The following is a 57,671-nucleotide window of genomic DNA, read 5'->3' on the forward strand; positions in this document are numbered from 1 at the left end:
AGGACCCGGCCGCCCGGTATCGCGATGCCGGGGCGCTGCGGGATGATTTGCAGGACCTGAGTGAAGCGCTCCGTGCTTCCGACCGTCTGGAGGGCTTTGATGCCCGCCGCTCCCGGCAACGGCTGGCAAGGCGTGCCTCCACGCTGTTTGGCCGGCAGCAGCAGCAGGATGCGCTGGCGGCGGCATTGCATCGTGTGGCCTCCACCTCAGACAGTGAAATCGTGCTGATTGAAGGCGGCGCAGGGGGCGGCAAATCGGCCATCGCGCATTGGCTGTTGCAAGGTGCCAAGGCGGCAGGCGCGATGATCGCCGTGGGCAAATGTGATCAGCAGCAACTGGAGATTCCGTTTTCTCCCGTGAGCCAGATCCTCGAAAGCCTGACCTCGCAGTTGCTCGGCGCCGAGCAGCAGCAACTGGAGGCCGTGCGCGCGCGCTGGTTGTCGTTTTTGCATGGACAAGGCCAGGCGGTGGTGGAGCTGGTGCCGACCATTGCGCATGTGCTGGGCCCGAGCCCGGGACTGGCCAATGTCGCCGCCGCGCAAGCCCGGGCGCGCATGGAGCATGCGCTGCTGCAGTCGCTGCGGGCCTTCGCCAGTCCCGATCAGCCCCTGGTGTTGCTGATGGACGACCTTCAATGGGCGGACGAAGCCACTGCCGGTCTGCTGGAAGCCTTTGTCCAGCAGCCTCCACCGGGTGTGCTTTTGCTGTGTGCGTACCGGGACGGTGGGGCCGAAGGCGCCCGTGCCAGGGCGCTGATTGGAAGGATCGTCCGCGCACGTCATGCCAGCCGGGCCAAGGCCGTCGCGGTCACCGAACTGTCGGTGCCTCCGTTGGACGAGGGCGAGATGGCCCAGATGCTGCAGGAGGTCCTGGGGCCGGGCGGCACCGCCGACCTGGAGGGGCTGGCCCGTGCCGTGCAGGCGCGAACGGGGGGCAATCCCTACTTCGCCCTGCAATGGGTCAAGAGCCTGATGGATGACGAGGTACTGGTCTTTGACCGCCACAGCGCCACCTGGCGCTGCGATCTGGCTGCGCTGCACAGGGCCGATTACAGCGACACCGTGCTGGACCTGATGGTGAGCCGTCTGGCCCGCCTGCCCGCGCAGACGATGGAGGTGGCGCAGCATCTCGCCAGTGTCGGCATCGCCTGCGAAGCGGGCCTCCTTGCGAGACTGGCGGGGCTGACCCCACAGGCTTTGGAGGCCGTGCTGCAGCCCGCCGTCGATGCGGGCTTGATCATGCAGAGGGGACGCAGCATCGCCTTCGAGCATGACCGGGTTCTCGAGTCCGCCTATTCGTTCATCGATCCGCGCCAGGCGCCGCAACGCCATGCGCGTGTTGCGGACGCGATGCTGGCACATTGGCAGGCCGATCGGGGCCATCATGCCTTTGAGATCTGCAATCAGATCGAGCGTTCCACCGGCCATGAACCCTCGCCGGCACAGCGCGATGCCTTTGTGTCCATCCTCCTGCAGGCGGGGCTGCGTGCCAAGCAGGCCTCCGCCTGGACCCAGGCGTCCAACTTCATTGACCGGGCCCTTGGCTTGGTGGAAGAGCGCCTGTGGACCGAGCAGCCCGAGGTGGCGTTTGGTGTGCATGCGCTGCACTGCGACATCCTGCTGGCGGCGGCGCAGCTGGAGCAGGCGGAGCTGCAGATTCGTCATCTGCTGAGCCGGGACCTGGAGGCGCTTCAGAAGGCCAATGTCCATCGTCTGCAGGCGGTGCTCTTCACCATCCATTCGGACTATGAGTCGGCCATTGATGCCGCTCTTCGCGGTCTGCATCTGCTGGATGTTCCGCTGTACCGGCATCCCAGCGACGAGGACATGCGAGCCACCTATCTCGCCACGCTCGCCTTGATTGGCGGCAGCGATGGCATCGCCGCGCTGGGCACGCTTCCCACCACCGATGATCCACGCATGCGGGCCGTGATGAGCCTGCTGGCCACCCTGCTGGCCTCGGCCTTCATCTCGGACGGGATCAGCTTCCAGCATCTGGCCAAGATGGTCGAGCTGACCGCACTCCACGGCGCCACGCCGGAGTCGCCGCATGGCTTTGCATGGTTTGGTGTCTTCTGCTCCATCCACTATGAGGCCTATGAGGACGCGCTGGCATTTGGACAGGCCGCGCTGGCGCTGATCGAACGCCACGGCTACGAAGCGGAACGAATTTCGACCCTGGTGGCCCTGGATCAGTCCTCCGCCTGGACACGACCCATGGATGTGGCGCTGTCGCATGTGCAGCAGGCGGTCCGGCTGGGGCTGGCCTCTGGCGATGCGGCGATGGCCTGCTACGCCTACAACCATATCGTTTCGGACCTGCTGATCATGGGGTGGCCGCTCTCGCTGGTGCAGGAGGAATTGCATAAAGGCATCGCGCTCACCCGCACAATGAAGTACCGCGACATTGAGCTGCTGCTGCTGTCTCAGCAGCAGTATGTGGACACGGTCACTGCGGTTCAGCCCGACATTCAAACCTTGCGTGACGGCACCCGGCTGCGTATTGAAGAGGCACGATCCCTGCCAACGCAGTTCTGGACCTGGCTGTATGGCGGCATGGGCCTGTTCCAGCTGGGGTCGTATGACGAGGCCGTGGCGCATCTGCGGGAAGCCGAGCGCCTGGCGTGGTCCGCCCGCGGCCACGTGAACATCATGGACGCGCATCTCTACCTGTGTCTGTCGCTGGCACGGGGCAGCGAAGTGGCGCAGAACCCGGCCGCCATCATCCGCACATTGCAGGACCGCCTGACCTTATGGACAAGACTGGCGCAGACCAATCCTCACAGCTTCCAGAACAAGCGGCAGTTGCTCGGGGCGGAACTGTTGCGACTGCAAGGCCGCCCGCTGGAGGCCATCGCCGGGTTCGAACAGTCCGCAAGAACGGCCATGGCGTCTGGATTCCTTCACGAGCAGGCCCTGGCGCTTCAGTATGCCGGGGAGCTCTGCCTGGCGCATGGGCTGAGGCAACCGGGCCTGACCTACGTCCGCGCGGCGCGTGAGCGGTATCGGGAGTGGGGCGCCTCTGGTTGTGAGCAGCGCACGACGGTGGCGCTGGCGGCAGCAGATGGGAGCGACGCTGCTGATGACAGTCGGGAGCTTGATGCTCGAAGAGATCCGGGCCAGGCGGCCTGGGAACTGGGCGTCAGCGCGGGCCATGCGCTGTCCGGCGAAGCCGTCATCGGGCCCTTGCTCCAGACGCTCATGACCCATTTGATGGTGCATGCTGGTGCCACCTATGGCGCGCTGTTGCTGCTGGAAGGCGAGCAGTTCGAGGTGGTCGCATCGGCCCGCGTGGTGGACGGGCAGGTGCAGGTGCTGCAGTGCCAGGCGATGCCGGATGAGCAGGCGATTCCTCCCAGCATGCTCAACAGCGTTGCTCGCACCCGTCAGCCCCTGGTGCTGAATGATGGGGTGACGATGCCTTTCTCCATCACTGCAGAACCGCCGAGTGGGCGCCTGCGCTCGGCGCTGTGCATGCCGCTGCTGCGCGGGGACGTGCTGGATGGGGTCATCTATTTCGAGAACGGTCTGGCTGCGGGTGTCTTTCATGAACAGCGGACCGCGCGGGTGGCCTTGATGCTGCCGCAGGTGGCCATTGCGCTGAAGTCGGCGCGCCTCTACGAGCAACTCATTCGGGAAAGTGATCGCCGGCTGCAGGCGGAACTGGGGCTTCGCAGTGCCCAGACGGAGCTGGTGAAGGCTTCTCACATGACCGTGCTGGCCAATCTCGCGGCTTCCATCGCCCACGAAGTCAATCAGCCCCTGGCGTCCATCGTGACCCACGCCGATGCCAGCCTTCGTTGGCTGAATCGGCCAGTCCCCAATATCCAAGAGGTCACGGCCGGTCTGGCGGGCATCCGCAACGACGGATTGCGGGCGGCGGAGGTCATCCGGGCGGTCAAGGCCTTGGCCCGGCAGGCGCCTTCAAGGTATGAGCCGTTGGTGGTGGACGAGGTGCTGCGGGATGTCGTGGGGCTGCTGTCCGCCGACCTGGCCGACCGGCAGATCCGGGTCGTGATGAAGGTCGGAGCCGCACAGCCCGTGGCGGCCGACCGGGCGCAATTGCAGCAGGTGGCCCTGAACCTGGTGACCAACGCCATGGACGCCATGGCCGAGGTGCCGGTCCCGCAACGCGAACTTCGCATCTCCAGTGGGGCCAATGACCAGCAGGTGACGGTGCTGGTTGAAGATGGCGGTTCGGGGATTGATGCCGCGCTGATGGAAAAAATCTTCGATCCGTTCTTCACCACCAAGGCCGAGGGCATGGGCATGGGGCTGGCCATCTGCCGAAGCATCGTGCAAGCCCACGGCGGGCAGCTCTTTGCCGCGCCCGGGGCCTCCGGGGGAACGGTCATGACGTGGCAGATGCCGGTGGACGGGAGTTCCCTCAAGGGCCCGTACCCCCGGGAGGAGAAATAGCATGGTGGTGACGGTGACCTCCTTTGAGGACAGCACCGTGGTGGTGGTGGATGATGACGAACAGGTCCGTCTGGCGCTGAGCAGTCTGTTCCGGTCGCTGGGGGCTGAGGTGATGGCCTTGGCGTCGGCGTCCGAGTTGCAGCAATACCGCTTCCCTGACCGTCCCTGCTGCGTCATTCTGGACGTCCGGCTTCGTGGTGCCAGCGGCTTGGACGCTCAGGCCCTGCTGGTGGAGCGCGGCAATCCGGTGCCGGTCATCTTCATCACCGGCCACGGGGACATTCCCATGACGGTCACCGCCATGAAGGCGGGTGCCGAGCACTTCCTGGCCAAACCATTCCGGGAGCAGGAACTGCTGGACGCGGTGAACGCCGCGCTGAACAAGGACGCATCACGTCGGGCGCGGGAGCGCCAGGCCGCCGCAGTGCGGACCCGTTATGACAGCCTCACGCCTCGGGAGCGCGAGGTCATGGCCCTGGTGTCGGCGGGCTGCCTGAACAAGCAGATTGCCGATCAGCTCGACATCAGCGAGATCACCGTCAAGATTCACCGGGCGCAGGTCATGCGCAAGATGGAGGCGGATTCGCTGGCGATGCTGGTGGTGCAGGCGCAGCAGTTGGGGATCTGCCCAATTCAGCTCTGAGGAGCCCCGGTGGGCCGAGGTTCCGCGCCGGGTTCAATAGTGCCTTGGTATAGCTGTCAGCCGCCGCGATTGCGCCTAGAGTTGCATCCACCAGTCCTCTTGCTTGGAGGAGTGCGGACGGCGTGAGCCGCTGGACGGAACCCATCAAGAGCTGAATCGGCAGCACCAGGAGACGCCATTTTGAAACGCGAACGGGTCGTTGCCGTTGTGGATGACGATGACTCCATCCGGGCCTCCCTGAGCAGCCTGCTGAAGTCGTACGACATGGATGTTGAACTGTTCTCCAGTGGCGAAGCGCTGTTGAACCATGCGACGCTCGAAGACGTTGGCTGCCTGTTGGCGGATGTGGTGATGCCGGGCCTGGACGGGTTCCAGCTGTGCCGGGAATTGCGGGCACGGGGCTATACCTTCCCGGTCATCTTCATGACGGCCCACAAGCGTGAAGGTTATGCCGAGATGGCGGCGGCCTTGGGCGCCTTGCGCCTGCTCAACAAGCCCTTCAGCACCACCGACATGATGCGCTGCATTGCTGAAGCGCTGGGCCACTCACCCCGTCCCTGAGGCAGCCAGACGACCGAAGGCCCGCCGGGCGCACCCCGCGGGCCTTCGGTCATGTGGGGTGGGGCTCGGGGCGTCTGAACTCAGGAGGCGGTGGCGCGATCGGCGATCAGCCCGCGCTGCTGCGCGATATTGGCCGCTTCCGTGCGAGTGTTCGCATTCAGCTTGCCGAGAATGGCTTTCATATGGGCCTTGACCGTGCCCTCGGAAATATCGAGCTTGTTGGCGACCCCCTTGTTGCTGTGGCCCCGTGCCACCAGACACAACACGTCGAGTTCGCGGCAGGTCAGGGTGGACCGCCCCATGCTCGACGCGATGTGTGCCGCCGCCATCTGGCTCAAATAACGGGATCCCCGCGCCAGTTGGCGAACGCCGGACAGCAACTCACCGACATCACATCCCAGCTCCAGATAACCATCCACACCGGCTTCCAGCGCGGAGCGGACGTCATGCTCCCGGTCATTGGGGGTGACCACCAGCACCTTCACCGCCGGGCGGGCTGATGCCTGCTGGGGTTGATGGCGCCGCTGCGCTTCACGTCGGGCGGCCAGCGTCAGGGCCTGGGCATAGTCCGCCACCACCACCTGTGGGCTGCTGGGGGCGGCCTTCTCCTCTGCAGGTTCCTGCACCACCTCCATGTCCACCTGCTGCGACAGCACCGTCGTCAGCCCGGCGGCGACCAACGGGTCCACATAGCTCACGCGCACCTGGATGCGCTGGGATGACCAGTTCAGCATGGTTGCTGCTCCATTCCTCGTCCTATTCGTGCCACGTTGTCCGTCATGGCTGACGGTTCCTTGTTGGAAGGGCCCTGGCCTCGGGTGGCACCCCCGGCAGGACACCTTGCTCGCTTCAGGTGACAGTGCTGAAGCGATGGCAAAAGCATAGGAGGGAGGCCGAGGCGCCACCATCATGACTTGGTATGGGCCGCTAACCCTCTTGGGGAACCCGCACACGGGGCCGGATGCGCGATGGAGGGCGCAGAGCGGCCTTGGCCGGGGGGCTGTGTGGCCGAGGTGTTCGACCTGGGCATGAGCCTCCCCCTACCCAGGTATGAAGAGCTGTGGGTGCAGGAGGGGAGGGGGCGTTCACCCGTGCCTGGCGGATGCGCCCGTTGGGCTTCTCAGGCTCAACACCACGCAACGGGCCAGTTCAGCGGGCTGGGGTGCCTGCTGATGCCCCTTGCGGGAGATCAGCCCCAGGGTGCGGCTGACGGAGGGGCGCACCAGCGGGATGCCCACGATGTTCTGGGGCGAGGAACCCGCCAAGGCCAGCCGGGGAATGGCGCTGACGCCCAGCCCGGCTTTCACCAGGGCCATGGCGTTGTCCAGCAGCATGCGGTTGCCGCTGCCGGACGCCAGCGAGACAAAGCGCTCCTCCACCAGCTCTTCCCATCCCACTGCACGTTGCCGCGCCAGGCGGTGATGGGCAGGAACCGCCAGCACATAACGCTCATTCACCACGGCGGAGAAGTCGTTGGTGGGATCTTGAGCGCCGAGGAAATTGATGCCGAAGTCGGCGCTGCCGTCGGATACCGCCTGCAGCACCAGCGGGGCACTCTGGTCCAGCAACCGGATGCGGGTGTGCGGATGCCGCGCCGAGAAAGTGGCCAGCACCTGAGGCAGCAGATGGTTGGCCAGGGACGGGATGCAGGCAATCGTCACCACCCCGGTGCGCCGGACGGCTCGCTCACTGACATCCGAGCATGATCGGCGTAAAGAACGCTGGCCCGTGCGGCTGTCGACGTGTTCGCCATGCGCGTTCGCTCACACTTGGCGTTCCCCTGAGATATCAAGATCCGGAGACCTTCTCATGAGCTCATACAGCTCTGTGCCTGGTGTTGCGCCTGGCCCCATCCCCTCCACACCGTCCCGCATGCCCCGGCGTGCGGCTTTGGGCGCCGTCGTGCGGGTCACCAGCGGCAACTTCCTGGAGATGTTCGACTTCTTCCTGTACGGGTTTTACGCGCTCTACATCTCCCAGGCCTTCTTCCCGACGGACAGCGAATACCTGTCGCTGATGCTCACCTTTGTGACCTTTGGCGCCGGCTTCCTGATGCGGCCGCTGGGGGCCATCATCCTGGGCGCCTACATCGACAAGATCGGCCGGCGCAAAGGTCTGATCGTGACGCTGGCCATCATGGCCTGCGGCACGGTGCTGATTGCATTCACCCCGTCCTATGCGTCCATTGGTGTGCTGGCGCCGGTGCTGGTGCTCACGGGCCGTCTGCTGCAGGGCTTTTCGGCCGGTGTGGAGCTGGGTGGGGTGTCGGTGTACCTCGCTGAAATGGCCACGCCGGGGCGCAAGGGCTTCTATGTGAGCTGGCAGTCGGCCAGCCAGCAGGCTGCCATCATGGTGGCGGCGGCGCTGGGTTTTGGCATCAGCCAGTGGCTCTCCACCACGCAGATCAGCGAATGGGGATGGCGCATTCCGTTCTTGATCGGGTCGCTCATCCTGCCGTTTGTGTTCCACATCCGCCGCTCGCTGGTGGAGACGGAAGCCTTCCTGGCCCGCAAGCATCATCCGTCGCTGCGGGAGATCATGGCCTCGGTGATGCGCAACTGGGCGCTCATCGGTGCCGGCATGATGCTGGTGGTGATGACCACGGTGTCGTTCTATCTGATCACGGTCTATACGCCCACCTTTGGCAAATCGGTGCTGCACCTGTCGGCCACCAGTGCGTTGATCGTGACCTTCTGCGTGGGCCTGTCCAACTTCATCTGGCTGCCGGTGATGGGCGCGGTGTCGGACCGCATCGGCCGCTGGCCGCTGCTGCTGACCTTCAGTCTGCTGACGCTGCTGACCGCCTATCCGGCCATGTCGTGGCTGGTGAGCGGGCCGACGTTTGAGCGGATGCTGGTGGTGGAGCTGTGGCTGTCCTTCCTCTATGCCAGCTATAACGCGGCGACCATCGTCGCGCTGACCGAGGTGATGCCGCCGGAGGTGCGTACGACCGGGTTCAGTCTGGCCTACAGCCTGGCCACGGCGGTGTTTGGCGGGTTCACCCCGCTGGTGTCCACCTGGTTGATCCAGGCGACCGGTGACAAGGGGGCGCCGGGGATGTGGATGAGCGGCGCCGGCGCCATCGGGCTGATGGCGACCTTCCTGTTGTACCGAGGCATTGTGAAAGCGCGCTAAGCCCAGGAGCGCGGAGCCCAGGCGCGCATCACGGCGTGAGGGCTGGCGCGGATGCAGCCCGCTCAGGGCGACCGTGTTCGCGCTGTCCTTGGACGCCAGAAACTGAATGAAGCGCATCGCCTGGGTGCGGTGCTGGCTGGTGGTCACCACGGCTGCGGCATAGGGGGTGATTTTCTGGATCGCATCCGGAAGCTCACCCACGATGTCGATGCCGGGCACCGGCTGCAACTCGCTGCGTTGCTGGCATCCGAAGGCGGCTTGGCGTTGCGCAACGATCTCGCCGACCGGTGTGGCGGGTATCTGGCGCCCCTTGGCCTTGACCTCGGCCTCGATGCCCAACCGGGCCAGCAACTCATGCTGGATGTATTCACCGCTGGCGCTGTCGGACCAGGCCACGCTGGGGGCGCGCAGGAAGGCCTGACGCACCTGGTCGGGTGTGCTCAGGTCCGGTTTGGGATCGCCAGCCGGGACGGCGCAGGCGATGTAGGAATCGGCCAGAACGACCTTGGTGCTGGCATCCACCAGTCCATCGGCGATCAAGCGGTCCAGCGCCGGTCCCACCATGATCACCACGTCGATCGGTTCTTTGCGGGCCAGCCGTGCGGGAATGGCTTGCGCCGTCTTCCCCATGGAAGGGCCGAACTGGGTGTCGACCTGGGCGGACGGAAAGCGCTGCTGGTATTGGGCCGACAGGGTCTTGAACGCCTCGGCGAAACCGCCGGAGGAGATGGCGACCAGCCGGTCTGCGGCCCAGGTGGGGGCCGTGGCCAGCAAGGCAGCCGCCACGGTCACGGTGTGAACCCAGCGGGGACGGGAGGGCAGATGCTTGAACTGCATGCAACGACCTTTCAGATGGAGGCCGTGATCTTGGACGTGCGGAACCGATGCGTCTATTGCAACGTTCTTGATGCTTGTTGCGTCAGGTGCAGCAAAATCTTCACTGGGGCTTCAGCTCATAGCTGGTGCTTCGGCCGCCCGCAGCCGTGCGCTGCAGCACCCCGCGATCGATGAGGTCGCTGATGTCGCGAAGTGCGGTGTCTGCAGAGCATTTGGCCAACGCAGCCCATTTGCTGGTGGTGAGTTTTCCCTCGAAGCCGTCCAACAGACGGTTCAGCACCTTGATCTGGCGCTCGTTCAACGCGGCCCCCTGCAGACCCTGCCAGAAGCGGGCCTTGAACAATACCGCGTCCAGCACGCTGAGTGCCTGGCTCAAGGCCTGATCCAGCATGTCGAGGAACCAGCGCAACCATTCGGTCACGTCCAATGAGCCCTTTTGAGTGCGTTCGAGAATGTCGTAATAAGCTTTGCGCTCCCGCTGGATCTGTGCCGACAGGCTGTAGAAGCGCTGAGAACTCCCATCGGCCCGCGCCAGCAGGAGATCACCGACCGCGCGCGCGACGCGGCCATTGCCATCGTCAAATGGGTGGATGGTGACGAACCACAGGTGCCCGAGTCCGGCCCGGATGAGGGCAGGGTCTGCCGGAGCGGGATCATTCAGCCAATTCAGCAGAGCGTCCATGTCGGCATCCAGACGCTCCGCCGGTGGCGCCTCAAAATGCACCCGTTGCCGCCCGATAGGCCCGGACTCCACTTGCATCGGACCCTGCGCATCGTCTCGCCATGCGGCCGTTGTGATCCTGGTGAGTCCCGAATAGCCGGTCGGGAACAGCCCGGCGTGCCAGGCGAACAGGCGCTCCCGGGTGAGCGGGGCCGCGTGGCGGGTGGTTGCGTCCAACACCATGTCCACCACACCTTCCACGTGACGGTCCACGGGCGCCAGGGAGCCGATGTCCACACCGAGACGTCGCGCGATGGAGGAGCGCACCGAGGCCACGTTGAGGTGTTCGCCTTCGATTTCGCTGGTCTTGAGCACGTCATCGGTGAGCGCTGCGAGGCTCGCCTCATCTTGCAGGCTCATGCCGACATCCGCCATGCGGCCCAGCAGCAGGCCTTGGGCACGGCTCACCTGCGCCATGGGTTGAGCGAGTGCAGACAGGTCGTATCGCCATTGCGGCCACACCGGCGCCTGCCAGATGTATAGATATTCACCGCTATTCATGCGGTGATTGTGGGCCGTATTCGCCGCAGCGGCAAGTTATTCGACGCGAAATATGCGGTGAATAGGAGGTTGATTCACCGCAGGCGGTGGATCCGGCGCACTGCGGCACTGGGCGTTCATCCGCTGGCGCGGCGTCTGGCCGGTCAGGGGCAGCGGCTCAAAAGAAAAAAGCCGCGTCGGTGCGCGGCTTGATCAGGGGCTTCAACTGCTACGGCCTGCCCTGATGTCAGGGAAGGGCCGTGCACCGCTCAGACGTTGACGGCGCGCACCGCGCAGCCCATCCCTACAGGTCTCCGATGCATGCGGTTAAGGACGGAGTCTCTGGGAGTACGTTGCCGGGCCGTCTGGACTAGGTCGTTCGGAGTCGGGCCGCCAGCGCCTGAGTCGCGCGCAATGGACGCAAGTGAAATTCGGGTTGCCAACGTGGGCCGCGTAACTCAATGGCGAAAGGGTGTTTGGCGAGCGCTCTACTGATAGACTTGAAACGATCCTCAACGACTTTCACCAATGCAGGCAGAGCACCATCGACATGAGCATTGAGCCTTGGGTTACTGCCGAAGACGTTGCCCAGCACCTGGGTGTTGCCAAGGACACCGTTTATCGCTGGAGGGAACGCAAGGGGCTTCCCGCGCATCGTGTCGGACGGCTGTGGAAATTTCAGCTGTCCGAAGTGGATCAGTGGGTCCGAGCGGGAGGTGCCGATGAAGAATCGGGCAATGGGAGCGAGCAAAAATGAATCCAGCAGGGGAAGGTGACGCGTGAGCTTGGAAGGGCAACTCCTTGACCAAAAGTCCTTGCGGGCCGTGACTGGCAAGACGGCGGACTGGAACGAAATCGCTAAGGATTGCATTGCCTTTGCCAATGCAACCGGTGGCCGCCTGCTGCTGGGGATCGAGGATGGCCAGAGCGAGCCTCCCGCCGATCAGCGTGTCCCTCCAGACCTGCCAGACACACTACGTCGCAAGCTGGCGGAGCGCACCGTTAACGTGACGGTGCTGCCGGATGTCACCATCGCCCCGAATGGCGGCCAATACATCGAATTGCGAATTCCGCGCGCCATGGCTGTTGCGTCTACCACGGACGGCCGCTATTTCTTGCGCGTGGCCGATCAAAGCAAGCCCGTGACGGGTGATGACGTGATGCGCCTCGCCAGTGAGCGTTCCGCATTACCGTGGGAAACGCAAATCACCTTGCAAGTTTCACGTGCTGAGATCGATGTCGCCAAACGCGACAAGCTGCTTGCAGCCTTGCGTGCATCGGATCGCGTCAAGCCTTCTGTGAAGGAGAAGTCTGACGACGAGTTGCTCGATCACTATCAGCTCGCACAAGGAGCGAACCTCACCAATCTGGGCGTGCTCAGTCTCGGTCGCCAGCATCATCGCGCGCAACTGACCACCGCTCCGGTCATCCAGTTCATCAAGTACGACGAGCACGGGCAGAAGGTCAACAAGCTGGTGTGGGACGACCACACGCAAAGCCCGATGGAGTTGATCGAAGCGGTCTGGCAGGAGGTGCCAGACTTCCGCGAGCGCTACGAGCTGCCCGATGGCCTGTACCGTCAGAACGTGCCTGCCTTTGATGAAATCGTGGTGCGCGAGTTATTGGTCAACGCATTGGTACATCGTCCCTACACCCAGCGCGGTGACATCTTTTTGAACCTGCATCCAGACCGGCTGGAAGTGGTCAACCCTGGACCGCTACCGCTGGGCGTCTCGCCGCAGAACGTGCTCCACACTACGGTACGCCGTAACGAACACCTGGCACGCCTGTTCCATGACTTGAAACTGATGGAGCGGGAAGGCAGCGGCTTCGACAAGATCTTCGAGGTGCTGCTCTCACAGGGCCGCCCGGCTCCCGAGTTGATCGAGACCCACGACCGTGTGCAGGTGACAGTGCGCCGCCGCATCCTCAAGCCCGAGGTCATCGACTTCATTGCGAAAGCAGATCAGACCTATCAGCTCACGCAGCGCGAGCGGATCGCGTTGGGCCTATTGGCGCAACATGATGCGCTGACGGCACGCGAGCTGGCAACGTCGCTTGAGCTGCCATCGGTTGAAGCACTGCAACCCTGGCTCAAACGCCTGCTGGATTGGCAGTTGGTGCAAAGCGCCGGGCGTACCCAGGCAACACGTTACTTTGTTGACCCCAGCTTGCTGCGCAGCCTCCAGTTCACCGGCGAGACCACCCTCAAACGCATTGAGCCACACCGCCTGGCCGCGCTGGTTTTGGAAGACCTGCAGCGCTACCCCAGGTCGGCCATCAGCGACATCCACCAGCGAATCGGCGGCGAAATCCATCCCAAGCAAGTCAAGCGGGCACTGGAAGAGCTGATCGAGCGCGGGGAAGTCCGGTTTGAGGGCAACAACCGCTGGCGGCGGTACTGGGCGGTGGCATGAACAGCCTATCGGACAACCTGCGTTCTATCGTCGATAGATGGGTGATAGGAGCTGGGCGATACGTCGGCAACCGCCTGAAGAAACAAGGATTTCTATCGACCCAAGGTGAAGAGAGCCAGGAGATAGAACGGACGTTCGACAGCAAGACGAGCCCGTGATTAACCTTGTTGGGCGCCTAGCGTTGCCAAGAAGAGAAGGGGAGCAGGTCCTAAGACGCTGCTCCCCTTCTGCTTTAACTCGCCTCCACGCAACGCACCATCACGGCGGGTGGGGGTAGTCATGTCCATACCCCGTGAGGACGGGGTACGTGTCCATAGGTGCTTAGGTCGGAGTAAACAGGAAGTTCAACACATCCCCATCCTTCACCACATATTCCTTGCCTTCCGCGCGCATCTTGCCCGCGTCCTTGGCGCCTTGTTCACCCTTGAACTGGATGAAGTCGTCGAAGGCAATCGTCTGGGCGCGGATGAAGCCGCGCTCGAAGTCGGTGTGGATGACACCCGCCGCCTGCGGGGCGGTGTCGCCGATGCGGATGGTCCAGGCGCGCACTTCCTTCACACCGGCGGTGAAGTAGGTCTGCAGGCCCAGCAGCTTGAAGCCGGCGCGGATCAGGCGGTTCAGGCCCGGTTCGTCCTGGCCCATTTCGGCCAGGAACAGCGCACGGTCCTCGTCTTCCATTTCCGACAGTTCGGCTTCGGTCTTGGCGCAGATGGCCACCACCGGGGCGTTCTGGGAGGCCGCGTATTCCTTCAGGCGGTCCAGGAACGGGTTGTTCTCAAAGCCGTCTTCAGCCACGTTGCCCACGAACATCGCCGGCTTGGCGGTGATCAGGCACAAGGGCTTCAGGATGACCAGCTCTTCCTTGCTGAAATCAATGCCGCGCACCGGCTTGGCTTCGTTCAGCGCGGCCTGGCACTTCTCCAGCACCTTCACCAGGGCCGCTGCTTCCTTGTCATTGCCGGAGCGGGCGGCCTTGTTGTAGCGATGCAGGCTCTTTTCCACCGTGCCCAGGTCGGCCAGGCAGAGTTCGGTCTGGATCACCTCGATGTCCGAGATCGGGTCCACCTTGCCATTGACGTGGATGACGTTGGGGTCTTCAAAGCAACGCACCACATTCACGATGGCGTCCGTCTCACGGATATGGCTGAGGAACTGGTTGCCCAGGCCTTCACCCTTGGACGCCCCCGCCACCAGGCCGGCGATGTCCACAAATTCGACGATCGCCGGCACGATGCGCTCCGGCTTCACGATCTCCGACAGCTTCTGCAGGCGGGGATCGGGCAGCTCCACCACACCCACATTGGGTTCGATGGTGCAGAAGGGATAGTTCTCGGCGGCGATGCCGGCCTTGGTCAGCGCATTGAACAGAGTGGACTTGCCCACATTGGGCAGGCCCACGATGCCGCATTTGAGGCTCATGGGGGGCTTTCGGAATTGCTTGGAGGCCAGCGGCAACGCGCAGCGGGCAACAGGGCACCAGGCCGGAAGCTTTCCGCCCCTGGTTACCTTCAGATCAACATTTTAATCGGGCCGCGCTGGCACCCCTCAAGCCCCTGCCTACAATCCCGACCATGGAAAAGTTCGACGTCCTGGTGCGCGGCAGTGGCTGCGTCGGCCGCAGTCTGGCCCTGGCGCTGGGCGCCAGAGGCTTCCGTGTCGCCTTGCTGGGCCGCCCGCCCGCCGCAGGCGCCACCGCCGAGGCCGGTTTGGCGACCGGTCTCACGACCGGTTCCACAATGGGCCGCCCAGCTCAGCCGGGCAGCGATGTCCGCACCTATGCGCTGAATGCCCAGTCCGTGCGCTTGCTCAACCGCCTTCGCGTCTGGGACAGCCTCCCGGATGACGCCCGCACCCCCGTCCACGACATGCGGGTGATGGGCGATCACGCGGGGGCCTCCCTGCATTTCAGCGCCTGGGACCAGGGCGTGGGCGAACTTGCCCACATCGTGGACGCCGCAGCACTGGAAGAACAGCTGGATGCGGCGATCCGGTTCGCCCCCCATGTGCAGCGCGTCACGGCGCCCGTGCCGGCCGCGCTGGAGGCCTTGTGCGAAGGGCGGGAGTCCGGCACGGCCCAGACCCAGCACGGTGTCCACTTCGAACGGCATGACTACGGCCATCTGGGCGTGGCCGCCCGGATCGTGGCCAGCCAGCCCCACCAGGGCGTGGCCCTGCAGTGGTTCCGTTCGCCCGATATCCTCGGCCTGCTCCCCTTTGATCGACCGGAAGCCGGCCGCAGCTACGGCATCGTCTGGTCGCTGCCACGTGAGCGTGCCCAGACCCTGCTGGCCGCTGGCAAGGCCGAATTCGAGGCTGCGCTCATGGAAGCCACCGGCGGCCAGGTCGGCGCGCTGACGCTGGCCGGTGAACGCCAGGCCTGGCCCCTGCAACTGGCCCGTGCCGACCGCCTGTGCGGCCCCGGCTGGGTGCTGCTGGGTGATGCCGCCCATCTGGTCCATCCGCTGGCGGGCCAGGGCCTCAACCTGGGGCTGGCCGATGTGGAAACCCTGGTGGAGGTGATCGCCGCCCGCGAATCCTGGCGTGACCTGGGCGACGACAAGTTGCTGCGCCGTTATGCCCGTGCCCGTCTGGCGCCCACCTGGGCCATGGGCGAGCTCACTGACACGCTTCTGCGCGGCTTCGCCAGTCAGGCTCCGGTGATTGCGCGTCTGCGCAATGAGGGCCTGCGGCTGGTGGATCGTGCAGGCCCGATCAAGAAGTGGCTCACCGCCCGAGCCCTCGGCCACTAATGTCAATGCGCCCGGCGGTGCCCGGGACAAAAGGAAGCCATTCCATGAAGTTCTCCGTTTCTTTGCTGGCCTTTGCCCTGGCCTCGGTGGGCTGCACTGCGCAGGCCAATGAAGACACCATCCGCAAAAACCTCGCGGCCTCGCTGCCCAAGGAAATCAAGCTGGATGAGGTCCGCCCGACGCCGATTCCCGGTCTGTGGGAAGTGCGCATCGGCGCCGAGATCCGCTACACCGACGCCAGCGGCCAATACCTGATTGAGGGCGAGATGCTCGACCTCAAGAACCGCCGCAACCTGACGCAGGATCGGATCACCAAAATCACCATGGTGGATTTCTCCAGCCTGCCGCTGAAGGACGCCATCGTCTGGAAAAAGGGGGACGGCAAGCGCCGCATTGCCGTGTTTGCCGACCCGAACTGTGGTTACTGCAAGCGCTTTGAGCAGTCGCTGCAGGCCGTCAACAATGTGACGGTCTACACCTTTGTCATCCCCATTCTCGGGGGGGACTCGCCCGACAAGGCCAAGGCGGCCTGGTGTGCGAAGGACAATACCGCTGCCTGGCGCGACTGGATGGTCAGCGGTGTGACCCTGCCGCGTCCGGATGCCAAGTGCGATGCCAGTGTGATCCAGCGCAATCTGGAGCTCAGCCAGAAGCTGAAGGTCACCGGCACACCAGCCATCGTGTTTGAGGACGGTACCCGCGCGCCGGGCGCCCTGAGCGCCGACCAACTGGAACAGCGCCTGCAGACCCTGAGCAGCGCCAAGTCCTGATCCTCATTTTTTGCGCCCTTTCTTGGGCGATTGACTGCTCCATTTCTTGCTCTTTTGTCCATGAACGAACGCACCGTGGTTCCTGCCAACCCGATTGGCCTGAGGCTGGGTTATGCCGGCCTGTTTCCTTTCCTCCTGGGCGCGGTGCTCGCCTGGCTGGTGCGGGATGACGCGCACTTCTACACCATCCTCGGGCTGACCAATTACGCGGCCGTGGTGGTGTCCTTCCTGGGCGCCATCCATTGGGGGCTGGCCTTTCGCCAGGCGGTGCCGTCGCCCAGCCCCTATGTCTGGGGCGTGGTGCCGTCGCTGATGGCCTGGGTGGCGTCGATGATGCCGCCCAACGCCGGGCTGGTGGTGCATGGCGTGATGTTGATCGTCTGTTATGTCGTCGACCGGCGTCTCTATCCGGCCCTGGGCGCCAGCGCCTGGCTGACGATGCGTTTCCGGCTGAGCGCCATGGCGGCCCTGTGTTGCTTCCTGGCAGCCCAGGCGACCTGACATCGGTGCAAACCCCTGCGCGCAAGAAATAACGCGAGTCACCCTCGCTTCAAATGGGGGCCCCCTGCGGGGCGAACGCCGGGGCCCCCCCCTTAAATAGAGCGACAAACGCCCAAGCCGGTGCTGAAGGCCGCCAAGCCTTGGTAGGCTTGACTCATGATCCATTACCGCATTGCCCTTGCAGATCTCCACGCCCACCGCTTTGAGGTGAGTGTGACCGTGCCAGCGCCAGCGGCGCGTCAGGTGCTGAGCCTGCCCGTCTGGATTCCAGGCAGTTACCTGGTGCGCGAGTTCTCCCGGCATCTGGGGCAGGTCACGGCACGCCAGGGCAGCCGCGACATTGCGGCGCATCAGACCGCCAAGAACCGGTGGGAATTCGATTGCAGCGGCCGCGGTGCCCTGGTGGTGACGTATCCGGTCTACGCCTTTGACACCTCGGTCCGTGCCGCCTTTCTGGATGCACAGCGCGGGTTCTTCAATCCCACCAGCCTGTGCCTGCGGGCACATGGCAAGGAATCGCTGGCCCACCGCATAGAACTGAGCGGCGTGCCGGCGGGATGGGACGTCGCCACCGCCATGCCCTGCGCCGAACCCGGCCTGTGGCAGGCCGCCGATTACGACGAACTGGCCGACCATCCGTTTGAGCTGGGAACCTTCTGGCGCGGTGAGTTCATGGCTGGCGGGGTGCCCCATGAATTCGTGGTGGCCGGCGCGCTGCCGGTGTTTGACGCGGAACGTCTGCTGCGCGATGCCCAACGCATCTGCGAGACGCAGATCGGTTTCTGGCATGGCCCCAAGCCCAAACCACCGATGAGCCGCTATGTCTTCCTGCTCAATTGTGTGGATGACGGTTATGGCGGGCTGGAACACCGGGCCAGCACCGCGCTGATTGCCTCGCGCCGCGACCTGCCGCGCCTGGGTCAGCCGGATCTGAACGAAGGCTATGTGAAGCTCTTGGGCCTGATCAGCCACGAGTATTTCCACACCTGGAACGTCAAGCGGCTGCGCCCGGACGTTTTTGCCCGCTACGACTACGAGCAGGAGAACTACACCCGCCTGCTGTGGTTCTTTGAGGGCTTCACGTCTTACTACGACGACCTGTTCCTGGTGCGCAGCGGCCTCGTGGACGAGGCGCGTTATCTCAAGCTGATCAGCCACACCTTCACCCAGGTGCTGGGCGCGCCGGGGCGCAAGCATCAAAGCGTGGCCCAGTCGAGTTTCGAGGCTTGGACCAAGTACTACCGCCAGGACGAAAACGCTCCCAATGCGCTGGTGAGCTATTACGCCAAGGGCTCGATGGTGGCGCTGGCGCTGGACCTCACGCTGCGCAGCGCAGAACGTGCCAGCTCGCTGGATGAATTGATGCGGGCGTTATGGCGCGAAAGCGCTGGCGGTCCGATCAGCGAAGAGCGCATCTTCAGCCGCGTAGCGGAACTGGGCGGCGAGCCGGTGGCCCACCTGCTGCAGCAGTGGGTGCAGGGCTGCGACGACCTGCCGCTGGCGCCGTTGCTGGAGCGTCTGGGCGTGCGCTGGACCCATGAAAAACCGACCCTGGCCCAGCGCCTGGGGCTGCGGGTGCAGGAATCGGAGGCCGGGCTGATGGTCAAGCAGGTGCTGCTGGAGGGCGCCGGACTGGCGGCCGGCCTCAGCCCTGGTGATGAGATCGTGGCCTGCAATGGCTGGCGCGTGCGCAAGCTGGATGACCTGCTGCTGACGCTGGATCAGCAGCAGCCGCAAGACCTGCAACTGCTGGTCTCGCGGGATCAGCGCATGCTCCCCCTGACCTTGGCCCTGCCGCTGCAGGAGAGCGCCGCCCGTCCGATCTGCCTGGGCGTGTTGGACAAGGCCCCCGCCCGCGCGCAAAGCCTGCGGCGAGCATGGCTGGGCGGCTGAGACCTCGCGGCACCGCCGTACTGGCGGGTTTGACGCTGCTGGTGCTGGTCCTGCACCTGCTGTTGCTGGGCGGGGCCCAGCAGTTCATGGGCCGCTGGCAGCCGGACACGGCGGAGCCGGAGCGGATCCAGGCCGTGTTCGTGCGGGTGCTGCAACCCGCTGCTCCACCGCCGCCCATCCCGGCCACGCCCAAGGGCAACGAAGGTCGGCCAGGCTCGGACCCGGTCAAAGCCAAGCCGGGGCTGACAGCGCCCAAGGGCGAAGGGCCGGACCGCCTGGCGGCGTCCGAGAAACCGGCGCCGGTGAAGCCCGCCGCGGTGGAGACGCTGGCAGGCCCGGTGGAGCTGCAACTGCCGCAGACGCCGGGCGACTACACGCCCGGTGTGGAATGGCCCCTGTCCACCGAGATGCACTATCAGCTCACCGGCAACTTCCGTGGGCCGGTCTATGGTCAGGCCCGGGTTCAGTGGCTGCGGGAAGGCGCGCATTACCAGGTGCATCTGGAGGCGAGCATCGGCCCGTCGTTTGCACCGCTGATGACCCGTCGCCTCAGCAGTGACGGCTTGATCGGCCCCAACGGGTTGATGCCTGCGCGTTTTGACGAGGTCACGGGCGGCCTGGCGGGCGGCAAGCGCAAGACAAGCATGATCTTCGACGACGGAGGCGTGGTGCTGGCCAATGGCCAGCGCGTGCCGCGTGATGACAGCACACAGGACGCGGCCAGCCAGTTTGTGCAGCTCACCTGGATGTTCCTGACGGGGCGGCAGACGGCGCAGCCGGGGTGGCTGGTGCAGTTGCCGCTGGCACTGCCGCGCCGGGTTCACCTCTGGCGCTATGTGGTGCGGGATCAGCTTGAAACCGTACAGACCCCGATGGGGCCCCTGGAGGCTTGGCATGTGGACTCCGACATGCAGGACACCTGGGGAGATATGGAAACGGAGATATGGCTGGCGCCCACGCTGCAGTACCTGCCGGTGCGCATTCGCATCTGGCAGGACCGGAAGAAGAATGGCAGCAGCTACATCGACCTCACGCTGCGCGAGGCGCCACTGCAGGCAATGCCTGCAGCGGCGGGGGCGAGTGGTGCGGCGCCGGCCAGTGCGGCCAGTGCGGCCAGTGCCAGCCCAGCCACCCTATAGTTGCCGCCATCGATCACAAGGGCGGGAATGCACCGCCGACTTCTGGAGACTTGCCCATGACATCCCAGTCCATCACCGACGTGGCCTTCGAGAACATCCTGGTGGAGGTGGTCGGCAGCGGCGACCGCAAGACCGGCCTGATCCGCCTGAACCGGCCCAAGCAGCTCAACGCCCTGAGCGACCCGCTGATGGATGAATTGGGCCGGGCGTTGCTGGCCTTTGATGCGGATGACGGCATCGGCTGCATCGTGCTGACGGGGAGCGAACGGGCCTTTGCCGCCGGTGCGGACATTCCGACCATGGCGCCGCACACCTTCATGAGCGCATTCAAGAGCGGCCTCATCTCGAAGAACTGGGAGACCCTCCTGCAGGTGCGCAAGCCGGTGATTGGCGCCGTGGCGGGATTCGCCCTGGGCGGCGGGTGCGAACTGGCCATGATGTGCGACTTCATCATTGCGGCCGACACGGCGCGCTTTGGGCAGCCAGAGATCAAGCTGGGCATCATTCCTGGCGCTGGTGGCACCCAGCGGCTGCCGCGAGCCGTCAGCAAGAGCAAGGCCATGGACATGCTGCTCACGGCCCGCATGATGGATGCGGCGGAAGCCGAGCGTGCCGGGCTGGTGTCACGGGTGGTGCCTGCGGACCAGTTGATGAGCGAAGCCTTGACGGCCGCCGACACCATCAACGGCTTTAGTGGCCCGTCCACCCTGCTGATCAAGGAACTGGTGAACCTGGCCTACCAGGGCCCCCTGACGGATGGGGTGGCGGTGGAACGTCGTTATTTCCATGCGCTGTTTGGCAGCGAGGATCAGCGGGAGGGCATGGACGCGTTCCTGGCCAAGCGCGCCCCGGCGTTTAAGCACCGCTGATCGCTGCGGGCGGAGGGCGGATCAATCCTTGCGCCTTTTGATAGGGCGCAAGGCGCCCCATCGGGCGATTGTTGACAAAGTGTGAACGGATCTTTCCAGATTGGCTAGTGTTTCCCCTAGGAAGCGACGCCTACAGTTCAGGCCATGGACAACGCATGGAGTGCGGAGTCCGGATCAACACCCGAGAGGAACCGCCATGAACAAGTTTTCCGCCACCGCCCTGATCGCCGCCGCCCTGCTGAGCACCGGCGCCGCCTTTGCCGCTGAACCGGCCGCCAAGACCCGTGCCGAAGTGCTGGCTGAGCTGCAAGCCGCCCGTGAATCCGGCGAAGTGGCCGCCCTGAGCGCCGAGCAGGCCGGTGTGGGCGCGCTGACCAACGGGGTCAATGGTCCGAGCGCCAGCCAGATCGCTGCCAAGAAGGCCGCCGACAAGGCCGCCGTTGCCAAGAAGGGTGCCGCCTCGGAAGGCGTGTCGAGCAAGTAAGCCGCTCGTCGCCTCAATGAAAAAGCCGCTGCGGGCGATGCCCGACAGCGGCTTTTTCTTGGGCGCAGGGCGTTGAGCAGCAATCGCTCAACGCTTTGGCACGCCCTGGGGCGATGGATTACACCCGCTTCAGCGCCGGGAACAGGATGATGTCGCGGATCGACGGGCTGTCGGTGATCAGCATCATCAAACGGTCGATGCCGATGCCGCAGCCGCCGGTGGGTGGCATGCCGTATTCCAGGGCACGGATGAAGTCCGCGTCGTAGAACATGGCTTCCTCGTCACCGGCATCCTTGTTGGCCACCTGGGCCTGGAAGCGGGCGGCCTGATCTTCCGCGTCGTTCAGCTCGGAGAAGCCGTTGGCATATTCGCGGCCAGTGATGAAGAGCTCAAAACGCTCGGTGATGGCCGGATTGCTGTCCGAAGCGCGGGCCAGCGGTGACACTTCCACCGGGTAGTCGATGATGAAGGTGGGTTCCCACAGCTTCTCTTCCACCACCGCTTCAAACATGCCGAATTGCAGCTCGGGCAGGCTCCAGTGCTTGGGCGCCTCTTCCCCATGGTGCTTCAGCTTGTCGCGCAGCACGGCCGCGTCGTCGGCCTCGGCCGCCGTCAGGCCGCCATGCACGATCAGCGAGTCACGCACCGACAGACGGGCAAACGGCTTTTCCAGGTCGACCGGCTTGCCGGCATAGCTCACCAACGCGCTGCCCGTGGCCGCACGGGCCGCATGGCGCAGCACTTCCTCGGTGAAGTCCATCAGTTCATGATGCGTCCAGTAGGCCGCATAGAACTCCATCATCGTGAATTCCGGGTTGTGCCGGACACTGATGCCTTCGTTGCGGAAGTTGCGGTTGATCTCGAACACGCGTTCGAAGCCGCCCACCACCAGCCGCTTCAAATACAGCTCGGGCGCGATGCGCAGGAACATTTCCTGGTCCAGCGCGTTGTGGTGCGTCACGAACGGGCGGGCATTGGCGCCGCCGGGGATGGGGTGCAGCATCGGCGTTTCGACTTCCAGGAAGCCGTTTTCCACCATGAAGCTGCGGATGGACGACACCGCCTTGGAACGCGCCACAAAACGGTCACGGGCCGTGTCGTCGGTGATCAGGTCCACATAGCGCTGACGGTACTTCTGCTCCTGGTCCTGCATGCCGTGGAACTTGTCCGGCAGCGGGCGCAGGCTCTTGGTCAGCAGGCGCAGCGTGGTCACCTTGACCGACAGTTCGCCGGTGCGGGTGCGGAACAGCGTGCCTTCGGCGCCCAGGATGTCGCCCAGGTCCAGATGCTTGAACTGGGTGTAGGCCTCGTCGCCCAACGCGTCCTTGGAGAGGAAGAGCTGGATGCGACCGGTGGCGTCCTGCAGCGTGGCAAAGCTGGCCTTGCCCATGATGCGCTTGAGCATCATGCGGCCGGCCACCGTCACCTGAACGGCCTTGGGCTCCAGGGTGTCATTGGGCTCTTCGCCGAACTCGGACTGCAGCGCCAGCGCACGATGCTGGGGCTTGAAGTCGTTCGGGAAGGCGGCTTTGCCCTCAGCCTTGGCTTTGGCGCGGATGCCGGCCAGTTTCTCGCGGCGCTCCGCGATCAGTTGGTTTTCGTCTTGGGCAGGCTGGGCCTGCACATCGGGCGCGGTGGCCGGGGAGGGGGCGTGGGGCTGGCTCATCATGAACTCGTTGAAGCTGGCGGCATTTTAAGTGGTCATAGGCCCTTAAAATTTGCAGCTTGGCCCGCCAGGCGGCAATTGATCGCCGGTGGCTCCCTGTGACGGGCCTGATCAAGCGTCCTTGGACCTTGGCTCTCGTTCCCGTTGCGCCCCTGCCGCTTGTGTCACTGGTGTGGCGGGCGGCATCCGCATGCTTCGGGCCTGGATCCAGCGTCTTCTCTGCGGTTTTTCGTCGAATTCGCCTTTTATGCCTCAGTTCCCCATCCTGGACCGGAAGATCCGCGTCGCCCTGGTCGGCTGCGGCCGCATCTCCAAGAACCATCTGGAGGCGCTGGGGCGTCACCAGGAGCGGGCGGAGCTGGTCGCGGTGTGCGACAACCGGCCGGAAGCCCTGGCCGCCGCCACCGCCCAGACCGGTGTGGCGGGTTTTGACTCGCTGGAGGCCCTGCTGGCCGGCAGTGACGCCGACCTGATCGTGCTGTCCACACCCAGCGGTCTGCATGCCCAGCAGGCCATCACCGCCGCCCGCGCCGGCCGCCATGTGCTCAGCGAAAAGCCGATGGCGACCAAATTCGAGGAAGGCCAGGCCATGGTGCGCGCCTGCCGCGATGCGGGTGTGAAGCTGTTTGTGGTGAAGCAGAACCGTCTGAATGCCACGGTGCAGCTGGTGAAAAAGGCGCTGGATCAGGGCCGCTTCGGCCGCATCTTCATGAGCACGGTGAATGTGTTCTGGACCCGCCCGCAGAGCTATTACGACGCCGCCCGCTGGCGCGGCCGCTGGGACATGGACGGCGGCGCCTTCATGAACCAGGCCAGCCACTATGTGGACCTGCTGGACTGGCTGGTGGGCCCTGTGGACAACGTGCATGCCTACACCGGCACGCTGGCCCGTGACATCGAGGCCGAGGACACCGGCGTGATGAGCCTGCGCCTGCGCCACGGCGGCCTGGCCAGCATCAACGTCACCATGCTGACCTATCCGCAGAACCTGGAAGGCTCCATCACCATCCTCGGTGAAAAGGGCACCGTCAAGATCGGCGGCACGGCCGTCAACAAGATCGAACACTGGGCCTTTGACACGCCGCATCCGGATGACGAGCTGGTCAAGAACGCCAGCTACGAAACCACCAGCGTCTATGGCTTCGGCCACGCCGCCTATTACGACAACGTCATCCAGACGCTGCGGGGCGAGGCCCATGCCCAGGTGGACGGCTACGAGGGCCTGCGCTCGCTGGAATTGCTGGTGGCCTGCTACCGCAGCGCCCGCGACGGCCAGCGCGTTGGCCTGCCGCTGGTGTTCTGAGCCATGGCATTCTGGACACATGCCTCGGCCGTGGTGGATGACGGCGCGCAGATCGGCGAGAACACCAAGGTCTGGCATTTCAGCCATGTCTGCGCCGGGGCCCGCATCGGCGCGGATTGCTCGCTGGGGCAGGGCGTGTTTGTGGGCAACGATGTGAGCATCGGCCGCAATGTGAAGATCCAGAACAACGTGTCGGTCTATGACGCGGTCACGCTGGAGGACGACGTGTTCTGCGGCCCGTCCATGGTCTTCACCAATGTCTACAACCCCCGCTCGGCCGTGCCGCGCAAGAACGAGTACCGCCGCACGCTGGTCCGGCGCGGCGCCACGCTGGGCGCCAACTGCACCATCGTCTGTGGCGCCACGCTGGGCGAGTATTGCTTTGTGGGCGCGGGTGCAGTCGTCAAAGGGGATGTCCCTGCCCATGCGCTGATGGTGGGTGTCCCGGCCCGCCAGATCGGCTGGATGAGCCGCCATGGCGAAAAACTCGACCTCCCGGTGTCCGGCCACGGCCGTGCCATCTGCCCCGGCAGCGGCGAGGTGTATGAACTCGATGACAAGGGCCTGCATTGGGTGGTGCCCGCGTCCTCCACGGAGCCCCGGGCATGAGCCTTCCCTTCATTGATCTCAAGTCCCAGTACGCGGCCCTCAAGCCCAGCATCGATGCCCGCATCCAGGCGGTGCTGGACCATGGCCAGTTCATCATGGGGCCGGAAGTGCAGGAGCTGGAACAAAAGCTCGCCGCCTATGTCGGGGTGAAGCACTGCATCACTGTGGCCAGTGGCACCGAGGCGCTGCTGATCGCGCTGATGGCGCTGGACCTGCAACCCGGTGACGAAGTCATCACCACCCCGTTCACCTTCGCCGCCACGGCCGAAGTGATCGTGCTGCTGGGCGGGGTACCGGTGTTTGTGGATATCGAGCCGGACAGCTGCAACATCGATGCACGCCTGATCGAAGCCGCCATCACGCCGCGCACCCGGGCCATCATGCCGGTGAGCCTGTATGGCCAGGTGGCCGACATGGATGCCATCAACGAGATCGCCGCCCGGCACGGCGACATCCCGGTGATCGAGGATGCGGCGCAGAGCTTCGGGGCGACCTACCGCAGCAGGCGGACGGATCACGCGACGACGCCGCGCCGCTCCTGCGGCCTCTCCACCTGGGGCGCCACCAGCTTCTTCCCCAGCAAGCCCCTGGGCTGTTATGGGGACGGCGGCGCACTGTTCACCAACAACGACACCCTGGCAAAAGCCGCCCGCGAAATCCGGGTGCACGGCCAGAGCCAGCGCTACACCCATACCCGTGTGGGCGTGGGGGGCCGCATGGACACCCTGCAATGCGCCGTGGTGCTGGGCAAGCTGGAGCGCTTTGACTGGGAAGTGGCGCAGCGCCTGCGCCTGGGTGCGCGCTATCAGCAACTGCTGGCCGACCTGCCGCTGCAAGGCCTGGCGGTGCGCGAGGACCGTGACTGCGTCTGGGCGCAGTTCACCGTGCAGGTGGACCAGCGTGAAGCCGTGGTGGCCGCGCTGAAGGCGGCAGGCATTCCCACCGCCATCCACTATCCCAAGCCCTTGCATCGTCAGGCGGCTTATGCCGACCGCTGCCGGGTGCCGGCTCCATTGCCGCATGCCGAAACCGCCGCCACGCGCGTGATGAGCCTGCCGATGAGCCCGGACCTGACCGAGGCGCAGCAGGACCAGGTGGTGGAGGCCCTGCGCCAGGCCCTGGCCCAGGGCGCCGCCACCGGCTCGGTGACTGCCAGCGCCTCGGCCGCACACAGCGCCGAAGCGGCTGCGGACCGCACCGCCTGAACGCATGCTTCGAGCCACGCTGACCCTGCTGGCCGGCGGCGCCCTGGCGCAGCTGTTGCCGCTGCTGCTGGGGCCGTGGATCACGCGCCTGTATTCGCCGATCGAGTTCGGTCACTTCAGTCTGGTGTGGACGGTGGCCACCAACGTGGCGGTGGTGGGCTGCGCCCGTTATGAATTCGCCCTGCCGCTGGAGAAGGATGGACTGCGGGCCGCTCGGCTGATGGCGCTGTGCCTGCGGGTGCTGCTGGCGGTGACGCTGGTCAGCGCCTGCATCGGCTGGGCGTGGAGCGTCTGGCAGGGCCTGGACCTTGCGGTGTGGCTGGGCCTGGCGGTGCTGGCCGGCGCGTCGGCGCAGGCCCTGACCCTGTGGGCCACCCGCGCCAGCGCCTTTGGTGCGCTGGCCGCCGCGCGGCTGGTGCAGTATGGGGGCGCTGCCGTGCTGCAGGTGGTGCTGGGGCTGGCCGCCTTTGGTGCCGTTGGCCTGCTGCTGGGGCCGATCGTGGCCGGTCTTGCCGCCGCGCTGTGGTTGGCCCGTGTGGCCCGGCCGGTGAATGGCTGGCGCTCGATGTGGCGCCAGGACGGCACCGACCTGTCCGCCATGGCCCGCCGCCACAAGGACTTCCCGCTGCTCAACACGCCCCATGCCTTTGCCGGCGCACTGCAGGACAGCCTGGCGCTGCTGCTGCTGTCCTGCTGGGCCGGCGATGCGGCGGCCGGTTATTGGGCGCTGGCCATGCGGTATCTGAAGGCGCCCGCCAGCCTGGTGGGCGGTGCCTTGTCGCAGACCCTCTACCCGCGCCTGGTGGCCGCTCGCTCCCCGGAGGAGGCCGTGCGACTGGTGCGCCAGGCCATGGCGGCGCTGGCGGCGTTTGCCATTCCGTTGGCGGCCGTGCTGACCGTCTGGGGGCCCTCTCTCTTCTCCTGGGCGTTTGGCGAGCGCTGGCAGGACGCCGGTGAACTGGCGCGCGCGCTGGCGCCGTATGTGGCGGTGCATTTCATTGCCTCGCCGCTGTCGGTGACCACCATGGCCTGGCAGGCCCAGGGCTGGGCCCTGCGCCTGGCGCTGGTGGGTCAACTGGCCTTTGTGCTGGGCATCGGTGTCGGGCTGATGCAGGGCGGCCTGATCGGCGCCGCCTGGGGCGTCTCTGCGACGATGGCCTTGTACTTCGGTTATTACTTCTGGGCGCTGGCGCACTGGAAACACAAGGACGGACTCTTCGCCACATGAAAGCAAGCCTGCGTCGAAGGCTCTGGCAGCCGATCAAGATGCTGATCTCCCGCCTGTGGGGCACCCGCATGGTGGGCGGCTTTGTGCGTGGCGATGGCGTTTATCTGCCCGCCACCCGCATCAGCAACACCAGTGTCGTGTTTGCCCGCGAGCGGCTGGTGATCGGGGACCATGTCTTCATCGGCCACTTCAGCGTGCTGGATGCCACCTACGGGCTGCGCATCGGGGAAGGCTGCCAGATCGGTTTCTTCACCGGCATCTTCACCCACTCCAGCCATGCGGCCATCCGGCTTTATGGCCGCCAATATGTCCACACGCCGGAGAAAAAGGCCTACTTCACCGCACCGGTGGAGATCGGTGACTTCTGCTTCATCGGCGCGCATGCCACGCTGCTGCCGGGCACCCGGCTCGGGCGCGGGTCCATCGTGTCGGCCTACAGCCTGGTCAGCGGGGAGCATCCGGACTTCGCCATCCTTGCGGGCCAACCGGCGAAGGTGGTGGGTGACACCCGCCGCATGGATGAACGCTTGCTGAGAGAGCATCCCGAGCTGCTGCCGTTTTATGAGGACTGGGCCGGTGCGAGCCCCACGGCCCATCCCGCAGGGCCAGCCTCCGTCGACGCGCCTCCTGCAACAAGCGCCCAGCCTGGTGCAACAAGCGCCGAGTCTTCTCTGGTCACGCCTGCCACTCCTCCCGAATCCCCATGAGACTTGTCCTGATCGGCGACGGCGATAGCCCGCATCTGCTCAAGTGGGCCCGTGCCCTGGTGGACCAGGTGGAACTCTGGGCCGCCTCCACCCGCGGCTTTGCGCCGGAATTCAGCTTCCTGATCCCGGAGGACCGTCGGCTGGCCTTGAACACCCACCCGGCTCACGGCGGTGGCAATCTGGCCGTCATCCAGCAACTCCCCAAGCTCGGCCAATGGCTGGCCAAGGTGGATGCGGACTGGCTGCATCCCCACTACCTCACCTCCCACGGCACGCTGGCCTGGGCCGCGCGCAAGGGCTGGCGGCTGCGGGCGCGCATCGTGGGGTCGGCCTGGGGCAGCGACATCCTGGTCACGCCCAACCAGGGCTGGGGTTACCGCTGGCTCACGCGCCAGGTGCTGCAGGCCTGCACGCTGACCACCTCCGATTCCGAGCACATGGCGGCCCGCATGCGTGAGCTGGGCGCGGGGGAGGTGATGACCTTCCCGTTTGGTCTGGAAGCTCTGCCCAAGCAGAACGTGCGCAAGCAGCCGTGGCTGTTCTTTGCGAATCGGGGCCTGGAACCGATCTACCGTCCGCACCGCGTGATCGACGCCTTTGCGGCCATCGCCGCCCAGCGGCCGGAAGCGCAATTGCGGGTGGCCAATGACGGCTCCCTGCGCGAGGCACTGCAGGCGCAGGTCCGCAGCCTCGGGCTGGACGACCGTGTGGAATTCCTGGGCCGGCTTGATGCCGTCTCCCAGGGGCGCCACTATGCCCATGCCCGCTGGTTCCTGAGCCTGCCAGAAAGTGATTCGGTCTCGGTCTCCGTCCTGGAGGCCATGGCCCATGAATGCCTGCCGGTGCTGTCCGACCTGCCTGCCAACCATGAGTTGCTGGGCGAGGGACGGCACGGCCTGATCCTGTCCGACCCGGACGAGCTGACCCGCCTGCCGGCGCGGTTGGCCGCGCTGGCGGACGATGCCCACATCGACGCGATGGGCGCGGCCAACCGGGCCTGGGTGGCGCAAAACGCCCTCTTCGGCCCGGCGGTGAAGCGCTTCGTGGCACGACTCAACGCCCTATGAAGCTCCTGCTGATCAATCATTACGCCGGCTCCCCGAAGCACGGCATGGAATTCCGCCCCTTCTACCTGGCCCGTGAATGGGTGAGGGCGGGGCATCAGGTGCTGATCCTCGGCGCCTCTTACTCCCATGTGCGCAGCCTCCAGCCGGACCCCGGCAGTGCCCAGCTCAGCGGGGTGTCCTACCACTTCTACGACACGCCGCCGTACCAGGGCAATGGCTTGGGCCGGGTCAAGAACATCTGGTCCTTCTGCCGTCAGGTGTGGAAGGACGCGGACATCCTGGCCCGTGAATTCGAGCCCGATGTGGTGATTGCCTCCAGCACCTATCCGATGGATGTGTGGGTGGCGCGCCGCGTGGCCCGCTTGGCCCAGGCCAAGCTGGTGTACGAAGTGCACGACCTCTGGCCGTTGTCACCGATCGAGCTGTCCGGCATGTCGCCCCGGCATCCGTTTGCGATGCTCTGCCAGAAGGCCGAGAACGACGCCTACCGGGATGCGGACGTGGTGGTGTCGATGCTGCCCAAGGTGCATCAGCACATGGCGGCCCATGGGCTGGATTTGAAGAAGCTGCACATCGTGCCCAACGGCATCACGCTGGATGAATGGCAGGGGGATGGTGAACCGCTGGACGCCGCCGTGCAGGCCCATCTGGCCACGCAGCGCGCGGCGGGACGTACGGTGGTGGGTTATGCCGGCTCAATGGGGCAGCCCAATGCGCTGGACGTGCTGCTGGATGCCGCCAAGCTGCTGAAGGACGTACCGCTGGCTTTTGTGCTGGTGGGGGGCGGCCATGAGCGGGAGCGGCTGGAGGCGCGGGTGCGGGACGAAGGGCTGACCCATGTGGCGATGTTCCCTCCGATTCCCAAGGGGCAGATCCCGTCGCTGCTCAAGGGCTTCGACATCGCCTACATCGGATGGCAGCGCACACCCATCTATCGCTTCGGCATCGCGCCCAACAAGCTGATGGACTACATGATGGCCCAGCGGCCGGTGCTTCATTCGGTGGAGGCGGGTAATGACCCGGTGGCGGAAGCGGGAGCGGGGCTCACCGTGCCGCCGCAGGACGCCCAGGCGGTGGCCCAAGGCCTGCGCCAGCTGGCGTCCCTGCCTGCCTCGCAGCGTGAGATCATGGGCTGCAACGGGCGTGAATTCGTGCTGAAGCACCATACCTACCCGGTGCTGGCGAAGCGGTTCATTGACGCTGTGTCGGGCTGATCGAGGCTTTGCCGGAAATGCCGAGATTGCCGCCACCCACGCCTGTTGTCACGCCACCCTGCACTGCGTACTGACCTCTGACCCAAGCCCAAGCCCAAGCCCAAGCCCAAGCCCAAGCCCAAGCCCAAGCCCACCGCCTCCGCTGCCCCACCAACACGCCACCTTCATCCACCATGCCCCAGGATCACGAACTCCAGGCCATCGCCCAGCGTTATGCCCGGCGCGAGGAGCGGCTGGGCGGGCTTGAGCGCTACAGCCTGCTGCGCCCCGAGGTGTGGCAGATGCTGCATGAACGCCAGGCCATGTTGCTGCGGCTGCTGGCGGCGCGCTCGCAGGCGCTGGGGCCGGTGGCGGATTGGCGGCTCACGGAAGTGGGCTGCGGTGCTGGTGGCAACCTGATGGACATGCTGCGCATCGGCCTGCGGCCGGAGCATCTGACGGGCATCGAGCTGCTGCCGGAGCGTTTTGAGACGGCGCAGGCGATGCTGCCTGCGCAAGTGCGATTGTTGGTCGGCGACGCGTCCCAGGCGCAAGTGGAGCCGGGCAGCCAGCATCTGGTGATGCAGTCCACGGTCTTCTCCTCCATCCTGGACGATGGATTGCAACAACGGCTGGCCGAGGCCATGTGGCGCTGGGTGAAGCCCGGTGGCGCGGTGATCTGGTACGACTTCATCGTCGACAATCCTCGCAACCCCGATGTGCGCGGCGTGCCGGTGCGGCGCATGCGGGCCTTGTTTCCGCAGGGTCGGCCGGTGGTGCGCCGGGTGACCCTGGCGCCTCCGCTGGCCCGCGCCGTGTGCCGCTGGCATCCCTCGCTGTATGGCTGGCTCAACAGCTTGCCGCCGCTGCGCACGCATGTGCTGGCTTTGATCGAAAAACCGGACGGAAGCTGATGACTCCGCGACTGCCCCGCCATTGCCTGCACGCGCTCATCGCGCACTCATCACCCATGCATCACGCACGCATCGCGCATGCATCACGCACGCCGTTCAACAACGTCTTTTGCGCACGCCCTGAGGCGCAGCGCCTCCTCCAGACTTCACCACGCTTTCGACCATGACTGACCAGTTGCCCTTCCTGCCCTTTGCCCTGCCCGAGATTGGCGAGGAAGAAATCGCCGAAGTGGTGGACACGCTGCGCAGCGGCTGGGTCACCACCGGCCCGAAGGCCAAGCGCTTTGAGCAGGCGTTTGCCGAGTTCCTCGGCGAGCCGCAGATCGAATGCGTGGCGGTGAACTCGGCCACCGCCGGCCTGCACCTGGCGCTGGAAGCGCTGGGCATCGGCCCGGGGGATGAAGTCATCACCACCACGCACACCTTCACCGCCACCGCCGAGGTGGTGCGATACCTCGGCGCGGATGTCGTGCTGGTGGACATCGACCCGAAGACCCTGAACATCGCCATCGACCAGATCGAGGCGGCCATTACGCCGCGGACCAAGGCCATCATTCCGGTGCACTACGCCGGCTTGGCCGTGGACATGCTGGCGGTGCTGGACATTGCACGCAAGCATGGCCTGAAGGTGGTGGAAGATGCGGCGCATGCGCTGCCCACCACACTGGAGAAGGAACTGATCGGCACCATGGGCAGCAATGCGGCGGTGTTCAGCTTCTATGCCAACAAGACCATGACCACCGGTGAAGGCGGCATGCTGGTGACGCGTGATGCGGAACTCGCCAAACGCGCCCGGGTGATGCGGCTGCACGGCATCAACCGCGACGCCTTTGACCGCTTCACCGCCAAGGTGCCGAGCTGGTATTACGAGATCGTGGCCCCGGGTTTCAAGTACAACATGACCGACATTGCGGCGGCGCTGGGCCTGCATCAGCTCAAGCGTCTGCCGGCCTTCCAGCAGCGGCGTGAGCAGATTGCGCAGCGTTACTTCGAGGCACTGTCGGACCTGCCGCTGATCCTGCCGCCGCAGCCGATTGAAGGCGATACACACAGCTGGCATCTGTATGTGCTGCGTCTGTCCGACGAGGCCGATGTCAGCCGGGATGAATTCATCGAGCGCATGTTTGCCCTGGGCATCGGCTGCAGCGTGCATTACGTGCCGCTGCACCAGCATCCCTACTGGCGCGAGCGTTATGGGCTGACCGCCGAGATGTTCCCGCAGTCCCAGAAGGCGTATGAGCGCACGGTGACGATTCCGCTGTACACGGCCATGACGGATGCCGATGTGGAGCGGGTGATCGCGGCGGTGCGCCAAAGCCTGGGCGCGGCCTGAGGGCCGATGCGCGGCGGCATCCAGGCAGACTGTGGATTGAGGATTTCTGGCGGCATGGGAAAGCGACTGTTCGACCTGATCTGTTCCGGCATCGGCCTGCTGCTGCTCAGCCCTGTGCTGCTGTTCGTGGCTGTGTGGATCAAACTGGATTCACCGGGCCCGGTGATGTTTCGCCAGGAGCGGGTGGGGCGATTCGGGCGGCCGTTTCTCATCCACAAGTTCCGCACCATGCGGGTGGATGCGCCGGCCCTGGGGCCGCAGATCACCATCGGCGCGGACCCTCGCATCACCCGCAGCGGCCAGTTCCTGCGGGCCAGCAAGCTGGATGAGCTGCCACAGCTGTGGGACGTATTCCGGGGCGCCATGAGCCTGGTGGGGCCACGCCCGGAAGTGCCGCGCTATGTGGCGATGTATCCGGCGGACTTGCGCGAGGTGGTGCTGTCGGTGCGGCCCGGCATCACCGACCCGGCGTCCCTGAGCTTCCGCCACGAAAGTGAATTGCTCGCCCGCGCAGCGGACCCGGAGCGGGAGTATGTGGAAGTGGTGATGCCGGCCAAACTGAAGCTGGCGGCGGACTATGTGCGTCAGGCCAGCCTGCTGAATGATGTGCGGCTGATCTTCGCCACCTTGGGTGTGTTGCGGCGATGACGGGTGGAGCGGAAGGCGCGGGTGAGGTGGTGGCACGCGGACGAATTGCCTATGGGGCATGGGCGACGTTGGGGCCTTCCTCTGGCGCCGTGGCGCTGTGGCGCTGGTCAGTGGGGGCTCGTGAAAGAGAATGCAGACGATGAACTGGTTGTCCCTGGATGCGTTTCTGACGCGCATCCGTCCCTATCGCGAAACCCTGGCCCTGGGCCTGGACATGCTGGCCGTGGCCTTGGCCTGGCAGGCGACCTATCTGTTCCGTCTGGGTTTTGAGCGCTGGTTCAGCGCCCGCCCCGGTTACGACGGCTGGGTGATGCTGGGTGTGGTGGCCGTGTATGGGCTGCTGCTGTGGCTGCTGCAGGTACCCAAGGGCATGTGGCGGTTCTCCGGCTTTGGTGAGGTGAAGCGGCTGGCAGCGGTGTGTGTGACCGCCGGGCTGATCAGCGCGGTGGTGGTGCTGATGGCGCAGCTGACGGCCGTGCCGCGTGCCGTGCTGGCGCTGCATCCGGTTTTCACCTTGATGGCGCTGGCCATGATGCGCATGGGCTACCGGATGCTGTACGAGCACATGCGCAGCCGCATCAGCGGCAGTGCCTTGGAGCAGCGGCGCGCCTTGGTGATGGGGGCGGGTGACGCGGGCCGCTTGCTGGTGGCGGGCATTCAGCATCAGGCTGGCTGGGTGGTGGTGGGGTATCTGGATGACGCGCCTGAGAAGCGTGGTGCCCGCGTGGGGGGGGTGCCGGTGCTGGGCCTGCTGGAAGAAGCACCCCGGTTTGCCGAACTGCATGGCATCACCCACGTGATTGTGGCCATGCCGGCCGCCACCGCCGTGCAGCGTCGGCGCGCGCTGGCGCTGGCAGGCAAGACGGCGCTGCCAGTGCTGACGGTGCCCAGCAGTGAAGAGCTGTTGGCCGGGCGGTCCGTCAATCAGGTGCGGGACATCGAACCGGAAGATCTGCTGGGGCGTGAGCCGGTGCAGTTGGATGAAAGCGGTATCAGTGACTGCATCAGCGGCAAGACGGTGCTGATCACGGGGGCGGGCGGGTCGATCGGATCCGAGCTGTGCCGGCAGGTTGCGCGTTATGGCCCTTCCCGGCTGGTGCTGCTGGAGTTGAGCGAGTTCGCGCTGTATTCCATCGAGCAGGAGCTGAGCGAGAAGTTCCCGCACTTGCCGCTGGTCCGTTTGATCGGTGATGTGAAGGACCTGCCGCATCTGAAGCATGTGATGCTGAAGCAGCGTCCGCAGGTGGTGTTCCATGCCGCGGCCTACAAGCATGTGCCGCTGATGGAAGAAGAGAACGCCTGGGCGGCATTGCGCAACAACACACTGGGGACCTACCACGCGTGTGTGGCGGCGGCGGAAGCGGGCGCCGAGCGCTTTGTGCTGATCAGCACCGACAAGGCAGTGAACCCGACCAACGTGATGGGCGCGACCAAGCGGGCGGCAGAGCTGGTGATCAGCCACATGGCGGCGCAGGCGCACGGCACGAAGTTCATGGCGGTGCGCTTTGGCAATGTGCTGGGGTCCAGCGGCAGCGTGATCCCGAAGTTCAAGGAACAGATCGCGAAGGGCGGGCCGGTGACGGTGACCCACCCGGACATCATCCGCTACTTCATGACGATCCCGGAAGCGGCGCGGCTGGTGCTGCAGGCGGCGGCAATCGGGGAAGGCGGGCAGGTGATGGTGCTGGACATGGGCGACCCGGTGAAGATTGTGGATCTGGCGCGGGACATGATCCGGCTGGCTGGACGCAGCGAGCAGGAGATCGGGATCCAGTTCACCGGGTTGCGGCCGGGGGAAAAGCTCTACGAGGAGTTGATCGCGGATGCGGATACGACGCTGCCGACGAAGGTGTCGCGGGTGAGGATTGCGCGGCTGGGTGATCTGGCGGCGGATGGGGCGGTGGTGCAGTGGGTGCGGGAGGCGGCTGATAGTGAGGAATGGGGGCGGGAGAGGGTGGTGGCGGGGTTGAGGAGGTTTGTGCCGGAGTACAGCGGACCTGCGGTTGGCGGTGTGAAGCGCTGAAGCTTGCAGTTCTGCTGTTGTGGTGTGTTTGTTTGCGACGGAAAATACCGTGAGTTGATGACACAATCACGCGCGCTGTGCAGGCGCCAAATAATGGCCCGCACTTGCCGTGATGAAGAAAAGCTCGGAGAGAGCCGAGTTTGAGGGAGGAATGAATGAACGTATCGTCGGGAGCGGCTACGCCGCCGGTCTTTGCCCGTGGGAACGGGATTGTGTCAAAGGCACGAGCAGTGACCACTGCCGTCGCTGCCTTGGCCTTTGGGGTGTTTCCTCAGTTGAGCCAAGCCGAAGACCCGTATGACTGGTCGACCACCTCAGCTCACGTGGTCACGATGGAGCTGACCTATATGCCGGCAAGCTTGATGTTTGCCATCGACACCAATGTCGGGAGCTGTGGGGCAGGGACCATGCTGACCTGGAAAGGCAGCGGCGCAGACGAAACGGCACGACGAGCCAATATGAATGCCGTGCTAGCAGCGATGTTGGCCGCCAAGGTGTCAGGCACGCCGGTTCGTGTTTTCGGGAAGACCGCCGGGTGTGAGGTGAAGTTCGTTTACTTCGGGTAGTGGTGCGGCGGTGAGTGAGGGAGCTTAGGTGCCAGTGCCGTAGCGCTGCTTGCTGCCCTTTCATCGACTGCCCACCCATATACAGAGTGTGCGCCAGTCAAGCTGACCCAGGTGTGGAGTGATGTGCAAGGTGACTTCTACATTGCCGTCAACAATGGCAGCCTGAATGGTGTCATTCCCTCTACTGCTCATCCGGTGACAGCGAAGTCGGCGATTGCCTTCGAAATGAGCGCCTATACGGACAGCCGGAAGGTGATCATTCGAAATGCGCGGGACGGCATCAGTTGTGACGCACCGGCATGGAATGAAGAGATCAGCGGGATTGGCATGGCGGGTGACTGACCTGCTTGGCCCTTTCCGAGAACAGCTGAGAGCTTCGTCCGATATCAATCTGGAGATTGAAACAACGACCTCACTCATGGATCTGCGGTTTGATGGGGTGCTTGCTTACTCTGTCGCCTGCTGATCGATTGAATCGCCTCGTCTCGCTGGGAGGCATGTACTTTCTTGGCGTCTGTCAAGTCTGGAGACGCCAGAGAGAGGGCATTCCGCGTCAGCCACACACGACTTGAACAACCTATGAAGAAACTCATTGCCTTAGCGCTCGCTTGCGCATCTCTGCCCTTAAGCGCGGAGCCGACGAGCGAAGAAGTGAAGATCGTGACCGTCCGGCCCTACCTCAACGAAGGAGGTGGGCCGGCGGACATCTTTGTTCACACCGATCGCCCCGTGCTCTGCAACACCAACATCTTTGTCATACGCGGTTCATGGGGCGGGGCGAAGGAAGCGACAACGGCTGCGTATGCGGCGCTTCTGACAGGACGGAGCGTGAAGATTGAGATTCATGCGTCTGGATGCGCGAATCCTGGCTGGCAGACGCAAGTGCAATCGATCTATTTGCTGTAACGGACAGATCGATGCAGGCGATTAAAGCGTGCTGCGGATCTGGCTCAATCGCCCAAAGCGGCCGAGGGTGGGTGCTAAGCCGGAGTGAGTCGCCCAATAGAAATGGTTGGGCGAAAATCGCACGCCGCAGCAGTCGGACGATGTGAAAGTCTGCGTTCGCATTGGGATGTGTCGGCTGTCGGTCGAAATGATGCTGTGTGCTGCTGAGAGTAAATTTCCACTCTAGAATGCGCCAGCCTTGAGCAGGTCAAATGCTTGGGCACTGCTTGCGTTTCAAGACACAAAAATACCGAAGATACCGCCGCTCGTCCGAAAACAGAGCATTTTCGGAAGATGTGAACGGGAGGGTTCCAATGCTTCAGCAAATTGGCGCGCTTCGTTGCGCATGGTTCGTGCTTGCCTGCCTTGCAGGTGTGATGGGTAGCTCCTCTGCTTCGGCGCAGACCGGCGTTTCGAATTCCGGCACTGCAAGCCATACACAGCCCATCGTGGTTCCACCCGGAATCGGCGGCATGCAGCCCAACCTCTCGTTGCTCTACGCCGGCGGAGGACTGAACGGACCTGTTGGTCACGGTTGGTCTGTGCAAGGTGTGTCGATGATCACGCGTTGCATGGGAACGCGATCCACTGATGGGCAACCCAGGCCCGTATTGTTCGACAGCGGTGACAAGCTTTGTCTCGATGGTCAGCGGCTCATCCAGACCAATGCCAGTGGAAATCCGCTGCCAATGCCGCAGACGGATGATGCCAAAGGGCTCACATCCGGCACTTGGCGCGAATACCGTACAGAGCGGGACAACTACGCCCGTGTGCGCGCTTATGGGTCTACTTTGGATGACCCAGCCAATGGCCCGCAATACTTCAAGGTGTGGACCAAGGCGGGTCAGATTTACGAATACGGAACACCGCCAGGTTCCACCGACTCCAACACCAAGGCAACCGTCCAGGTGCAGGGGCGAAACACTGTCATGGTCTGGGCGGTGGCTCGCATCAGTGATGTCACCGGCAACTTCATCGACTTTAAGTATGAACAGCGCGATATGGCTTGGGGCAGCGGGCCTGTTGCAGGCTCCCCGACGCTGGGTCGTGAATGGAACGTCCTCGAAATCCAGTACACCGGCAACGGATCGACCCCGCCTACTAACAAGGTGGTGTTCCGCTATAGCGACCGTACTGATGACCGCGCCGAAGCCTACCAGCGAGGTGCAAAAAACCTCAGCATCCGCCGGCTAGATGCGATCGACACCTACGTGAACAGCCCTAATCCGTCAGAGCTCGGCCCGGCAGCCGGTGCCGTTGCTGTACGGCGGGTGCGATTGAATTACGAATTGTCTCCCACGACCCGACGCTCACGTGTCGTGACCATCAAGGAGTGCGCAGACGTCGCTGAAACGCGCTGCCAGCCACCGATGAGATTCAAGTACCACTCGGGTACTGGGGAGACATTTTCGGAGTCAATTTTTTCGCTTGATAATTTTGCCGCACTCCCTCTCATGAAGCGGGATGGGACGATGGGAACGATTGCGCTTGACCTCAATGGCGACGGGCGCACCGATCTGCTTCGCTGGTCCTTTAACGCTGCAGAAAATCGGGCCTATCTGAGCGAGCTCGGCTCGAATGGAACGTTCCGAGAGTCCACAAAGTTCAACCTTACCGGGGAACCATTGTTCTCGGAAGACGAATGCTATGCCTCCATGATGGGGGATTTCAATGGCGATGGCACCCCGGACATTTTTCGCTATGTGGCTCCCCGCAGCAAGAGTGGGGCGGCGTGCAGCACCGCACGCCCGACTACGCTCTTCCTTGGTAACGGAGACGGCAGTTTTACGGCCAAACCCATCAGCGGACTTCCTCAGCTGGAGCGCCGCATCCTTGGTGCTTCTTGCAATGGAGGGACGGTAGAGACCTGTGTCTGGTCCGAAGCTAGCAATTTCTTCTTGTTGGATGTGGACGGCGATGGTCGTCTGGATATTGTTTTGGCGAAGATGCCGGCGAAAGCGTACCGGGCGCCTGCGCCCGTGTGCCCTGCAGGTACTGCATGTACGCGTGTGTTCAAAGGCGACGGGCAGGGCGGCTTCACCGAGATTGCAACCAATGTTGCCTCTCAGATTCTCTACAGCTCGCCACCTGTTGGTTCAGCATTGGGGGAGCCTAGCCATGTCGCTGATGTTGATGGCGATGGCTTGCCAGACCTGACCGGGCTCGGCGAAGTGACCTATGGTTATCCCATCAGCGGCTGGCGCTCGCGTGGTGACGGGAACTTTGATCCGATCACAGTTCCTGCGCCTTGCAAGACTCCCATTGACTTCAACGGCGACGGACGAGCTGACTGCTTGGACACCGGGTTAAACAATACCGCTCCCATCATCCTGCGAGTGTCAGACGGTAGCTCGACGCTTCAGACGGCTGCTGCGTTCAATGTGAGTTCTGCTGACATCAAAGGCACTGGTGTTGGATTCCTGGTCATCGACGTCAATGGTGACGGGCGTGATGACATTCTGCGGTGGAAGGACGATCCAACACAAAACAGGTTGTATGTCAGCAATGGCGATGGGAGCTTCCGCGTTTCGTCCACATTCAACCTGAATGTCGCCGGGAGAAACTTGCGGTCCAGCGACGGTGTGAATGACTTGCTGTTTGGGAACTTTGACGGCAGCGGTGATCTCCAGATCATGCGGATCAAAGACAGCCCAAAGGTCGGACTGAATGCCGGAAACACCATCTATACCCTTTTAGGTTCACATGAGGATCTGCTGACCACCGTCATCGCGCCGTCAGGACAGCGTACCGAGCTCACTTACTATTCACCGGCAGTGGTTGCTGGTTGGCTCGCCGTGAATCCGTACACCTCCGATCGAGGCACTGCCCAAGCGGCTGTATGGCCGTTGGTGGATCTCATTCCTGGTTCCCCGCTGGTGGCAAGCATTGCCAGTGATGCGCAGCCGGGGCTCATGTTCCAGAATACAACCAACTATTACTACCAGGGCATGAAGTCGGCTTTGGATGGCCGTGGCAACTTGGGATTCCGGCGTATGGGCCAGTCGCAGATTGCCCCCAATGGCGAACGGATCACGGTTTGGACGGACTACCGGCTGGATGAGCCGTATTCCGGCGTCGCGTCACGTACGGAGACCTACGGCCCCAGCCAGCTTCTGAGTCGGACGGTCAATATCTATTGCGACACCACGTCCACAACGAATCCAGATGCGGCCACCGAGGCGGCGCCTTGCCTCAGCAGCTCGCCTGTGCGTCGCCCATACATCCGAACCAGTGTGGAATCGGGTTGGGACCTGGACGGAACGCCTCTGTCCACGGTCAAAACGATCAACAGCTACAACAGCTACGGTGACCCCACCCGAATTGAAGTTGTAACCACTGGCGATGTGGGCGGCATTGGGTCGCAGAGCACCACTACGGTGACGGAAAACACCTACTGCGATCCCGACACGTCGGGCTGCCCGAACCGGATCTCGGGTGACGCGTGGATTCTTGGCCGATTGACTCGAGCCAAAGTGACCAACACGGTGCCAAAGCTGGTGGAACTGCTGGGTGCAAGCCCGGGCCGTTCGCCCACAGCTACGGCCACCAGCGGCAGCTCCAGTAGTAGCAGTACGCCGATTGCGCCGGCGGTGTTGATGACCATCCTGCAGACACTGCTGGACGACTGATACACCCAATCGGCACACCAGCAGGTGTGCCGAGCACCACCGACTGCGGCAGAAGACTGCCAAGAAAATGACATGTGAGGGGTCCGGTGTGCCGGACGAGGGAGAGATGTTCATGCGTGCACTCCAGTTCGCAAGGTCTATGCGGCGAAGCGCGTGGCTGACTGCTGTTCTGAGCCTTCTTGCACTTGCCGGGAGCGGCGTGGTGAAGGCCGAGGCTTCCTATAGCTACAGTCGTACCAGCGCGTTTACCTACAAAGCCAATGGGCTTTTAGACAGCGAGACGGTCGAGCCTGATCAGCCCAACCTGTGTGTCACCACGACCTACGTGTATGGTGAGTTCGGCAACAAGACGTCGAGTACGACGTCCGCCTGTGCAGGCGCATCCGCACTGGCGCAGTTTTCGTCGAAAACAACTACGACGGACTATGCAGCCCAGACGGTGACGACCGGTGGGGTGACCGTGTCCGTGCCCCGCGGTGCATTTGCCACCACGGCGAGCAACCCTCTCAATCAGAGTGAACAACGGCGATATGACCCGCGATTTGGCGCCGTTACTCAGTTGACTGGCCCCAATGGGCTTGTGACTAACTGGACCCTTGATGAGTTCGGGCGGAAGGTGCTGGAGTCACGTGCGGATGGGACCAGCACAGCGACCTATTACTGCTGGGTCAAGGTGTACGACCCGGCTTCGGACGCAATGGTTGACGCGACGACGTCAAACAATTCGTCCAACAGTGCGGGTTGCCACAATGGGTCTGCGCCTGTCATCGCCGTGCCCCGGCCGGGAGAGATGCCTTCGACGGCTGTCCGTTATGAGCATGTGGTGGATATGCGCGCTGGGGCTGCCATCGGCGGCTTCTCTCGCGTCTATTTTGATCGCCTGGGTCGAAAGGTCCGTGCTGTGGTCGAGGGATTTGACGGCGACGCCCAGCCCAGCAATGCCCGTCTGGTCGTGCAGGACACAGATTACAACGACTATGGCGCTGCGATTGTTTCGACTCAGCCATACTTCCTGGAAACCGGCTCGTCTACAGCAACTGGAGCCACCTACGGCCTCACTCTGACCGAATACGACGCGCTGGGGCGTGCCACCACCATCTACACGTCCGACCCGACGTCCACTGGGCAGAAGGGCGGTAATGGCGGGGTTATTGATGTCCCGAACCGTGGCACTCGTCAGATGGCGAAGTCGACGGTGGCGTATCGCGGACTGGTCAACATCTCCACGGATGACCAGGGGAACACCCGTACCGAAGAAAAGAACCTGACGGGTCAGGTGGTACGTGTCACGGATGCACTGGGCGCACAAATCGTGCATGAGTACGATGCCTTCGGCAATCTGGTGACCACCAAGGATCCATTGGGCAATCGTGTGGTCGTGGACTATGACGTTCGCGGACGCAAGCTGTCCATCAACGATCCGGACGCTGGAGTTACGGCCTACTGCTATGACGCATTGGGTCAATTGCGTGCGCAGCAGACCTCGGCGATGCGAGGCGGCCACGCCTTGGCCGCTTGCCCAGACTTTGCGCCTACGTCCGTAGCACCGCAGATCGCGGGCTGGACCACGATGGCGTATGACGTGCTGGGACGGATGACCAGCCGTTCGGAAGCGGAATACAGCACATCTTGGACCTTCGACAGTTGCGCGATGGGCATTGGCAAGCTGTGCCAGAGTTCTACAAGCCATGGTGTCACGCGCCAGTTTGTGTATGACTCCCTGGGGCGTCCCGTGAATCAGCGCACGGACATTGCAGGCGACCTGAGCGCGGCGAATGCGACTGCGTTTGACGCCAATGGGCGTGTCCTGACGCAAACGTACCCGACGGGCGTCAAGATCAGGTACCAGTACACCTCCAAGGGCTTCTTGAGTGCCGTGCTGCTGGACACAGCAGTGACCATTGGTGATTCAGTGCTCAGCGCGGGCTCTCCGATCTGGAAGGCCGGAGTCGCGAATGCGTGGGGCAAGGCTGAAACGTCGAGCTACGGCAACGGCGTTGCCAACCGCGCGGCCTACGACCCGGAGACGGGTCGATTGGTGGGTCTCACCGCAGGTAAAGACGGTGGCAATGGCGTGGTCAACCAGCGCTATACCTGGGACAGTCTGGGATGGATGTCCCAGCGAGTTGATGCCATTGGTGACACCGGCACCATCGAGGTGTCTGACGGCTTCAGCTACGACGCCGTGGGGCGGCTGACCGCTTATGCCGTGTCGGGTGGGGGAGGTAGCCGCACCGTCACGTTGCAGTACAACGCCTTGGGCATGTTGTTGTCCAAGAGCGATGTGGGTGGCTATGTATATCCACAACAGGGCGTGGTGAATGGCAGGCCGCATGCGGTTCAGGGCATCCCGAGCCTGGGGGTGAGCTATGGCTACGACCTCAATGGCAATGCGACGCTGGCGACTTCCGGAAAATGGCGAGGGGTAACGTACACCAGCTTCAATATGGTGGACGTTATCACCGGCGCTGATGGCGGAACCAGCCGTTGGAAGTACGACGAGAGCCATCAACGCATCAAGGAAACGAAGGCCAGCCGCGTGACCTGGTACATGCACCCGGACAATGCCGGTGCACTGAGCTTCGAGCGGGAGGTGGCGTCCAACGGTACGCAAAGCAATCGGCATTACCTGAGCGCTGGCGGACAGGTTATTGCGGTCCTGGTGACCAATGGTCAATTGCCAACGCTGGTGGCGGGAACTACCGCGCCGCCGGACGGCCTTGGCTCAGTGAGGGCGTTGAAGCTCGAATACTGGCACAAAGACCACCTGGGCAGCCTGATCGCCACGACAGACCATGTGGGCAACGTGACGGCACGTTATGCCTACGATCCATTCGGCAAGCGTCGGTTCACCAACAGCAGCTATGACGCCAACGGCAGCCTGGTGGTGGATTGGACCACCGACGGTAGCCCTGGGACCGATCGCGGCTTTACGGGACATGAGCACCTGGATGACTTCGGGATCATCCACATGAATGGTCGGCTGTACGACCCGACCATCGCTCGCATGATGCAGCCGGACCCGTTTGTGCAGGAGATGCTGAATCTCCAAAACTACGACCGGTATGGCTACTGTTTCAACAGCCCGTTGATCTGCACCGATCCGACTGGATATTCGTTCCTGTCGAAGGCATGGAAGAGAATTTGGAAGAACCCGATCTTCCGGATGATTGCCGTGATCGTGATCAACTATTACTTGCCGGGTGCGGGTAACTTCCTTGAAGTGCAGATGGGGGTGACCAACGTCATCGCCAATGCCGCGATTTCAGGGTTTGTCAGTGGTGCGGTCATGTCGGGCAACCTGAAGGGCGGGCTGCAGGGTGCCTTCACAGCCGGTGTGTTTGCCGGGGTGGGGAACTTCCTGAGTGGCGTCAACACTTTTGGCGCTAACTTCGCGGACGTTAGAGCTGCTCACCTGATGGAGTTGGGGGTCACAGACACACTGACCAAGGTGGCATTGCACGGTGTGGCAGGCTGCATCACGAGCGCGGCAGGCGGCGGCAAGTGCGGTGACGGGGCACTTAGCGCTGCGTTCTCGGAGTTTGCAACAGCGAAGGGTTTGCAATTCGAGGGACGGATGGGTGTCGTGAGCGCCGCTATGATCGGTGGAACCGCCTCAGTGCTGGGCGGGGGGAAGTTCGCAAATGGAGCAGTTACTGCTGCGGCTGGATACGTCTTTAATTACTGCATGCATGCCACAACGAAATGTGCTCTTGAATGGGGCCTGAATGGAGCAAAGGTCGTTGGTGGTGCAGTTCAAACTGCTGCCGGCGTTAGCCTGTGTACTACCGGTATTCTTTGCTTGGCAGGAGCGCCAACTGCGCTTATTGGCGCGAGCCAAGTGATAGATGGAATCACGTACTTCCGATACGAGAACGTTGACGGATTTAATCCAGTTCAGTCATTCTCGCAGTGGGCATCGGTCGGTCTTGGTGGCACGGAAGCGATGGGGGCTTCTGCCTACCATTTTGCAGAGGTGCTGACTGGCTTCGCGGCGTTGACTGCGCCTGTAACCGCTACGACTGGGTGGACGTCTATGGGCACTAGAAATCCGATGACCAGAAGTTACGGAGATATTAGTTTTGGTTCCACGAGATTTGATGAGGCCGGGAAGGCTGCCTTGACGATAAGTATCGGTTCTGGGGCAGCTAAGACGTATAACGGTTTGCAACCTGAGCCTAGGTAAATGCGAAACGTGACCTTGCCCCCTCTGAAGAGCGTGTATATTGCTGTGGGCTCTTTGGTATTGGCATCGGCACTGTTTTTTGCGTTTGCTGATGGCACTGGATTTTCGATAGGGCATATTGCGTTGCTTTTGCTCGGACTAGGCATGCTTTGTTCGGGTATTGTTGTTGATGAACGCAGGCTTGCCCAGGCATCTTTCTGGTTTATCGTTTTGAATATGGTGTGCGCTGGGGCGTGGATTTTGTATCATTGAATCGGGAATGGTTACTACACGGCGTAGCTCGAGCGCTCCGGACCATGCAACCCCATCTACAACCCTGTCCCTCGTGGTACCTCTTCGACGCTGACGACGCGATGCCTGTGCGCCTGCTCACCGACGCGGGCCACGCTGCCCATGCGCTGAGCGCCACGCCACACGCGCGGCTGGCGGCCCTGGCCGAGGCCATCCACGCCACGGCCTGCCACCTCACCGAGGCCGAGCTGCGCCACGCCGAGCAGTACCTCGCGCTGCAGCGCTGGCGCCGCTGAAACGCAAGGGCTGCTGAAGCCGCCGCCGCAGGACGGCGGGCAGGCCTGGCAGGCGCCGGGCCTGACGCGAAGGCGCACCCGCCCCCAGGCGGGTCGCTGAAGCGCCGGGGGAGCCGGAGCCATCGAGGCGTGGTCCAAGCGCCGGTGCGCCCCCAGGCGCACGATGGTTCCTGGACTGCAGCCGAAGGCGTGAGGTCCGCCGCTGCCGAGCGCAGCGCAGGAAGCGGCGCTGCATTGATGACGGGTGACGATGGGCGTCCAGCCCAGCGAGTGTGCGTGCGGCCCCAGCCGCCTTCAGAGCGCACGTTCGACCGTATGCGTCCGCCGAACACACCTTGACGGCTGCTGTCCGGAATATGGCGCGCATTCCCAGCCCCTGACACCGGGGGTGGGCATCAGCGTCCAGCGGCGAAGAGGCTTCAGCTCGTTGACCAGCGGTGCGGCAGCAGCTCGTCGATCCGGCTTGCCGGGTGCGTCGGCAAGCGATCCAGCACGTCCTTGAAATAGGCATACGGGTCGTGCCCGTTGATGCGGGCCGAGTGCAGCAGGCTCATGATGGCCGCCGCGCGCTTGCCCGCTCGCAGGCTGCCGGCGAAGAGCCAATTCGATCTGCCGATCGCGATCGGGCGGATCTGGTTCTCGACCCAATTGTTGGAGATCGGCACGTCGCCGTCGCCCACGAAGTGCGTGAGTTCCTTCCAGCGCTTCAGGCTGTAGTCGATGGCCTTGATGGTCGCGGAGCCGGGCGGCACCAGCTGCCGCTGTGCGAGCAACCATCGGTGGAACACGGCGAGGATCCGTCGTGACTTGCGCTGCCGGATCCTCTGCCGCTCCTCGCTGGTGAGGCTCTCGGCCTGGCGCTCGATGCGGAACAGGGCTTGGTAGAAGCGCAGCGCTTGCTCGCCGACCTTGCTGCCATGGTTGGCCCACAGCTCATGGAACTTGCGCCGGCTGTGCGCCATGCACTGTGCCGACGTCACGCCCTTGTCGACGCAGGCCGAGTAGCCGCTGAACCCATCGGTGACCAGCGTGCCCTTCCAGGCGTTGGGCGTCTCAAGCTGCAGAAAGTCGCGCACGTTCTCGCCGCTGCGGGTCTCGCTGAACTCGAACACCACCGCCTTGACGGGGTTAGTGCTCGGCGTGCAGTACGACCAGATGTAGGCCTTGTGAGTCTTGCCGTTGCCCGGCTTGAGCATGGCCACCGGCGTCTCGTCAGCATGCAGCACCAGGTGGCGCCGCAGTTCGTCGGCCAGGGCCTGCACCAGCGGCTGCAGCTGCGCGCCACAGGCGCCCACCCACTCCGCCAGCGTCGAGCGGGCGATCACGTGGCCGGCCCGCGCGAACACAGCTTCCTGCCGGTACAGGGGCAAGTGGTCCATGAACTTGGCCACCAGCACGTGGGCCAGCAGGCCGGTGGTCGGGATGCCCTTGTCGATCACGTGGGCCGGCACCGGTGCCTGCACGATGCGCTCGCAGCACTTGCAGACCCACTTGCCACGCGCGTGGCGCTCGACGGTGAACACGCCGGGCTGGTAGTCCTGCTTCTCGGCCACGTCCTCGCCGATGCGCTGCATGGCCTGGCCGCAACCACAGGCCGTATCCGCCGGCTCGTGCGGCACGTCGCGACGCGGCAGGTGGGCGGGAAGCTGGGCGCGCTTGGGGCTTTGCTTCTCGTCGTTCTTGTCGCTCTTCTTGCGGTGGCGCCGCAGCTCGACGTCGAGCTCATGGATGTCGGTGTGCAGCGTCTCTTCCAGCAGGCCACTGCGCAGCCTTGGGCCGGCCCATGAGCCTGGCTGCGGCGATGTCGCGGTCGGAGTCGCCCTGACGCATGCGCAGCAGCGCCTGTCGATAGTGATGCATCTCGAATCTCCGGCGCGCCATCCCTGCTCCCGCGGACAAAAAAGGCCAAGGGTAGAGATGGCCTCGCTCAGTTCGCGACGCCCGTCACCGCGCCTGCTGGCTCCTAGATGCCGATCCGGCACTGGCTCCATTACGCCGATCACGCACTGGCTCCAATATGGCGATCCGCGCCTGGCTCCTACATGCCGATCACGGATTGGCTCCTATATGGCGGTCGGTGACAATACCTCTTTAATGCCCTGCAGCATCCGGCAGCGACTCACAATGAGGTCGTGGATTGGACGGCCGGAATAATGGAGGAAATGATGCCGACTGATCTGGTGGCAACACACCGGCAGATCGTTTTCGCTGATGGACAGATCTCAGAGATTGACATCGTTCAGTACGACGCAAAGGAAGGCTTCCTGCGCTCGAACGAGATCAAGACTGGCCCCAATGCTCGATGGGGGCAAATCCAGAAGGCCTAAATGTCTGACCTTCAGTCGGGCAACTACTATCTCAAGGGGGTTGACGGCATTGATCCGACCAGATTGGTCCGCGATCAGGTCAGGGTCTATGACTACAACCTAGGTGTCTACGAAGGATTCCGAATCTATCGAAGCCCGACAACGAGGAGCAACTTCAGAGAGAACGCCAACACCATCTTGAACAAGATTGGGCGCGGCATGAGGTGGATGATTCGCGGGTTCAACGATGGCTAACTTCAAATCTGCATGGTCGCAGCTGTGCGGCCTTGTTGATGACGCCTTTCTTCAGCAGGGATTCATGCGCGTCGATGAAGAGGTGCTGGCTCGGCCTGTTGGAGACGAGTGCGTCGCAGTGTTGCGCATTAGTCCCAGTTCTCGGAAGGTTGTCGGCGACCAGATAGCGGTGACCGCTGGCGTAGGCTTGAGTTACCCAGGAGCCGAGGGGCTGCGTCGATCCCTTTGGGAGGCCGCAGTGCCAGCGTCGCCGTCAGATTTTTACTGCCCGCTCTCTTGTAGTCTCTCGGCTCTTGATGGCCGAATTTATCGGAGGTCGTTCCCGCTGTCGTTCGCGAGAGCTGATGATCCGTCGATGGAATTGCTGAAGACCGTCGTTGCTGAAGTCTTCGCCAATGAGGTTCCGAGGCTATCGCGATTGAATCAGGCGGTGGAATTGCTGCTTACAGACTCGGGGTCGCCATGGTTCAACGTCATGGCCCGAGAGGACTTCTTGCCTGCGGCTCTGTTGGTCTTGGGGCGTGGGAATGACGCGGTGGCTGTGATCCGAGAAGTTCGGTCTACCTACGGTCCGTCCCACAGCAACCAGGCGCGGGCAACTGCCTATGAGGGATTTGCTGATCGAGTGCAGCAAATGATATCGGGCGGGAAGATCACGGGATCGACCGATTCGCGCTTCGATGTAGAGGCGCTTGTGCGTTCTGGATTGCATTGATGGTCGGCGGAGCCTCGGCATCAGGTCTGGCCTCGTGCCTCGATTCTCTCGACGACCTCACGCGCGGTGACGATGGCGATGCCCTGATGGGTGCCGATGGGCAGCGGATGCTTGCGATCCCCGGTGACGATCAGCTCGGCGCGTGCGGTGACGGCCGCAGCGATCACATGATCGTCGTCGGCATCGTTGCAAATGAAGAGCGTGGCGACGACAGCGACGAGATCGACGTGCCCGGCCACAAGCGTTCCAAGCGTGGGCGCAAGCCGCTGGACCCGGCGCTGCCGCGCGAGGTGATCCGCCACGAGTTGCCCGAGGATCAGCGCGTGTGTCCGCACGATTGCGGTGCGCGTCCAGGCAGTCCTCAACCGCGAAATGCATTCTTGTCACAATCGCGGGATGCTGTCCGTCCAATCATGGATCGATACCGACCCACATCAAGCTGCACCGTCCATTGAACGCGTTCAATTCGGGGGCATCGGTGATGCGGAGTCGAACCGCCTTGCCCATCAGATGCGCTGAAGTCAGCAGCGCGAACATGCGGCGATCCGGGTCTGTCGTCTTGAGCGTGGTGATGTAGACATTGCTACAGACCATGCCGGATGGGAGCGTGAAGCCTCCCCGGATCTTGATCTCCATATTGCCTGCTAGGTGGCCCCCACCAGCAACCTGAAGCACACCGACGCTATCGAGATAGACCGGACCAATATCAGTCTCCGTTGCCCACGCGGTGGTGGCGATCAGAGCCTGGACGCTGAGGGCTGCAACTGCAAGCCCTTTGTTGATGAATTTTCTGAATGTCATATCTGCTTTCTGCGGCTCTCAATATTTCCAACTTCACTCCAACGGAACGGATGTGCCGATGGTAATGAATCGAGCAGGTTCAGGCCATCGCCGACGACTGGCTGATTCAATACAACGAGTACCGACCGCATGATTCGCTGGGTGGCGTACCGCCCAAGCAGTTCATGCCCCGACTGATCACAACAACTGCTGCGGACTTTGGAAATCAACTGTCTGATTGATAGGGGAGCTTACGATTCCATTCCCATCGCGGACAGCGTTCCGGGCGATGGCGGACACGTTGTGTGGGTGCCCTGAGTGACGCTTTTATCGTAGCCGAAGTGTCCGCCATCAGCGTGGCCTTCCAGCGCTTCGAGCTGTAGTCGATGGCTTGATGGGCGCGAAGCCCGGCGGCACCAACTGCCGCTGGCCGAGCATCGCTGGTTCCGGTCAAAAACGGGCAGCGTATGTCGCGTTCGGGTCACTCAGAACACCCGGCAGGTTTCCGCCTTCAGCGTGCAACAGTGTCCGCCATGACGCTGGAACACTGCCCGCCACTGCGTCGAATACTCAAGAATCAATAGCCTAGCCGCTTAACTGTCGAACTCGGGTGCTCCGCGATGCGTTGCAACTCAGCCCGGCCACTTGCATGGTTGAGCGGGCATCTGGCAAACTGCAAACACGCTGCCGACATAGCTCGGCAGCCGTCGCGCCCTTAGATGGGTTGCGGCATTTCAAAACAAGCCTCTTGCCAGAGGCGGTTCGTTCCGGTCAGAGCGCCGGGCTTGACGGCCGACCTGCAGTTGGTGCGTCTGCAAGGACCATCCGGCCCAAGTCCGCTGCCAAAGCCGCTGACTGTGTACTGGGCTTCTCAAATCGAACCTGCATCGCCACCGCGCGCGCCGTGCTGACCAGCACGACCACCGTGCGTCCCGGCAGATCGCGTTCGTTCCAACGCGCGCACTGCGCGTCCTCAGCCGCTGCGCTGCCACGAGCCTCCGGGCCATGGTCCGCGAACCCCTTGGGTTCGTGCGCCCGCGTGCCCGGGTTCGTGCCTCTCAACAAGACCACGGCCAGCTTCGTCCTGAGCCGCTCGGTCCCGCTCCATCGCGAGTGGGCTTCGCCGCCGCATGCGCGCTTCGCGCTGCGGCACCCCGAAACCCCGAGAAGAACCATCATGACTTCAACCTCTTCGCAGTCCCGCCAGCCGGCCCAGAGCCCGGTGGCGCAGCCGTGCCCGCAAATCCTGGCCGGCGCCTTCATCAAACAGCCCTTGGAGAACGATACGTCCGACGCGATCGGTGATTGCCGACCCTACGGGACGCAAAGCCAGTGCTGGTTCGGCTTCGCGCGACCAAGGCCAGATTACCGAGCTCGCGACCCCTTAGCCGGAGAGCAAAAAACATAGTGAACGAGAAGTTCCTCAAAGCCTGCATCCCGGCCGATCTCTACGCCGACCTGTTGGCGCGTTCTGGCCCGGCCGACAAGCGCCTGCGCGCCTTCGTGCGCGACGTGCTGCAAGGGCACACGCAGGCCGTGAGCACCAGCGAAGCGCTCGTGCGCACCGAAGCTACGGTGAGTTCGGCGCAGGTCAACGCCCAGACCCCTCAACCCCTCAGCCGCTAAGGAGCTGACATGAGCAAGTATTACTACCCGTACCACCACGCCATCCGCCTGATCTGTAAGCGTCTGGTGCAGTTCATTTTGATGTCGGTGCTGCTTGGCCTAGCGGTCTGGGCTGGCCAGCTGCACCTCGTCTTGGCGGTTGATTGGAAGACCGTGGCCCGGGCCAACTGGGCGATGCTGGGCAGCATCCAGCAGCAGTGGCGCACGATCCTTGGCCAGTCGATGGCCATCGGCACGCTGCTCACGGCCCGTTTGTTCACCTGGGTGCAGGGCCGTGCGGGGCTGAGCTGCAGCGAGCGCCATCACCGGGGGCGCGTGATCCACGCCGACGCTGAGTGACGGAGGCCGACCATGTTCCTACTGCTCAGGAATCTGGTCGGCGCCTCTCCCGACGTCGGCACCACTCACCACCGGCTGCGTGTCGCTAGCCGGCTCGCAAGAACCCTTGCACATGCTGCTCGATGGATCGACAGCACCGGCAAGACCACGGCCCACGCCGAACTGCAGGCCGCACCTGTTACTGGCTCCAATATGCCGAACATCGGTGGCTCTATTGCGCTGGTCGGTGACAGATGCCGCGGTCAGTGACTCCTGTCAATCCGCTGTCTGGAAAAAGTCCACGGTCTCGGTGTCGCCCCAAAGATTGCAAGCTGAAGTGCCGTACACATTCACCGGCTTGCCCATCGCATAGGCCGTCAAGATGCCAGCCAACTGGGCCTTACCGCCAGGTGTGGTGACATCCAGCGCAAAGCGGCTACCTTCCGTTGCGCAGGCAGGCGCGCCGTTGCGAGCCCCCTCGACATAAAAGATGACCACTCCCTGGCTCATGAAGTTGATGTTCCGGATCTTCACTTGTCCTGCAGTTCCGGCGTAGCTGGAAGTGGACAGGACAACACCGAACAACAGGGAACTGAGAATCTGGAGCCGCATGTGTGCCTACCCACGCAAATATTCTGATGAAGTCCATGAATCGCCGCTGCATCGTATGAAACCGGCGAAGTCCTCTATGGATGCTTGCATGATCAGCCCCTGTTCCAGATGTCGGGCCATCAGGCGGCCTTCCACACGAAGATCACCGCGTATCGAGTTCAATAATCCTGCAAAAACCGGCGCTGTCTTTTGTGACATAGAGATTGACAGGCTTGTTCATAGCAACTGTCATCAGCAACGTTGCCGTGAAAGCCTTGAGCGCAGGATCGTCGCCACTCACGTAGGCGAACTCATTGGTACAACCTGCCGAAGCAGGAATGCCAAACACCCGGAAATGGTAGTTTTGTAGGCCAGATACATAGGTTCCCGTAGGAACGAAGCGTCCTACCCATCCATCAGCCCAGGCCGCCTGCGGCAACGCGGCAGCAAAACCCAAACAGACCAACAACTTCTTCATTGGTACTCCTCCCCTGTTTCGACCCTCAGATGTCGATAAATACTCTTGCCAGCCTCGGTGTGCGTACGCGCAGTTGTCTCCGCTGAAGCTCGCGCCCCAACCGCGTCGGTAAAGTCGAACTCCAGCTGACTTCTTGGGAGACCTGACCGGGCTCAATCGGCAGTGCGGGAGTGTAAGTGTTTATCGATTTGGCAGTGACCCAACCCATGTGATGGGGTGGCCAAATCTGCAGAAGGGCGGGTGATCAGCCACACGGCAGCGCAGAGGCAGTGATCGAAGTTCGAGACGCCGCTGACGACGATGTTGCAGGCGAGAAATGTGAGATTCGGCGCTCGCGTCACATGTGGTTCGACCGTTCTTGTCCGGCCTTATCTTCGTAAATGCATCCAAGGCATCCTGACAGTGTCGATAATGACAACTTGACGACGTTCCCGCGAATTGTCTTCCGTCCACTTCAAGCCCACACCTGCGCACTCCTGTTCGCCCGGACTACTGCATGTCCTTGGAACCGCCCTCCATGAATGAACGAATCAGCTCCATGGCGACATTTGCCTTCGACGCGATCGCAGCGCGTTCCCGGGGGATGTTCAACGTGTCGTCCTGGATGTATGTGATGGGCCTGAATGTCGCGCTGCAGGCGCCCTTCTGGATCCTCAAGAATTTCTACAGCTTCCAGCGGCCCATCTTCAATGAAGATCTGATGCTGGCCGTTCTGCTCTTTTCTATCGGGCTTCGACTCGGCTGGCTTGTGCTCGCCGCAGTGCTGGTGGTGGATGTGGTTCGCATCGCCTCATTGAACTACCACTTCCTGAATGTGGCGGACTTTGTCGGTTCGGTCCGGTTCGTGAGCATGATGAACCTGGCGCCGTTCCTGACGTGGGCGGCCTTGCTGCTGGCGGTGATGGGCGTGCTCTACCTGTTCGCCCTGGCTCAGATGCTCAAGCGATGGCGCGCACCGATGGCCGTGATTCAGGTGGTCTTGATCGCGGGAGTGTTGCTGGCCGACGGTATGAATGGATCGATGCAGATGGCTGGCATCGGCCGGGACAATCTACGCGAACCCTTTAACGTCGGCGGCAGCCCGGTCTGGAATCTCTACAAGATGCAGCAGGCGGGCGTGCCTTCTCAGGCGTCGGGATTGCAGGTGGTTCCCTCGCATGTCCGCGACAGCATCCTGCAATGGCATGCCTCGCAACCCTCCGGCAGCATTCTGCTGGTGCTGGTGGAGTCCATGGGAGAACCCGTGAGTCCGCAGCTGCGGGACTGGCTGGCCCGGCAGATCCAGTCTCCGCGCCTGCGGCAGCGATGGAGATTCACCGCCGGCACCGAGCGGTTTTATGGCTCCACGACGCACGGCGAACTGCGCGTACTGTGCGGGCTGGACGGGTCCTACGAGATGCTGGACGCCACCAACAGCCACCCCTGCCTCCCCCATCAATTGGGGGCTGATGAGTTTACGGCCATGGGCTATCACGGGTTCCAGCTCTCCATGTTTGACCGCAACCGCTGGTGGGGCGTGGCGGGCTTGCAAGCCCACCATTTTGATTACCAACGGAGCCCGGCCCAGGTGAAGGATTGCCATGCGGTGTTCCATGGCATCTGTGACCGGGAAGTGCTCCACACCGCGATTGCGTCGGTTCAAAAGCCCAGACGCCTTGCCTATGTGGTGACACTGGACACTCATCTCCCCTTGTCCAGCCGTTCCAAACTTCAGGCGCCGGAGCTGGCCGCCCTCTGCGTACAGGCCGATGTGAGCGAGGCGAGTTGCGCGCTAACCGATCAGCTGGGGGCCCTGCTGCGTGACATGGCCAATCAGCTTGAGGAGAGTGCAGCCACGCCGTATGTGGCCGTGGTGGGTGACCATGCGCCCCCTTTTATCCGAACCACGGACCGCCAGGCGTTCTTGACGCAGGAGATTCCCTATCTGCTGCTGGAGCCGCAGGACGAGAGCCAGCAGAGAAGCACCGCCGCCGAAGCGCCGTGAGGCGCCCAGCCGTGTGTTGGCGCGGTCGCCTTACCCCAAGGCAGGCCTTGCTGGCCCCTGAGCGGATGTTCAGTCGAGATTGATGATCTTGATGTCGTTGTTGCAGAGCGTCTTCATCACCATGTGCCCGAACATCAGGTGGATGTCCTCACACATCTGCATGTCGAAGGACGGCACCAGGATGTGATGCTTGGCCAGCGGTAGCAGCTTGCCACCGTCATAACCCACCACCGCCAGCGTATCCGCGCCGTTGGCGTTGGCATATTCCACAGCCTTCACCACATTGGGCGAGTTGCCGCTGCCGCTGATCGCAATGACGAGATCCCCTTCGTCCATCATCGACTTGAGCTGCCCGGCGAAGACTTCGTCGTACGAGATGTCGTTGGCAAAGGCGGTGATGGCCCCGATGTTGTCGCACAACGAAATACCGCGGAACTTCCGGCCTGTGGCCAGATTGATCATCTTGTTCCAGTCGGTGATGTAGTGCGATGCGGTGGATGCGCTGCCGCCATTGCCGCACGTGAAGATCTTCTTGCCGGCGTCGAACTTGCTACGAATGAGGTCGATGCCCGCCTGGAAGTGATCCAGGTTCATGGTGCTGGCGACTTTCGCATGAGCGGCGAAGTAATTGGCAACGGTGAAGGGTGTGGTCATGGGAATACGATTCAGGCGGCAGGTTGGTAGAACACGATCTGGGCACCCGTACGGTCAAAGTTGAACTTCACCGGCTGCAGATCGGACAAGGCGGCGGTAATGGCCGCGTGCGTGTGAGGCGGAGCAAAGAACATCATGAAGCCGCCGTTGCCCGCACCCAGCAGCTTGCCGCCGAGTGCGCCGTGGCGCAAGCCAGTTTCGTACCAGCCATCGATCTGGGGATCGCTGATGCCGGCAGAGAGTTGACTCTTCAGACGCCAATTCTCGTCGAGGATGGAACCGAAGTGGTCGAGCGTGCCCGATTCGAGCTCTGTTTTGAGATCGAAGGCCAGTTGGACCATGCGGCGCATTAGCGCTTTGCGGTCCGGCGATGCGAGCGCCTTGGACTGCTGTGCCAGCACCGCCGATGCGCTGCGTGTGCGACCGGTAAAAAACACCAGAGTGGAATCTTCCAGAGTCTTGAGCAGCGACGGGCTGCAGATGACCGGATCCACCGATACGGATTCGTCCGGATGGAAGCGGATCAGGTTCAGTCCGCCGAAGGCAGCCGCATATTGGTCCTGTTTGCCGATCGGCTCGCCGCAGCGATCGATTTCGATTTCGCAGGCCTGCCTTGCCAGCGTCGCCTTGGAGGCAAACTGGTTCTTGTAGGCATAGAGAGCGTTGAGCAGGCCTACGGTGTAACTGCTGGAGGACCCCAGGCCGGAACCCTTGGAGGGAATGTCGGCCATGGATGCAATTTCGATGCCGCCGGGAATCTCGAGCAGTTGAAGCGCTTCGCGTACCAGCGGGTGCGCCACCTGCGCGGGGGTGTCGACCTCTTCGGTCTGGTTGTAGCTCAGGCGAATGCGTCCGTCGAACTTCGGGTTGACGGCGATGTACATGTACTTGTCGATGGATGTCGACAGCACTGCACCCAGCTCTTCGCGATAGAAGGCCGGCATGTCGCTGCCGCCACCGACATAGCTCATCCGAAGGGGGGTCTTGCTCAGAATCATGACAGGCTGGTTGTGCTCGAAAGATGATGCGTCGCCCGTTCGGCGCTGGCGCGCACGGCGGGGATCTCGTCCCGTTCGCGGGAATCCAGGCGGGTTTGCAGACCCGCGTCGCCTTCGCCTCGCCATGCGTAGTCCGCAGTGAGGCGGGTGCGGCGCTCGGTATCAGGAACGTCCAGGAAGACCCTGAGGTCGGCGAAGGCGTTTAATTCATCGTCCATGAGCGCTGGCACGCCTTCGACGATGACCAGGTCATCCGGACCGATCGAAACCGGACGTCCCGGCAGGATTTCGCGGCTTTTGCGGGCGTAGGCGGGGACCTGCAACACATGGCGCTCGCTCGAGCGCAGGAGGGGGAACAGTGCCGCCTTGAAGGCCTGCATGTCGTACCGCTCAAGCACGCCGACCCCCTCCGGCCGAGCACTCGGAGCACGCAGCCAACCATCCAGCGGCAACACATGCACGGCGGAGCGACCATCGCGCAACTGTTCGGCCAGGATGCGAGCTGCTGAGGACTTGCCAGCGCGAGCCGGACCACCGATCAGCACGAGCCGGGCCATTGAGGCGTCCGCGCTGATTGGAAGCAGACGGCGGGCCATGGTGGCGTGGCCTTCCAGAATCCAGTGCACGGCGGCGCTCAGATCGGGCATGACGTAGTCCGGCTCTACGTCGTACTTGCCGTCGAGTCCGGCATGGCCGGTTCTGACCAACACCGTGCGCAGACCCGCTCGCTGACCGGCCATCAGGTCACCAGTGGTGTCGCCCACCATCCAGGACCGGCTCCGGCTGATGCCCAGTTCCCGCACCGCGCGGTCGATCAAGCCGGTGCGCGGTTTGCGGCACTCGCAGTCGATCTTGAGCTCGGGCACTTCACCGGGGAAGCCTTTGTCGGGGTGATGCGGGCAGACATAGAGGCGGTCCAGATAGGCCTTGCTGCCACCTAACTGATGATCGAGGGTGGCATGGATCCGCTCTAGCTCTGCCAGCGTCACGTCACCCCGGGCCACCACCGGTTGGTTGGTGACGCCTACGGCCAGTACGCCGGCACGATTGAGCTGGCGTACTGCTTCTCCGGCTCCGGGGATCAACTGGAGCTGTTCCGGGCGTGCCAGGTGATTGACCTCGACATTCAGCGTGCCGTCGCGGTCCAGAAACACGGCCATGCGCGGGTTCCGGCCCGACAGACGCTCAGGCAGACCGGCGGTGATGTCCCGTTCCACCTTGTCCAGCCGCTCGGGCGTGCCCATGTCCTTGATGTATTCGGGCGTGACGTGCGCCTGCAGCCGTAGGCCCTGGGCCAGCATCGCAGGGAAGGTGTGCTTGGCCAGGTCGGACTTGCGGTCCAGGGGAATCACACCGGGCAGCGCGTCCCGCTCCATCACATACAGGGCCGCATTCACCAGATTGCGATAGGCCGCCCCTTCTGGATGCGGGTAGGCATGCACTGCCAGGACCCGGCCCAGCTCGTCCACCTCAACCAGATCGGAGTCGTGCGGATGGTCGTTGGGATGCAGCAGCAGCGTAGCGGCAGCTCCGGTGTCTGCATGATGGCGCCACAGGGCCGACAGGTCGACGTCTGCGTAGGTGTCACCGTAGAGCACC

At 63.4% G+C, this 57,671-nt stretch carries 50 protein-coding genes and 2 pseudogenes (2 of these 52 running past the window's edge); 38 read left to right on the forward strand and 14 right to left on the reverse strand.

Annotated features, from left to right (window positions below; all coding sequences use genetic code 11):
* The 3 genes from OU995_RS09600 to OU995_RS09610 form a co-directional block, all read left to right on the forward strand.
* Positions 1-4,418, forward strand: partial view of a trifunctional serine/threonine-protein kinase/ATP-binding protein/sensor histidine kinase gene (locus OU995_RS09600; RefSeq protein ID WP_267835293.1) — the 3' portion only. The gene continues 772 nt to the left of window position 1, outside the view; only the last 4,418 of its 5,190 coding nucleotides appear in the window; its start codon lies beyond the left edge, outside the window; it ends in the stop codon at positions 4,416-4,418.
* Position 4,419: 1 nt separating this feature from the next.
* Positions 4,420-5,061: a response regulator transcription factor gene (locus OU995_RS09605; protein ID WP_267835294.1), complete on the forward strand. Its 642-nt coding sequence runs from the start codon at positions 4,420-4,422 to the stop codon at positions 5,059-5,061.
* A 180-nt stretch (positions 5,062-5,241) separates the two neighbouring features.
* Entirely contained in the window at positions 5,242-5,622 is a 381-nt protein-coding gene (locus OU995_RS09610; protein WP_267835295.1) for a response regulator transcription factor, read from the forward strand.
* An 80-nt stretch (positions 5,623-5,702) separates the two neighbouring features.
* Here OU995_RS09610 and OU995_RS09615 read toward each other — a convergent pair whose 3' ends face one another.
* Positions 5,703-6,356, reverse strand: coding sequence for a LuxR C-terminal-related transcriptional regulator (locus OU995_RS09615; protein ID WP_267835296.1), 654 nt, complete (start codon positions 6,354-6,356; stop codon positions 5,703-5,705).
* A gap of 351 nt (positions 6,357-6,707) precedes the next feature.
* Positions 6,708-7,286 (reverse strand): LysR substrate-binding domain-containing protein, encoded by a 579-nt coding sequence (locus OU995_RS09620; RefSeq protein WP_267835297.1) that lies wholly within the window; start codon positions 7,284-7,286, stop codon positions 6,708-6,710.
* Between the two features lie 208 nt (positions 7,287-7,494).
* Between OU995_RS09620 and OU995_RS09625 the strand changes: the two genes are divergently transcribed.
* Entirely contained in the window at positions 7,495-8,757 is a 1,263-nt protein-coding gene (locus OU995_RS09625) for an MFS transporter (RefSeq protein WP_267836228.1), read from the forward strand.
* 129 nt (positions 8,758-8,886) lie between these two features.
* On the opposite strand, the pseudogene OU995_RS09630 reads toward OU995_RS09625, so the two are convergent.
* Positions 8,887-9,594: pseudogene (locus OU995_RS09630) on the reverse strand (substrate-binding domain-containing protein); the annotation flags it as partial.
* A 100-nt stretch (positions 9,595-9,694) separates the two neighbouring features.
* A complete protein-coding gene (locus tag OU995_RS09635; protein ID WP_267835298.1) occupies positions 9,695-10,816 on the reverse strand; it encodes a Fic family protein in 1,122 nt (373 codons plus the stop codon).
* A 529-nt stretch (positions 10,817-11,345) separates the two neighbouring features.
* On the opposite strand from OU995_RS09635, the gene OU995_RS09640 reads away from it, so the two are divergent.
* Both OU995_RS09640 and OU995_RS09645 read left to right on the forward strand, forming a co-directional pair.
* On the forward strand, positions 11,346-11,552 hold the full coding sequence (locus tag OU995_RS09640; protein WP_267835299.1) for a helix-turn-helix domain-containing protein: 207 nt from the start codon (positions 11,346-11,348) through the stop codon (positions 11,550-11,552).
* A 22-nt stretch (positions 11,553-11,574) separates the two neighbouring features.
* Complete coding sequence (locus OU995_RS09645; protein WP_267835300.1) at positions 11,575-13,212, forward strand: ATP-binding protein; 1,638 nt, start codon at positions 11,575-11,577, stop codon at positions 13,210-13,212.
* A gap of 321 nt (positions 13,213-13,533) precedes the next feature.
* Here the strand turns inward: OU995_RS09645 and ychF are convergent, their stop codons facing one another.
* The gene (gene ychF / locus OU995_RS09650; protein ID WP_267835301.1) at positions 13,534-14,631 is read right to left on the reverse strand and encodes a redox-regulated ATPase YchF; all 1,098 of its coding nucleotides are present in this window, start codon (positions 14,629-14,631) and stop codon (positions 13,534-13,536) included.
* A 152-nt stretch (positions 14,632-14,783) separates the two neighbouring features.
* Here ychF and OU995_RS09655 point away from each other — a divergent pair, with 152 nt between their 5' ends.
* The 7 genes from OU995_RS09655 to OU995_RS09685 all read left to right on the forward strand — a co-directional run bounded on the left by OU995_RS09655 (position 14,784) and on the right by OU995_RS09685 (position 21,618).
* Entirely contained in the window at positions 14,784-15,962 is a 1,179-nt protein-coding gene (locus OU995_RS09655; protein WP_267835302.1) for an FAD-dependent monooxygenase, read from the forward strand.
* 44 nt (positions 15,963-16,006) lie between these two features.
* On the forward strand, positions 16,007-16,732 hold the full coding sequence (locus OU995_RS09660; RefSeq protein ID WP_267835303.1) for a DsbC family protein: 726 nt from the start codon (positions 16,007-16,009) through the stop codon (positions 16,730-16,732).
* Between the two features lie 60 nt (positions 16,733-16,792).
* On the forward strand, positions 16,793-17,233 hold the full coding sequence (locus OU995_RS09665) for a DUF3429 domain-containing protein (RefSeq protein WP_267835304.1): 441 nt from the start codon (positions 16,793-16,795) through the stop codon (positions 17,231-17,233).
* 156 nt (positions 17,234-17,389) lie between these two features.
* On the forward strand, positions 17,390-19,126 hold the full coding sequence (locus tag OU995_RS09670) for a M61 family metallopeptidase (protein ID WP_267835305.1): 1,737 nt from the start codon (positions 17,390-17,392) through the stop codon (positions 19,124-19,126).
* Complete coding sequence (locus tag OU995_RS09675) at positions 19,111-20,265, forward strand: DUF3108 domain-containing protein (protein WP_267835306.1); 1,155 nt, start codon at positions 19,111-19,113, stop codon at positions 20,263-20,265. Before OU995_RS09670 ends, OU995_RS09675 begins: the two co-directional genes overlap by 16 nt.
* A gap of 56 nt (positions 20,266-20,321) precedes the next feature.
* Positions 20,322-21,134: an enoyl-CoA hydratase gene (locus tag OU995_RS09680; protein ID WP_324288732.1), complete on the forward strand. Its 813-nt coding sequence runs from the start codon at positions 20,322-20,324 to the stop codon at positions 21,132-21,134.
* Positions 21,135-21,330: 196 nt separating this feature from the next.
* The gene (locus OU995_RS09685; RefSeq protein ID WP_267835307.1) at positions 21,331-21,618 is read left to right on the forward strand and encodes a DUF4148 domain-containing protein; all 288 of its coding nucleotides are present in this window, start codon (positions 21,331-21,333) and stop codon (positions 21,616-21,618) included.
* A 118-nt stretch (positions 21,619-21,736) separates the two neighbouring features.
* On the opposite strand, the gene lysS is transcribed toward OU995_RS09685, so the two are convergent.
* Positions 21,737-23,287, reverse strand: coding sequence for a lysine--tRNA ligase (gene lysS / locus OU995_RS09690; RefSeq protein ID WP_420714843.1), 1,551 nt, complete (start codon positions 23,285-23,287; stop codon positions 21,737-21,739).
* Between the two features lie 244 nt (positions 23,288-23,531).
* Here lysS and OU995_RS09695 point away from each other — a divergent pair, with 244 nt between their 5' ends.
* The 18 genes from OU995_RS09695 (at position 23,532) to OU995_RS09780 (ending at position 45,367) form a co-directional block, all read left to right on the forward strand.
* Positions 23,532-24,587, forward strand: coding sequence for a Gfo/Idh/MocA family protein (locus tag OU995_RS09695; protein ID WP_267835309.1), 1,056 nt, complete (start codon positions 23,532-23,534; stop codon positions 24,585-24,587).
* Positions 24,588-24,590: 3 nt separating this feature from the next.
* Positions 24,591-25,196: an acyltransferase gene (locus OU995_RS09700; RefSeq protein ID WP_267835310.1), complete on the forward strand. Its 606-nt coding sequence runs from the start codon at positions 24,591-24,593 to the stop codon at positions 25,194-25,196.
* Complete coding sequence (locus OU995_RS09705) at positions 25,193-26,401, forward strand: DegT/DnrJ/EryC1/StrS family aminotransferase (RefSeq protein ID WP_267835311.1); 1,209 nt, start codon at positions 25,193-25,195, stop codon at positions 26,399-26,401. The genes OU995_RS09700 and OU995_RS09705 overlap by 4 nt, the downstream gene beginning before the upstream one ends.
* Positions 26,402-26,405: 4 nt before the next feature.
* Positions 26,406-27,629 (forward strand): lipopolysaccharide biosynthesis protein, encoded by a 1,224-nt coding sequence (locus OU995_RS09710; RefSeq protein ID WP_267835312.1) that lies wholly within the window; start codon positions 26,406-26,408, stop codon positions 27,627-27,629.
* Positions 27,626-28,336 (forward strand): acyltransferase, encoded by a 711-nt coding sequence (locus tag OU995_RS09715; RefSeq protein ID WP_267835313.1) that lies wholly within the window; start codon positions 27,626-27,628, stop codon positions 28,334-28,336. The genes OU995_RS09710 and OU995_RS09715 overlap by 4 nt, the downstream gene beginning before the upstream one ends.
* On the forward strand, positions 28,333-29,403 hold the full coding sequence (locus OU995_RS09720) for a glycosyltransferase (RefSeq protein ID WP_267835314.1): 1,071 nt from the start codon (positions 28,333-28,335) through the stop codon (positions 29,401-29,403). Before OU995_RS09715 ends, OU995_RS09720 begins: the two co-directional genes overlap by 4 nt.
* The gene (locus tag OU995_RS09725; protein ID WP_267835315.1) at positions 29,400-30,617 is read left to right on the forward strand and encodes a glycosyltransferase family 4 protein; all 1,218 of its coding nucleotides are present in this window, start codon (positions 29,400-29,402) and stop codon (positions 30,615-30,617) included. Before OU995_RS09720 ends, OU995_RS09725 begins: the two co-directional genes overlap by 4 nt.
* Positions 30,618-30,790: 173 nt before the next feature.
* Positions 30,791-31,510, forward strand: a complete 720-nt coding sequence (locus OU995_RS09730) for a class I SAM-dependent methyltransferase (RefSeq protein ID WP_267835316.1) — start codon at positions 30,791-30,793, stop codon at positions 31,508-31,510.
* 163 nt (positions 31,511-31,673) lie between these two features.
* Positions 31,674-32,843 carry a DegT/DnrJ/EryC1/StrS family aminotransferase gene (locus OU995_RS09735; protein WP_267835317.1) on the forward strand — a complete coding sequence of 390 codons (1,170 nt, stop codon included), beginning with the start codon at positions 31,674-31,676 and terminating at the stop codon, positions 32,841-32,843.
* A 54-nt stretch (positions 32,844-32,897) separates the two neighbouring features.
* Positions 32,898-33,491, forward strand: a complete 594-nt coding sequence (locus OU995_RS09740) for a sugar transferase (RefSeq protein WP_267835318.1) — start codon at positions 32,898-32,900, stop codon at positions 33,489-33,491.
* 139 nt (positions 33,492-33,630) lie between these two features.
* Entirely contained in the window at positions 33,631-35,514 is a 1,884-nt protein-coding gene (locus OU995_RS09745) for a polysaccharide biosynthesis protein (RefSeq protein WP_267835319.1), read from the forward strand.
* 230 nt (positions 35,515-35,744) lie between these two features.
* Positions 35,745-36,080 (forward strand): hypothetical protein, encoded by a 336-nt coding sequence (locus OU995_RS09750; RefSeq protein ID WP_267835320.1) that lies wholly within the window; start codon positions 35,745-35,747, stop codon positions 36,078-36,080.
* A 123-nt stretch (positions 36,081-36,203) separates the two neighbouring features.
* Complete coding sequence (locus OU995_RS09755; RefSeq protein ID WP_267835322.1) at positions 36,204-36,422, forward strand: hypothetical protein; 219 nt, start codon at positions 36,204-36,206, stop codon at positions 36,420-36,422.
* A 237-nt stretch (positions 36,423-36,659) separates the two neighbouring features.
* A complete protein-coding gene (locus OU995_RS09760; RefSeq protein ID WP_267835323.1) occupies positions 36,660-36,986 on the forward strand; it encodes a hypothetical protein in 327 nt (108 codons plus the stop codon).
* A 353-nt stretch (positions 36,987-37,339) separates the two neighbouring features.
* Positions 37,340-40,654: an FG-GAP-like repeat-containing protein gene (locus OU995_RS09765; RefSeq protein ID WP_267835324.1), complete on the forward strand. Its 3,315-nt coding sequence runs from the start codon at positions 37,340-37,342 to the stop codon at positions 40,652-40,654.
* A 112-nt stretch (positions 40,655-40,766) separates the two neighbouring features.
* Positions 40,767-44,840, forward strand: coding sequence for an RHS repeat-associated core domain-containing protein (locus OU995_RS09770; RefSeq protein ID WP_267835325.1), 4,074 nt, complete (start codon positions 40,767-40,769; stop codon positions 44,838-44,840).
* Positions 44,841-45,092: a hypothetical protein gene (locus OU995_RS09775; RefSeq protein WP_267835326.1), complete on the forward strand. Its 252-nt coding sequence runs from the start codon at positions 44,841-44,843 to the stop codon at positions 45,090-45,092.
* Positions 45,093-45,193: 101 nt separating this feature from the next.
* Positions 45,194-45,367 carry a hypothetical protein gene (locus tag OU995_RS09780; RefSeq protein WP_267835327.1) on the forward strand — a complete coding sequence of 58 codons (174 nt, stop codon included), beginning with the start codon at positions 45,194-45,196 and terminating at the stop codon, positions 45,365-45,367.
* Positions 45,368-45,786: 419 nt separating this feature from the next.
* Here OU995_RS09780 and tnpC read toward each other — a convergent pair.
* Positions 45,787-47,133, reverse strand: a pseudogene (tnpC, locus tag OU995_RS09785) (IS66 family transposase); the annotation flags it as partial.
* A gap of 561 nt (positions 47,134-47,694) precedes the next feature.
* On the opposite strand from tnpC, the gene OU995_RS09790 reads away from it, so the two are divergent.
* Together OU995_RS09790 and OU995_RS09795 are read left to right on the forward strand one after the other, a co-directional pair.
* On the forward strand, positions 47,695-47,928 hold the full coding sequence (locus OU995_RS09790; RefSeq protein ID WP_267835328.1) for a hypothetical protein: 234 nt from the start codon (positions 47,695-47,697) through the stop codon (positions 47,926-47,928).
* A gap of 355 nt (positions 47,929-48,283) precedes the next feature.
* Positions 48,284-48,643 carry a hypothetical protein gene (locus OU995_RS09795; RefSeq protein WP_267835329.1) on the forward strand — a complete coding sequence of 120 codons (360 nt, stop codon included), beginning with the start codon at positions 48,284-48,286 and terminating at the stop codon, positions 48,641-48,643.
* Positions 48,644-48,663: 20 nt separating this feature from the next.
* Here OU995_RS09795 and OU995_RS27550 read toward each other — a convergent pair whose 3' ends face one another.
* Together OU995_RS27550 and OU995_RS09810 are read right to left on the reverse strand one after the other, a co-directional pair.
* A complete protein-coding gene (locus OU995_RS27550) occupies positions 48,664-49,008 on the reverse strand; it encodes a PIN domain-containing protein (RefSeq protein WP_420714845.1) in 345 nt (114 codons plus the stop codon).
* 46 nt (positions 49,009-49,054) lie between these two features.
* Positions 49,055-49,444 carry a hypothetical protein gene (locus OU995_RS09810; RefSeq protein ID WP_267835330.1) on the reverse strand — a complete coding sequence of 130 codons (390 nt, stop codon included), beginning with the start codon at positions 49,442-49,444 and terminating at the stop codon, positions 49,055-49,057.
* Positions 49,445-49,512: 68 nt separating this feature from the next.
* Here OU995_RS09810 and OU995_RS09815 point away from each other — a divergent pair, with 68 nt between their 5' ends.
* The 4 genes from OU995_RS09815 to OU995_RS09830 all read left to right on the forward strand — a co-directional run bounded on the left by OU995_RS09815 (position 49,513) and on the right by OU995_RS09830 (position 51,637).
* Positions 49,513-49,665, forward strand: coding sequence for an integrase core domain-containing protein (locus OU995_RS09815; protein WP_324288758.1), 153 nt, complete (start codon positions 49,513-49,515; stop codon positions 49,663-49,665).
* Between the two features lie 1,165 nt (positions 49,666-50,830).
* Positions 50,831-51,049, forward strand: coding sequence for a hypothetical protein (locus OU995_RS09820; RefSeq protein WP_267835331.1), 219 nt, complete (start codon positions 50,831-50,833; stop codon positions 51,047-51,049).
* Between the two features lie 9 nt (positions 51,050-51,058).
* The gene (locus OU995_RS09825) at positions 51,059-51,388 is read left to right on the forward strand and encodes a hypothetical protein (RefSeq protein WP_267835332.1); all 330 of its coding nucleotides are present in this window, start codon (positions 51,059-51,061) and stop codon (positions 51,386-51,388) included.
* Between the two features lie 12 nt (positions 51,389-51,400).
* Complete coding sequence (locus tag OU995_RS09830) at positions 51,401-51,637, forward strand: hypothetical protein (protein WP_267835333.1); 237 nt, start codon at positions 51,401-51,403, stop codon at positions 51,635-51,637.
* A gap of 6 nt (positions 51,638-51,643) precedes the next feature.
* On the opposite strand, the gene OU995_RS09835 is transcribed toward OU995_RS09830, so the two are convergent.
* Both OU995_RS09835 and OU995_RS09840 read right to left on the reverse strand, forming a co-directional pair.
* Positions 51,644-51,979 carry a hypothetical protein gene (locus OU995_RS09835; RefSeq protein WP_267835334.1) on the reverse strand — a complete coding sequence of 112 codons (336 nt, stop codon included), beginning with the start codon at positions 51,977-51,979 and terminating at the stop codon, positions 51,644-51,646.
* Positions 51,980-52,121: 142 nt separating this feature from the next.
* The gene (locus OU995_RS09840; RefSeq protein ID WP_267835335.1) at positions 52,122-52,436 is read right to left on the reverse strand and encodes a hypothetical protein; all 315 of its coding nucleotides are present in this window, start codon (positions 52,434-52,436) and stop codon (positions 52,122-52,124) included.
* Between the two features lie 517 nt (positions 52,437-52,953).
* Here OU995_RS09840 and OU995_RS09845 point away from each other — a divergent pair.
* Positions 52,954-54,420 (forward strand): hypothetical protein, encoded by a 1,467-nt coding sequence (locus OU995_RS09845; protein WP_267835336.1) that lies wholly within the window; start codon positions 52,954-52,956, stop codon positions 54,418-54,420.
* A gap of 69 nt (positions 54,421-54,489) precedes the next feature.
* Here the strand turns inward: OU995_RS09845 and OU995_RS09850 are convergent, their stop codons facing one another.
* The 3 genes in view from OU995_RS09850 to OU995_RS09860 are tightly spaced (at most 50 nt apart) and all read right to left on the reverse strand, a layout consistent with a single transcriptional unit that may run on beyond the window.
* Positions 54,490-55,074 carry a D-sedoheptulose-7-phosphate isomerase gene (locus tag OU995_RS09850; RefSeq protein WP_267835337.1) on the reverse strand — a complete coding sequence of 195 codons (585 nt, stop codon included), beginning with the start codon at positions 55,072-55,074 and terminating at the stop codon, positions 54,490-54,492.
* An 11-nt stretch (positions 55,075-55,085) separates the two neighbouring features.
* The gene (locus OU995_RS09855; RefSeq protein WP_267835339.1) at positions 55,086-56,018 is read right to left on the reverse strand and encodes a GHMP kinase; all 933 of its coding nucleotides are present in this window, start codon (positions 56,016-56,018) and stop codon (positions 55,086-55,088) included.
* A 50-nt stretch (positions 56,019-56,068) separates the two neighbouring features.
* Positions 56,069-57,671, reverse strand: the 3' portion of a protein-coding gene (locus OU995_RS09860) for an HAD-IIIA family hydrolase (RefSeq protein WP_267835341.1). It continues 323 nt past the right edge of the window; the window shows 1,603 of its 1,926 coding nt (coding positions 324-1,926); its start codon lies off the right edge, out of view — the gene reads right to left on this strand; its stop codon occupies positions 56,069-56,071.

The sequence above is a fragment of the Roseateles sp. SL47 genome (assembly GCF_026625885.1).
In the GTDB taxonomy this organism is placed as follows: domain Bacteria; phylum Pseudomonadota; class Gammaproteobacteria; order Burkholderiales; family Burkholderiaceae_C; genus Roseateles.

Bases quoted from the DNA above. Each gene is read 5' to 3' on its own strand.
- OU995_RS09835 (WP_267835334.1), bottom strand. From the start codon at position 51,979: ATGCGGCTCCAGATTCTCAGTTCCCTGTTGTTCGGTGTTGTCCTGTCC.
- OU995_RS09855 (WP_267835339.1), bottom strand. From the start codon at position 56,018: ATGCCGGCCTTCTATCGCGAAGAGCTGGGTGCAGTGCTGTCGACATCC.
- OU995_RS09680 (WP_324288732.1), top strand. From the start codon at position 20,322: ATGACATCCCAGTCCATCACCGACGTGGCCTTCGAGAACATCCTGGTG.
- OU995_RS09625 (WP_267836228.1), top strand. From the start codon at position 7,495: ATGCCCCGGCGTGCGGCTTTGGGCGCCGTCGTGCGGGTCACCAGCGGC.
- OU995_RS09725 (WP_267835315.1), top strand. From the start codon at position 29,400: ATGAAGCTCCTGCTGATCAATCATTACGCCGGCTCCCCGAAGCACGGC.
- OU995_RS09700 (WP_267835310.1), top strand. From the start codon at position 24,591: ATGGCATTCTGGACACATGCCTCGGCCGTGGTGGATGACGGCGCGCAG.
- OU995_RS09635 (WP_267835298.1), bottom strand. From the start codon at position 10,816: ATGAATAGCGGTGAATATCTATACATCTGGCAGGCGCCGGTGTGGCCG.
- OU995_RS09730 (WP_267835316.1), top strand. From the start codon at position 30,791: ATGCCCCAGGATCACGAACTCCAGGCCATCGCCCAGCGTTATGCCCGG.
- OU995_RS09705 (WP_267835311.1), top strand. From the start codon at position 25,193: ATGAGCCTTCCCTTCATTGATCTCAAGTCCCAGTACGCGGCCCTCAAG.
- OU995_RS09670 (WP_267835305.1), top strand. From the start codon at position 17,390: ATGATCCATTACCGCATTGCCCTTGCAGATCTCCACGCCCACCGCTTT.
- OU995_RS09695 (WP_267835309.1), top strand. From the start codon at position 23,532: ATGCCTCAGTTCCCCATCCTGGACCGGAAGATCCGCGTCGCCCTGGTC.
- OU995_RS09810 (WP_267835330.1), bottom strand. From the start codon at position 49,444: ATGACATTCAGAAAATTCATCAACAAAGGGCTTGCAGTTGCAGCCCTC.
- lysS (WP_420714843.1), bottom strand. From the start codon at position 23,287: ATGATGAGCCAGCCCCACGCCCCCTCCCCGGCCACCGCGCCCGATGTG.
- OU995_RS09735 (WP_267835317.1), top strand. From the start codon at position 31,674: ATGACTGACCAGTTGCCCTTCCTGCCCTTTGCCCTGCCCGAGATTGGC.
- OU995_RS09665 (WP_267835304.1), top strand. From the start codon at position 16,793: ATGAACGAACGCACCGTGGTTCCTGCCAACCCGATTGGCCTGAGGCTG.
- OU995_RS09760 (WP_267835323.1), top strand. From the start codon at position 36,660: ATGAAGAAACTCATTGCCTTAGCGCTCGCTTGCGCATCTCTGCCCTTA.
- OU995_RS09830 (WP_267835333.1), top strand. From the start codon at position 51,401: ATGTTCCTACTGCTCAGGAATCTGGTCGGCGCCTCTCCCGACGTCGGC.
- OU995_RS09825 (WP_267835332.1), top strand. From the start codon at position 51,059: ATGAGCAAGTATTACTACCCGTACCACCACGCCATCCGCCTGATCTGT.
- OU995_RS09780 (WP_267835327.1), top strand. From the start codon at position 45,194: ATGCCTGTGCGCCTGCTCACCGACGCGGGCCACGCTGCCCATGCGCTG.
- OU995_RS09715 (WP_267835313.1), top strand. From the start codon at position 27,626: ATGAAAGCAAGCCTGCGTCGAAGGCTCTGGCAGCCGATCAAGATGCTG.
- OU995_RS09770 (WP_267835325.1), top strand. From the start codon at position 40,767: ATGCGTGCACTCCAGTTCGCAAGGTCTATGCGGCGAAGCGCGTGGCTG.
- OU995_RS09740 (WP_267835318.1), top strand. From the start codon at position 32,898: ATGGGAAAGCGACTGTTCGACCTGATCTGTTCCGGCATCGGCCTGCTG.
- OU995_RS09765 (WP_267835324.1), top strand. From the start codon at position 37,340: ATGCTTCAGCAAATTGGCGCGCTTCGTTGCGCATGGTTCGTGCTTGCC.
- OU995_RS09850 (WP_267835337.1), bottom strand. From the start codon at position 55,074: ATGACCACACCCTTCACCGTTGCCAATTACTTCGCCGCTCATGCGAAA.
- OU995_RS09605 (WP_267835294.1), top strand. From the start codon at position 4,420: ATGGTGGTGACGGTGACCTCCTTTGAGGACAGCACCGTGGTGGTGGTG.
- OU995_RS09685 (WP_267835307.1), top strand. From the start codon at position 21,331: ATGAACAAGTTTTCCGCCACCGCCCTGATCGCCGCCGCCCTGCTGAGC.
- OU995_RS09775 (WP_267835326.1), top strand. From the start codon at position 44,841: ATGCGAAACGTGACCTTGCCCCCTCTGAAGAGCGTGTATATTGCTGTG.
- OU995_RS09615 (WP_267835296.1), bottom strand. From the start codon at position 6,356: ATGCTGAACTGGTCATCCCAGCGCATCCAGGTGCGCGTGAGCTATGTG.
- ychF (WP_267835301.1), bottom strand. From the start codon at position 14,631: ATGAGCCTCAAATGCGGCATCGTGGGCCTGCCCAATGTGGGCAAGTCC.
- OU995_RS09710 (WP_267835312.1), top strand. From the start codon at position 26,406: ATGCTTCGAGCCACGCTGACCCTGCTGGCCGGCGGCGCCCTGGCGCAG.
- OU995_RS09745 (WP_267835319.1), top strand. From the start codon at position 33,631: ATGAACTGGTTGTCCCTGGATGCGTTTCTGACGCGCATCCGTCCCTAT.
- OU995_RS09660 (WP_267835303.1), top strand. From the start codon at position 16,007: ATGAAGTTCTCCGTTTCTTTGCTGGCCTTTGCCCTGGCCTCGGTGGGC.
- OU995_RS09675 (WP_267835306.1), top strand. From the start codon at position 19,111: ATGGCTGGGCGGCTGAGACCTCGCGGCACCGCCGTACTGGCGGGTTTG.
- OU995_RS09840 (WP_267835335.1), bottom strand. From the start codon at position 52,436: ATGAAGAAGTTGTTGGTCTGTTTGGGTTTTGCTGCCGCGTTGCCGCAG.
- OU995_RS09845 (WP_267835336.1), top strand. From the start codon at position 52,954: ATGAATGAACGAATCAGCTCCATGGCGACATTTGCCTTCGACGCGATC.
- OU995_RS09640 (WP_267835299.1), top strand. From the start codon at position 11,346: ATGAGCATTGAGCCTTGGGTTACTGCCGAAGACGTTGCCCAGCACCTG.
- OU995_RS09790 (WP_267835328.1), top strand. From the start codon at position 47,695: ATGTCTGACCTTCAGTCGGGCAACTACTATCTCAAGGGGGTTGACGGC.
- OU995_RS09720 (WP_267835314.1), top strand. From the start codon at position 28,333: ATGAGACTTGTCCTGATCGGCGACGGCGATAGCCCGCATCTGCTCAAG.
- OU995_RS09655 (WP_267835302.1), top strand. From the start codon at position 14,784: ATGGAAAAGTTCGACGTCCTGGTGCGCGGCAGTGGCTGCGTCGGCCGC.
- OU995_RS09795 (WP_267835329.1), top strand. From the start codon at position 48,284: ATGGAATTGCTGAAGACCGTCGTTGCTGAAGTCTTCGCCAATGAGGTT.